Source organism: Corynebacterium sp. HMSC036D02 (genome assembly GCF_001836165.1).
Taxonomy (GTDB): Bacteria; Actinomycetota; Actinomycetes; order Mycobacteriales; family Mycobacteriaceae; genus Corynebacterium.
This window is the reverse complement of record NZ_KV827691.1, coordinates 58,008-114,040: the sequence shown is the minus strand read 5'-3', so window position 1 is coordinate 114,040 and position 56,033 is coordinate 58,008. Positions and strand designations below refer to the sequence as shown.

47 protein-coding genes and 3 tRNA genes are annotated in these 56,033 nt (G+C 62.5%); 31 read left to right on the top strand and 19 right to left on the bottom strand.

From position 1 onward, the window contains the following. From HMPREF2743_RS08695 to HMPREF2743_RS08680, 4 genes are all read right to left on the bottom strand, one after another. On the bottom strand, nt 1-1,292 hold a 1,292-nt coding region (locus HMPREF2743_RS08695), incomplete at its 3' end, for an ABC transporter ATP-binding protein (RefSeq protein WP_070818592.1). Continuing rightward, complete coding sequence (locus HMPREF2743_RS08690) at nt 1,289-2,374, bottom strand: ABC transporter permease (RefSeq protein ID WP_070525326.1); 1,086 nt, start codon at nt 2,372-2,374, stop codon at nt 1,289-1,291. The genes HMPREF2743_RS08690 and HMPREF2743_RS08695, both read right to left, overlap by 4 nt. Beyond that, nucleotides 2,375-3,358, bottom strand: coding sequence for an ABC transporter permease (locus HMPREF2743_RS08685; RefSeq protein ID WP_070525329.1), 984 nt, complete (start codon nt 3,356-3,358; stop codon nt 2,375-2,377). It lies immediately after the preceding gene. Nucleotides 3,359-3,728: 370 nt separating this feature from the next. Further along, on the bottom strand, nt 3,729-4,511 hold the full coding sequence (locus tag HMPREF2743_RS08680) for an HNH endonuclease family protein (RefSeq protein WP_070818591.1): 783 nt from the start codon (nt 4,509-4,511) through the stop codon (nt 3,729-3,731). A 37-nt stretch (nt 4,512-4,548) separates the two neighbouring features. On the opposite strand from HMPREF2743_RS08680, the gene HMPREF2743_RS12770 reads away from it, so the two are divergent. The 6 genes from HMPREF2743_RS12770 to HMPREF2743_RS08655 all read left to right on the top strand — a co-directional run bounded on the left by HMPREF2743_RS12770 (nt 4,549) and on the right by HMPREF2743_RS08655 (nt 17,014). Beyond that, nucleotides 4,549-4,719: a hypothetical protein gene (locus tag HMPREF2743_RS12770; RefSeq protein WP_168167319.1), complete on the top strand. Its 171-nt coding sequence runs from the start codon at nt 4,549-4,551 to the stop codon at nt 4,717-4,719. A 5-nt stretch (nt 4,720-4,724) separates the two neighbouring features. After that, nucleotides 4,725-13,658, top strand: coding sequence for a type I polyketide synthase (locus HMPREF2743_RS08675; protein ID WP_070818590.1), 8,934 nt, complete (start codon nt 4,725-4,727; stop codon nt 13,656-13,658). Between the two features lie 97 nt (nt 13,659-13,755). Next, the gene (locus HMPREF2743_RS08670) at nt 13,756-14,751 is read left to right on the top strand and encodes a substrate-binding domain-containing protein (protein ID WP_070818589.1); all 996 of its coding nucleotides are present in this window, start codon (nt 13,756-13,758) and stop codon (nt 14,749-14,751) included. After that, nucleotides 14,748-15,806 (top strand): ABC transporter permease, encoded by a 1,059-nt coding sequence (locus tag HMPREF2743_RS08665; protein ID WP_070818588.1) that lies wholly within the window; start codon nt 14,748-14,750, stop codon nt 15,804-15,806. The genes HMPREF2743_RS08670 and HMPREF2743_RS08665 overlap by 4 nt, the downstream gene beginning before the upstream one ends. A 2-nt stretch (nt 15,807-15,808) precedes the next feature. Continuing rightward, nucleotides 15,809-16,561 carry an ATP-binding cassette domain-containing protein gene (locus tag HMPREF2743_RS08660; RefSeq protein ID WP_070744994.1) on the top strand — a complete coding sequence of 251 codons (753 nt, stop codon included), beginning with the start codon at nt 15,809-15,811 and terminating at the stop codon, nt 16,559-16,561. Between the two features lie 30 nt (nt 16,562-16,591). Continuing rightward, nucleotides 16,592-17,014 carry a holo-ACP synthase AcpS gene (locus tag HMPREF2743_RS08655; RefSeq protein WP_070818587.1) on the top strand — a complete coding sequence of 141 codons (423 nt, stop codon included), beginning with the start codon at nt 16,592-16,594 and terminating at the stop codon, nt 17,012-17,014. A gap of 35 nt (nt 17,015-17,049) precedes the next feature. Here the strand turns inward: HMPREF2743_RS08655 and HMPREF2743_RS08650 are convergent, their stop codons facing one another. Together HMPREF2743_RS08650 and bcp are read right to left on the bottom strand one after the other, a co-directional pair. Then, a complete protein-coding gene (locus HMPREF2743_RS08650; RefSeq protein ID WP_070818586.1) occupies nt 17,050-17,688 on the bottom strand; it encodes a TetR family transcriptional regulator in 639 nt (212 codons plus the stop codon). A 3-nt stretch (nt 17,689-17,691) separates the two neighbouring features. Then, complete coding sequence (gene bcp, locus HMPREF2743_RS08645; protein WP_070745015.1) at nt 17,692-18,162, bottom strand: thioredoxin-dependent thiol peroxidase; 471 nt, start codon at nt 18,160-18,162, stop codon at nt 17,692-17,694. A gap of 197 nt (nt 18,163-18,359) precedes the next feature. On the opposite strand from bcp, the gene HMPREF2743_RS08640 reads away from it, so the two are divergent. From HMPREF2743_RS08640 to HMPREF2743_RS08620, 5 genes are all read left to right on the top strand, one after another. Next, nucleotides 18,360-18,638, top strand: coding sequence for a DUF3618 domain-containing protein (locus HMPREF2743_RS08640; protein ID WP_010191207.1), 279 nt, complete (start codon nt 18,360-18,362; stop codon nt 18,636-18,638). Nucleotides 18,639-18,906: 268 nt separating this feature from the next. After that, complete coding sequence (locus HMPREF2743_RS08635; RefSeq protein ID WP_070561410.1) at nt 18,907-20,055, top strand: ABC transporter substrate-binding protein; 1,149 nt, start codon at nt 18,907-18,909, stop codon at nt 20,053-20,055. Between the two features lie 2 nt (nt 20,056-20,057). Then, a complete protein-coding gene (locus HMPREF2743_RS08630; RefSeq protein ID WP_154762459.1) occupies nt 20,058-21,173 on the top strand; it encodes a FecCD family ABC transporter permease in 1,116 nt (371 codons plus the stop codon). Then, entirely contained in the window at nt 21,164-21,925 is a 762-nt protein-coding gene (locus HMPREF2743_RS08625) for an ABC transporter ATP-binding protein (protein ID WP_070561408.1), read from the top strand. The genes HMPREF2743_RS08630 and HMPREF2743_RS08625 overlap by 10 nt, the downstream gene beginning before the upstream one ends. 11 nt (nt 21,926-21,936) lie before the next feature. Further along, entirely contained in the window at nt 21,937-22,443 is a 507-nt protein-coding gene (locus tag HMPREF2743_RS08620; RefSeq protein ID WP_070818585.1) for a 2'-5' RNA ligase, read from the top strand. 80 nt (nt 22,444-22,523) lie between these two features. Here the strand turns inward: HMPREF2743_RS08620 and HMPREF2743_RS08615 are convergent. Beyond that, nucleotides 22,524-22,596, bottom strand: a tRNA-Lys gene (locus HMPREF2743_RS08615). Nucleotides 22,597-22,885: 289 nt separating this feature from the next. On the opposite strand from HMPREF2743_RS08615, the gene HMPREF2743_RS08610 reads away from it, so the two are divergent. From HMPREF2743_RS08610 to sucD, 3 genes are all read left to right on the top strand, one after another. Next, nucleotides 22,886-24,115, top strand: a complete 1,230-nt coding sequence (locus HMPREF2743_RS08610; RefSeq protein ID WP_070525347.1) for a L,D-transpeptidase — start codon at nt 22,886-22,888, stop codon at nt 24,113-24,115. A 236-nt stretch (nt 24,116-24,351) separates the two neighbouring features. Then, nucleotides 24,352-25,524 carry an ADP-forming succinate--CoA ligase subunit beta gene (sucC, locus tag HMPREF2743_RS08605; RefSeq protein ID WP_210383612.1) on the top strand — a complete coding sequence of 391 codons (1,173 nt, stop codon included), beginning with the start codon at nt 24,352-24,354 and terminating at the stop codon, nt 25,522-25,524. Nucleotides 25,525-25,532: 8 nt separating this feature from the next. Next, a complete protein-coding gene (gene sucD, locus HMPREF2743_RS08600) occupies nt 25,533-26,411 on the top strand; it encodes a succinate--CoA ligase subunit alpha (RefSeq protein WP_070818584.1) in 879 nt (292 codons plus the stop codon). Between the two features lie 61 nt (nt 26,412-26,472). Here the strand turns inward: sucD and HMPREF2743_RS08595 are convergent, their stop codons facing one another. The 4 genes from HMPREF2743_RS08595 to orn form a co-directional block, all read right to left on the bottom strand. Next, nucleotides 26,473-27,018 (bottom strand): DNA-3-methyladenine glycosylase, encoded by a 546-nt coding sequence (locus HMPREF2743_RS08595; protein ID WP_070525351.1) that lies wholly within the window; start codon nt 27,016-27,018, stop codon nt 26,473-26,475. Between the two features lie 27 nt (nt 27,019-27,045). Then, on the bottom strand, nt 27,046-27,906 hold the full coding sequence (locus tag HMPREF2743_RS08590; protein ID WP_070745005.1) for a siderophore-interacting protein: 861 nt from the start codon (nt 27,904-27,906) through the stop codon (nt 27,046-27,048). A gap of 218 nt (nt 27,907-28,124) precedes the next feature. After that, a tRNA-His gene (locus HMPREF2743_RS08585) sits at nt 28,125-28,197 on the bottom strand. 48 nt (nt 28,198-28,245) lie between these two features. Next, nucleotides 28,246-28,878 carry an oligoribonuclease gene (orn, locus tag HMPREF2743_RS08580; protein WP_246818750.1) on the bottom strand — a complete coding sequence of 211 codons (633 nt, stop codon included), beginning with the start codon at nt 28,876-28,878 and terminating at the stop codon, nt 28,246-28,248. Between the two features lie 269 nt (nt 28,879-29,147). On the opposite strand from orn, the gene HMPREF2743_RS08575 reads away from it, so the two are divergent. After that, on the top strand, nt 29,148-30,689 hold the full coding sequence (locus HMPREF2743_RS08575; RefSeq protein ID WP_070818583.1) for an alanine/glycine:cation symporter family protein: 1,542 nt from the start codon (nt 29,148-29,150) through the stop codon (nt 30,687-30,689). A 45-nt stretch (nt 30,690-30,734) separates the two neighbouring features. On the opposite strand, the gene cmrA is transcribed toward HMPREF2743_RS08575, so the two are convergent. Beyond that, the gene (gene cmrA, locus HMPREF2743_RS08570; RefSeq protein ID WP_070525364.1) at nt 30,735-31,547 is read right to left on the bottom strand and encodes a mycolate reductase; all 813 of its coding nucleotides are present in this window, start codon (nt 31,545-31,547) and stop codon (nt 30,735-30,737) included. Nucleotides 31,548-31,674: 127 nt separating this feature from the next. On the opposite strand from cmrA, the gene HMPREF2743_RS08565 reads away from it, so the two are divergent. Continuing rightward, nucleotides 31,675-31,860: a PspC domain-containing protein gene (locus HMPREF2743_RS08565; RefSeq protein ID WP_070525367.1), complete on the top strand. Its 186-nt coding sequence runs from the start codon at nt 31,675-31,677 to the stop codon at nt 31,858-31,860. Here the strand turns inward: HMPREF2743_RS08565 and HMPREF2743_RS08560 are convergent, their stop codons facing one another. The 3 genes from HMPREF2743_RS08560 to HMPREF2743_RS08550 form a co-directional block, all read right to left on the bottom strand. Beyond that, nucleotides 31,861-32,493, bottom strand: a complete 633-nt coding sequence (locus tag HMPREF2743_RS08560; protein ID WP_070818582.1) for a hypothetical protein — start codon at nt 32,491-32,493, stop codon at nt 31,861-31,863. It abuts the gene before it with no gap. Between the two features lie 76 nt (nt 32,494-32,569). After that, a tRNA-Arg gene (locus HMPREF2743_RS08555) sits at nt 32,570-32,643 on the bottom strand. A gap of 47 nt (nt 32,644-32,690) precedes the next feature. Beyond that, nucleotides 32,691-32,984 (bottom strand): LysR family transcriptional regulator, encoded by a 294-nt coding sequence (locus HMPREF2743_RS08550; RefSeq protein WP_070525370.1) that lies wholly within the window; start codon nt 32,982-32,984, stop codon nt 32,691-32,693. 76 nt (nt 32,985-33,060) lie between these two features. Between HMPREF2743_RS08550 and HMPREF2743_RS08545 the strand changes: the two genes are divergently transcribed. The 6 genes from HMPREF2743_RS08545 (at nt 33,061) to ald (ending at nt 40,188) form a co-directional block, all read left to right on the top strand. Further along, on the top strand, nt 33,061-35,133 hold the full coding sequence (locus HMPREF2743_RS08545; protein ID WP_070818581.1) for a bifunctional copper resistance protein CopD/cytochrome c oxidase assembly protein: 2,073 nt from the start codon (nt 33,061-33,063) through the stop codon (nt 35,131-35,133). A gap of 206 nt (nt 35,134-35,339) precedes the next feature. Then, a complete protein-coding gene (locus tag HMPREF2743_RS08540) occupies nt 35,340-35,984 on the top strand; it encodes a single-stranded DNA-binding protein (protein WP_070745011.1) in 645 nt (214 codons plus the stop codon). Between the two features lie 80 nt (nt 35,985-36,064). After that, complete coding sequence (ettA, locus tag HMPREF2743_RS08535) at nt 36,065-37,735, top strand: energy-dependent translational throttle protein EttA (RefSeq protein ID WP_070525376.1); 1,671 nt, start codon at nt 36,065-36,067, stop codon at nt 37,733-37,735. Between the two features lie 47 nt (nt 37,736-37,782). Continuing rightward, on the top strand, nt 37,783-38,241 hold the full coding sequence (locus HMPREF2743_RS08530) for an acyl-CoA thioesterase (protein ID WP_070525380.1): 459 nt from the start codon (nt 37,783-37,785) through the stop codon (nt 38,239-38,241). Then, the gene (locus HMPREF2743_RS08525; RefSeq protein WP_070525382.1) at nt 38,241-38,897 is read left to right on the top strand and encodes a DUF8185 domain-containing protein; all 657 of its coding nucleotides are present in this window, start codon (nt 38,241-38,243) and stop codon (nt 38,895-38,897) included. Before HMPREF2743_RS08530 ends, HMPREF2743_RS08525 begins: the two co-directional genes overlap by 1 nt. Nucleotides 38,898-39,105: 208 nt before the next feature. After that, nucleotides 39,106-40,188, top strand: a complete 1,083-nt coding sequence (gene ald, locus HMPREF2743_RS08520) for an alanine dehydrogenase (RefSeq protein WP_070525384.1) — start codon at nt 39,106-39,108, stop codon at nt 40,186-40,188. Here ald and HMPREF2743_RS08515 read toward each other — a convergent pair. The 3 genes from HMPREF2743_RS08515 to HMPREF2743_RS08505 form a co-directional block, all read right to left on the bottom strand. Continuing rightward, on the bottom strand, nt 40,185-41,663 hold the full coding sequence (locus tag HMPREF2743_RS08515; protein WP_070525386.1) for an SLC13 family permease: 1,479 nt from the start codon (nt 41,661-41,663) through the stop codon (nt 40,185-40,187). The genes ald and HMPREF2743_RS08515 overlap by 4 nt on opposite strands. 97 nt (nt 41,664-41,760) lie before the next feature. After that, nucleotides 41,761-42,150: a globin gene (locus HMPREF2743_RS08510; protein ID WP_083298955.1), complete on the bottom strand. Its 390-nt coding sequence runs from the start codon at nt 42,148-42,150 to the stop codon at nt 41,761-41,763. A gap of 2 nt (nt 42,151-42,152) precedes the next feature. Beyond that, a complete protein-coding gene (locus tag HMPREF2743_RS08505; RefSeq protein ID WP_070525388.1) occupies nt 42,153-43,154 on the bottom strand; it encodes a mechanosensitive ion channel family protein in 1,002 nt (333 codons plus the stop codon). Nucleotides 43,155-43,269: 115 nt separating this feature from the next. Between HMPREF2743_RS08505 and HMPREF2743_RS08500 the strand changes: the two genes are divergently transcribed. Next, the gene (locus HMPREF2743_RS08500; RefSeq protein WP_070525390.1) at nt 43,270-44,430 is read left to right on the top strand and encodes a cystathionine gamma-synthase; all 1,161 of its coding nucleotides are present in this window, start codon (nt 43,270-43,272) and stop codon (nt 44,428-44,430) included. Between the two features lie 21 nt (nt 44,431-44,451). Then, the gene (locus HMPREF2743_RS08495) at nt 44,452-45,666 is read left to right on the top strand and encodes a hypothetical protein (protein ID WP_070818580.1); all 1,215 of its coding nucleotides are present in this window, start codon (nt 44,452-44,454) and stop codon (nt 45,664-45,666) included. A gap of 42 nt (nt 45,667-45,708) precedes the next feature. Here the strand turns inward: HMPREF2743_RS08495 and HMPREF2743_RS08490 are convergent, their stop codons facing one another. Beyond that, the gene (locus tag HMPREF2743_RS08490) at nt 45,709-47,589 is read right to left on the bottom strand and encodes an FAD/NAD(P)-binding protein (protein WP_070818579.1); all 1,881 of its coding nucleotides are present in this window, start codon (nt 47,587-47,589) and stop codon (nt 45,709-45,711) included. Nucleotides 47,590-47,645: 56 nt separating this feature from the next. Here HMPREF2743_RS08490 and HMPREF2743_RS08485 point away from each other — a divergent pair, with 56 nt between their 5' ends. From HMPREF2743_RS08485 to HMPREF2743_RS08455, 7 genes are read left to right on the top strand one after another with little or no spacing between them, the layout of a single operon-like run. Continuing rightward, nucleotides 47,646-49,346 (top strand): TIGR04028 family ABC transporter substrate-binding protein, encoded by a 1,701-nt coding sequence (locus HMPREF2743_RS08485; protein WP_141761406.1) that lies wholly within the window; start codon nt 47,646-47,648, stop codon nt 49,344-49,346. After that, nucleotides 49,347-50,357, top strand: a complete 1,011-nt coding sequence (locus tag HMPREF2743_RS08480; protein ID WP_070525397.1) for an ABC transporter permease — start codon at nt 49,347-49,349, stop codon at nt 50,355-50,357. Then, the gene (locus tag HMPREF2743_RS08475) at nt 50,354-51,208 is read left to right on the top strand and encodes an ABC transporter permease (RefSeq protein WP_070525399.1); all 855 of its coding nucleotides are present in this window, start codon (nt 50,354-50,356) and stop codon (nt 51,206-51,208) included. The genes HMPREF2743_RS08480 and HMPREF2743_RS08475 overlap by 4 nt, the downstream gene beginning before the upstream one ends. 1 nt (nt 51,209) lies before the next feature. After that, complete coding sequence (locus HMPREF2743_RS08470; RefSeq protein WP_070525401.1) at nt 51,210-52,958, top strand: dipeptide ABC transporter ATP-binding protein; 1,749 nt, start codon at nt 51,210-51,212, stop codon at nt 52,956-52,958. 29 nt (nt 52,959-52,987) lie between these two features. After that, a complete protein-coding gene (locus tag HMPREF2743_RS08465; protein ID WP_070745093.1) occupies nt 52,988-54,175 on the top strand; it encodes an alkylhydroperoxidase domain protein in 1,188 nt (395 codons plus the stop codon). A gap of 17 nt (nt 54,176-54,192) precedes the next feature. Further along, nucleotides 54,193-54,867 carry an SDR family oxidoreductase gene (locus HMPREF2743_RS08460; protein WP_070745096.1) on the top strand — a complete coding sequence of 225 codons (675 nt, stop codon included), beginning with the start codon at nt 54,193-54,195 and terminating at the stop codon, nt 54,865-54,867. 56 nt (nt 54,868-54,923) lie between these two features. After that, a complete protein-coding gene (locus HMPREF2743_RS08455; RefSeq protein ID WP_070818578.1) occupies nt 54,924-55,670 on the top strand; it encodes a GntR family transcriptional regulator in 747 nt (248 codons plus the stop codon). The last annotated feature ends 363 nt before the right edge of the window (nt 55,671-56,033 follow it).

Sequence of the window (56,033 nt, the reverse complement as noted above, 5' to 3'; positions counted from 1 at the left end):
TTGCCGGAGCCGGACTCGCCCACGATGGCGAAGCACTCGCCTTGGTGCACGTCGAAGCTGACGTTTTTGACCGCGTGTACTGTGCCGACGCGGCGCTTGAGAATCGCTCCCTTGATGAGCGGGAAGTCCTTGACCAGGTTCTTGACCTCCAGGGTGACCGGCCGCTGCTCGTAGGGAGTATCGCCCAGGGTATCGGCGGAAATCTTCGGCAACGGGTACATGCGCTCGCCACCGATGGTGCCGTCCTTGATCTCGTCGGAGCGCAGGCAGGAGGCGAAGTGTCCGGGGACGTCGTCAAGCGCGCGCAGCTCCGGTTCCAAGGTTCGGCACTCATCCTTCACCACCGGGCAGCGGTCCGCGAAGGGGCATTCGGCGGCGACGTCGATAAGCTGTGGCGGGGTACCCACGATGGGGGTCAGTGGTTCGTCGGTGGCCTTGTCCACGCGCGGCGTCGACCCGAGAAGACCCACGGTATAGGGCATCTTGGGGTTGTTGAAGATGGTGTCGACATCACCGAGCTCCACCGGGCGCCCGGCGTACATGACCAGGACGTCGTCGGCGGTGCCGGCGACCACACCCATGTCGTGGGTAATCATGATGACTGCGGCGCCCGTTTCGCGCTGGGCTACCTTGAGGACCTCCAGGATTTGGGCCTGGATGGTGACGTCGAGCGCGGTGGTGGGCTCGTCGGCGATGATGACGCGCGGGTTGTTGGCCATGGCGATGGCGATGACCACGCGCTGGCGCATACCGCCGGAGAATTCGTGCGGGAATGACTTCACGCGCTTGTCCGCTTCCGGAATGCCGACGAGCTCGAGCAGGCGTACTGCTTCCTTCTCTGCCTCCTTTTTGGAGACATCGCGGTGGGTTTGGATGGCCTCGATGAGCTGGTCGCCGATGGAGAACACCGGGGTCAGGGAGGAGAGAGGATCCTGGAAGATCATGGCGATATCCTTGCCGCGGATCTTCGACATCTCCTTATCCGATTTGCCAATGAGCTCGGTGCCGGCATAGACCACGGAGCCTTCTACCTTGGCGTAGTCCGGCAGCAGGCCCATGACGGCCAAAGATGTCACGGACTTACCGGAGCCGGACTCGCCCACAATCGCCAGGGTGCGCCCCGGCATGAGGTCGAAGTCGACGCCACGCACCGCGTGGACGGAGCCGGCCTCCGAGGGGAAGGTGACGGTGAGGTTGCGCACGGACAGCACCGGCTCGGTGGATGCAGTGGGGTCGGTGGCGCGGCTGGCCGGGTCGGCGTTGGCGGTGTGTGCAGTATTCTGCGGGGTCATGCTCGGCCTCCGGAGTTCGAGTTGGGGTCAATGGCATCGCGCAGGCCGTCGGCGATGAACGCCATGGAGACGGTCAGCAGCGTGAGGATGCCTGCGGGGAAGTAGAAGAGCCAGGGCGAGGCCTCGACGGCGTTGGCGCCGCCGGCCAGGAGGGTGCCCAGGGAGACGTCGGGAAGCTTCACGCCCAAGCCCAGGAAGGACAGCGCGGTCTCCGACATGATGGTGGACACCACGCCCAGAGCAGCTTGGATGATGAGCAGCGAGCCGATGTTGGGCACCACGTGGCGGAAGATGGTGCGCAGGCGCGAGACTCCCATGTAGTCCGCGGCGCGGACGTAGTCGTTCTCGCGCACACTCAGCGCCATGGCCCAGATGACGCGCGCCGGGTACATCCAGCCGAAGACGATGAGCACCACGATAAGCAGCTTCCAGTCACCGCCGGAATCAGAAACCACCAGGGCGATGAGCAGGAAGGTCGGGATAGCCAGCAGGAAGTGAATGACTGCCAGGATGAGCTTTTCCACCGCACCGCCGTACATGGCCGCGGCCGCGCCGATGAAGGCGGAGATCAGGGTAGAAGCCAGCGAGACGATGAGCGCAATGATCAGTGAGCGGCCCAAGCCGTGGACGGTCTGCGCAAAGAGATCGTTTCCGGAGTCCGTGGTTCCGAACCAGTGCTCCGGGGAAGGCCCGGTGGACAGGTTGAAGAAGTCCGGCTCGTCGAAGGACCACGGGGTGAGGTAGCTGCCGAAGATGGAGAGCAGCGCGAGTAGCACGAAGATGACGAGTCCGACGGCAGCTGCCTTGTTGCGGAAGAAGCGGCGAACGTACAGCTTGAGCTTGGAGGTGCCGCGGAAATCGCTGCTGGAGAATTGCTTGCGCTGTGCGTCATCGACGTCGACGCCGGAGCCGAGTGCGGATTGTGCGCTGGGTTCGGTCTGCGGTGAAAAGTCCGCAGTGGCGGCATGCGGGCGCACGCCGAGGTTGTCCGCGGCGGTGTCGATGGCGAGGTCGTTGCGGCGGTGGCGCTCGGTGTGGCGGGCTTCTGAGCGTGGCGACGTGGATTTCTTTTCTGGAGACATTTAGCTCACCCTTACTCGCGGATCGAGGGCGACGACGACGAGGTCAGCCAGGATTGCGGAGAAGGCAATCATGACGGCACCGAAGGCGGCGACGGCGGTGGTGCCGTTGACGTCGTTGCGGCTGATGGTTTCGATGAAGTACTGGCCCATTCCCTTCCACGCGAAGATGGTTTCCGTCATGATGGCGCCGGTAAAGATTCCGGGAACGGAGAAGGCCACGGAGGTTGCCACCGGGATGATGGAGGTGCGCAGGGCGTGCTTGCGAATAGCCTGTGCACGGGTCAGGCCCTTGGCGCGGGCGGTGCGCACATAATCGGCGTTCAGGTTATCCAGCAGCAAGGTGCGCTGCATCATGTGGTAGCCGGCGTAGCTGATGATGATGAGCGAGATGGACGGCAAGATGAGGTGCTGCGCCATATCCAGCAGCTTGGGGAAGAAGCCTTCGACGCCGAGGCTGGAGGCACCCGTTACGTAGACCACGCGGTGGCCGGTGACGCGGTTGATCCACAGACCACCGGCGACGACCAAGATGGAGGCCACGACGACGTGCGTGTTCATCGTGATGATGGAGACTCCCTGCCAGAAGCGGTCCGCTGCCCTGTACTGGCGGGAGGCGGTGTAGACGCCGAGGGCGACACCGATGATGACGGAGAGAATCGTGGCCACGAGCAGCAGCTGTGCCGAGACGAGCGCGCGGTGCGCGATTTGTGCGCTGACCGGATCTCCAAGAGGGGAGGTACCCCAGTCCCAGTGGAAGATGATGTTGGACAGCCATCCCCACCAGCGCTCAATAAGCGGGGTCTCAGGGTTGAGACCAAGTGGAGTGAGAATTCGGCCGATTTCTTCCGGCTCGAGCGGTGGGTTGCGGCCGACATAATTTGATCGGGGATCAAGGAAGGTTGCGGCCAGGAGGTACGCGATATTAGTCGCGAGGAAGATGACTACCAGCCAGCTGGCGGTCTTCTTGATGATGTACTTGAACATCACTATTCCTTCGCAGGGGTCGTCTCGGCAGGATTGGGAGTGATGGCGGCCAGCGAGAACTCACGGCGTCCATGTGACCTAGACCTCAGGCTAGGCGCTGTGTCACATATTAAAAGAATTGTGAGGTGGGAGGGAAAGATTTATCGTTTTAGATTCCTGAGGGGGTGACCCTTATGTGAGTTCAGGTTGCATCAATTACATATTAATAGGTCTATAGAAATTCCCGGCTGGGAGGAATGTTGGCGCAGTGCACCCCAGGGTTCACGAAGCAGAAAACTATGCACGGCCGTTTAGGCGCGAGTGAATATTATGCGCATAAATTCGGGGGTGCCGGGAAGGGGATCGGGGCACCTAAAGGGGGTAAAAATCTTCAGCAAGCATTCAGTAGCTGACGGAGCGCATCCTTCTCCGCTGCCGTGACCCAGATTTCATAGGCCGCCTTCACCTCTACGATGCGGCGAGAGTATTCACAGCGAAATCCTTTGTTGGGCGGCAGCCACGTGGCGGCATCGCCAGCGCCTTTTTGCTGGTTGAGGGGGCCATCGACGGCAAGGAGGTTGCGGGGATCATTAGCAAAGTCGCGGCGCTTTTCTGGTGACCATTGCTGGGCGCCTTTCTGCCAGGCGTCGGCAAGCGGCACAACGTGATCAATCTGTACCGCACGTGATGTCTGCGCCCCGCGCTGAAACTCAATGTCCTGGCCCGAATAGGGATCATGCAAGGTGCCGGCGAGCGCCACGCAGTCGTGAGTTCCCTCCTTGAGCACGAGGCTCTCCGGGTCCAAGTCTCTGCGGAGGATATCGTTGCGTGTATCGCAGCCGTTGTGGCCGAACTCCACCGTGACATCATCGGACCAAGCCTGGCCGAATTCCTCACGCTCATAGCCGGTCATGGGAGCGCGGCCTTTGACCTCCAGGGAATCTAGGGCGGCGAGTGCTTCGGCTATGCCCGGCGCAATGTCTGGCGCGGGCGTGGCTTCGTCGGAGTGTTCTTCTGCGGGGAACTCTTGCGCGGGCTCCGCTGTCGTTGTGGAAGAACTCGGCCCCGCCGCTGGGGGAGTGGACGGAGAGGGAAGGAGCAGGCCGATCGCCACGAGCACAGCTACCACGGCGTTGAGCAGCGCGGCGATGAAGAACGGGGTACGAGTGGCCATGACGTATTGATCCTAGTGGGTAGAATCGGCACACGGTATGAGTATCGATATGTTCTTTGACGAGTACCTCGCTGAACGCGGTCTGACGCGCTCCGCCGAGGTTGTCCCGGACCACGCCTGCCAGGTCTTTTGTGATACGCCTGAGCCGACATCGCAGTCTTCTCTCGATGAGGCCGCGCAGCTCGTCGCCCGCACCTTGGGGGAGTAGCGTAGGTGTCTGATTTTCACGTCTCAGTGCCTTTGTCCGCGCGCTTGGGCTCCGAGCCTTTCGCGCTGTCTTTCTCCGGCCAGGGCTATGCCTGGCTGCCGACGTTGCGCGATGCCCTCGCCACCGGCGTGCGGCCACACATAGCGGAGTACCTTGCCGAGGCCGAGGAACTCCTTGCTCCGCTGGAAGAGGAACTCCTTCCTTCCACACCGCGCGGGTTTGCGCCATTGGTCTGGGCAGACGAGGAGCCGGCGTGGGCGCACGCGCTTGCCGACGCCTCGCTTTCCACCCCCGGCATCCTCACCGCGCAGCTAGCGGTCCTCGAATCACTGCGTGCGCAGGGAATAGAACTCGAGGATGCCGTCACCAGCATCGGACATTCCCAGGGCGTGCTTGCCGCGGCGGTGGTGGAAGGACGTATAAGTCCGGCTGCAGCTCTGGCGCTGGCGCGCCTTATCGGTGCAGCCATGACGACTACCGCGCGCAGCGCTGGGCTGGTCCGTACCCCGCAGGGCGCGCCCATGGCGGCGGTGACCGGCGCGACGAAGCAGCAACTACTCGACGCCGGAGCACACATTGGGCTCGACAATGGGCGGGGGCGCTTCGTCATCGTCGGAACCCCGGCTGAACTTTCCCGGGTGAAGGCCGCGCTGCAAGAGAGCTCGGACCTCAAGGAAGATCGGGAAGGGGAGCCAGCCGCCGTCGTTGTCACCGACCTTGAGGTTTCAGCCGCGTTCCACCATCCCACCATGAAGCACGCGGTGGAACAGGTGGAAAGCTGGGCCGGGCGAATCGGCTTGGACCCAGAAATCACCGCGCAGCTCGCGCGCGCAGTGCTCACGGACTACGTGGACTGGCCCGAGCGCATTGACACAGCGCTTCAGGCCGGGGCGCGTTGGATTTTGGAAATCGGGCCCGCCCGCGGGGTGGAGCCGCTGACTCGGGATCTCGTTGCCGGGCGCGGAGTGGGCACGCTGGCCGTCGCTGCACCGGAAGGGCTGGCCCAGCTCGTGGAGCCAGGCCGCGCACCCGTTCTGCCCCGCGCGTGGTCCGAGTGGGCACCGCGCGTGGCAGACGGGCGTCTGGCGACTGCCTTTACGCAGGCCACCGGTTACTCACCGGTCATGCTCCCCGGGATGACCCCCACCACGGTTGATCCGGCCATCGTCGCCGCGGCCGCTAATGCTGGGCACTGGGCGGAGCTGGCCGGCGGGGGACAGCACACCGATGTCATCTTTAAGGAGAACCTGCACATCCTGCGCCGACTCCTGCAGCCCGGGGTTAATGCCCAGTTCAATGCGCTGTACCTTGCGGCTTTCCAGTGGCGCCGCCAGATCGAGGGGCCGAATTCGATTCTGCGAGCGCGTGCCGCAGGAGCACCCATCAACGGAGTAGTGATTTCCGCTGGCATTCCGCCTGTGGAGGAGGCGGTAGAGCTGGTGGAGAAGCTCCACGCCGCGAACATCCCGTGGGTCGCTTTCAAGCCGGGGACTTCGGCGCAGGTGGAGGAGGTGCTCCGTATCGCCGATGCTCTCCCCGAGACCACCGTCATCATGCAGCTGGAAGGTAGCGCGGCCGGTGGCCACCATTCCCTAGAAGGCCTCGATGAGGTCCTTGTTGCTACCTACGCGCGGATCCGTGAGCGCGACAATGTCCTCCTCGCTGTTGGCGGGGGAATCGGTACCCCGGCGCGCGGTGTAGCGTACCTGCTGGGCACGTGGGCACAGAGCTACGGTCTGCCGGCGGCCCCCGTCGATGCCATCATGGTGGGCACCGCCGCCATGGCGGCGAAGGAGTCCACCGCATCCGAGTCGGTGAAGCATGCTCTCGTCGCCGCGCACAGCGGGGACGTTGTGTCGGGCCGCTCGGACCTGGGCGCGGACATCCATGAGCTGGACAACTCTTTCGCCCGCGCCGGGCGCCTGCTGGATGCGGTGGCCGGCGATGCCACGGCCGTGGAGGCGCGCCGCGCGGAAATCATTGAGGCCATCGGGCGCACGTGCAAGCCCTACTTCGGGGACCTCGATGAGATGTCCTATTCCGAGTGGCTGCAGCGCTACCTCGAGCTGTCCTACCTGGACGGCTGGGTTGACGAATCCTGGTTGAGGCGATTTACGAGCATGGTGGCTCGCGCCGAAGCCCGCCTTCACCCGGCCGATCACGGCGAGATCGAGCTGCGCGTTGAGGTTGATCGCGAGAACCCGGCTGAGGCAATTAATCAGCTAACCGAATTCTACGGTGACGCCGCGCTGCACCCAACCGACGCCGCGTGGTTCATTCAACTCGTGGATGGTCCCGGCAAACCCGCAAACTTTGTGCCGGTCATCGATGCTGACGTACGCCGCCGCTGGCGCCGCGACACCTTGTGGCAGGCACACGATGAGCACTACGAGGCCGATGAGGTCTGCATCATCCCTGGCACGGCGGCCGTTGAGGGAATCGAGCAGGCCAACGAGCCGGTGGCGCAGGTGCTTGCCCGATTTGAGCAGGCGGCGCTTGCGCTTCTCGACGGGACTGACGATGACACTGGCGAGCCCGCTTTCAGCACTGAAGAGCTCATCCGCCGCGCCCCGGGGCTGAATTGGGCCGGGCGCGAACAGCCCAACCCGCTGAGCTTTGGCCTTGAGGGCGCCGAGCTGGAAGCCGCGGGCGAGGAAGCCATGTGGTTGACCGTTCCTTTCCACTCCGATGCGTCGATGCGTGTTCGCATCACTCCGCCGAGCATTCCTGGTGCCTCACCACTCGTTAAGGTCGAGGATGCCGAGACCGCCATGCGGGAGCTGCTGCGCCAGGCCCTCGGCGGTGACCTACCAAACGCAGGCTCTGGGACTGCGGCGACGGTCAGCGCTCACCTCAGCACCACCGACATCGCCCACTACAGCACGGTGACGAGCAGGGAGATGAGCGCTACTGTCTCGCCCGATGTCCTCGTCGGCCCCGCCTGGCCGGCCACCTTCGCCGTGCTGGCCAGCGCCCATGCGGCGTCCGGGGAGCCGGTAGTGGAGGGCTTTCTCGACCTGGTCCACCTCGAGCACGCGCTGAGCCTCAAGCCAGAGACCTGGGAGCTGCTTCGCGCCAGCGCTGCGCCGGGCGCTGCGCCTTTGGACCTGCGCTACACCGCTGAGTTGGAGGAGGTACGCGATACGCCGTCGGGGCGCGTAGTCGACGTTTCTGTCGGCGTGACTGCAGCCGTGCGCGGAGAAGAACATGAATTCGCGCAGTTGCACGAGCGCTTCCTCATCACCGGGCGCTGCGGTGACGCCGCGCTCGAGACCGTGGACGCCGCAACTTATGGTGCACAAGAAAGCGGGGCAGAGACAGTAGAGTCATCGGTCCGTGAGACACCGCGCTCCTTCCGCCACCGCACTAGCGCTGTGGCACCGGAATCCTTGCGCCCTTTCGCCGTGGTCACGGGGGATAGGAACCCCATCCACCTGTCATCGAACGCGGCGGCATTGGCGGGACATCGTGAAGGCCCCATCGTCCACGGCATGTGGACCTCAGCGCTCGCGCAGGCGGCCGCGGCCTTCGACGGTGCCCGCGTCCTCGAGTGGTCCGCTACCTGGCTTGCCCCCGTGCTGCCGGGCAGTGAGGTGGAGTTCGAGGTGGAACGGGTGGGCGTCGACAAGCGGCGCGGCTACGGCGAGATCCGCAGCGTGACCGCCACCAGCCAGGGCGTGCCGGTGCTGCAGGCGCGAGCGACGATGAGCAGCCCCACCACCTTCTATGCCTTCCCCGGCCAGGGCATCCAATCCCCGGGGATGGGGATGAAGGACTATGCGGAGTCCGCAGCGGCGCGCGCCGTGTGGGAGCGGGCGGACGAGCACACGCGGCAGAGCTTGCGCTTTTCCATCCTGGAGATCGTCCGCCACAACCCTGACACAGTGGTGGTGGCTGGTGAGACCTTCACCCACCCGGACGGCGTGCTGTATCTGACGCAGTTCACGCAGGTGGCCATGGCGACGCTCGGATGCGCACAGATTGCAGCGCTCCGGGAAGACGGGGTGCTCGATTCCGATGCCTTCTTCGCTGGCCACTCGGTGGGCGAGTACAACGCCCTGGCCGCCTATGCCGAGGTCCTGTCCTTGGAGGCGGTGCTGGACATCGTTTATGTTCGCGGCCTGACCATGCACCGTTTGGTCGAGCGCGATTCCGCTGGCCAGTCCCTCTATGGTTTGGCGGCGCTGCGCCCGAACAAGATGGGGATGAGCGCGAGCGAGGCCTTTGCCCATGTTGCCCGTGTCGCTGCGGAGACAGGCGAGTTCCTTGAGGTGGTCAACCACAATATCGCCGGGCGCCAATACGCGGTCGCCGGGACGAAGACAGGCCTGGATGCGCTGGCGAGCGACGCCGAGCGGCGCGCCCCCGGGCAACGTGCCGTCATCCCCATCCCGGGGATTGACGTGCCCTTCCATTCCTCCCGCTTGGTGGGCGGTGTGGCGGATTTCCGCGCGCACCTCGATGCGCTCATCCCTGAAGAGATTAACCTCGACGCGCTGGTGGGGCGCTATATTCCTAACCTCGTGGCGCGGCCCTTCGCGCTGAGCCGCGAGTTCGTGGAGTCCATCGCAGAAGTGGTGGACTCGGAGCCTATCGCGGAGATCCTGGCGGACTTCGATGGTGCCATGGCGAGCCCGGCGCGTCTTGGTCGAACCCTGCTCATCGAGCTTTTGGCCTGGCAGTTTGCTTCCCCGGTGCGCTGGATTGAGACCCAGGACCTGCTCCTTGGTCAGCTCGGCGTGGAGCGTTTCATCGAGGTTGGCGTTGGCACCGCGCCCACGCTGACCAACATGCTGGGCCAAACCCTGCGCCTGCCCCAGTATGCGGGCAGTACCGATATCGAGGTGCTGAATTACGAGCGCGACCGCGGGCGTGTCTTTGCCGAAGACGCCGAGCCGGCGCCCGGGCCAGCAGCGCAGGTGGCTGGGCAGCCGGATACCACGGAAGCGGAACCGGCAGAATCTGAGTCGAGGCAGCCAACCGAGAGCACACACCAGGAAGATTCCGTGCACGCCCCGCGCGAGGAGACCTCAGCCGCCATCGAGGACCTCCCTCTGAGCGTGCACCAGGCCCTCGAGATGCTTATTGCGTTGTGGACGAAGGTCCGCCCCGATCAGATGGCCGCGACTGATTCCATCGAAACCCTCGTGGAAGGCGTGTCCTCGCGCCGCAACCAGTTGCTCGTTGACCTCGGCGTGGAGTTCGGTATCAGCGCCATCGAGAATGCTGCGGATACCCCCATCCCACAGCTGGCGGAGAGCGTGGCGCAGCGCGCGCCGGGCTACACAACGTTTGGGGAGGTCCTCAGAGAGCAGGTCGCGCAGGCTCTCAACCGGCTTACCGGGCCCGCGGGCAAGAAGCCGAGCTACGTGGCCGAGCGCGTGAGCAGTACCTGGGGATTGGGGCCGGGCTGGGTCGATCGCGCGACTGTGCAGATGGTCCTGGGCACGCGCGCGGGCTCGTCGCTGCGCGGCGGGGATTTGGCTAGCTTGCCCATGACCGGCGCGGCATCGGTGGCTGAGCTCGATGAATTGATCGATGCCGCCGTGCGCGCGGCCGGCGAGCGCGAAGGAGTCTCGCTGCAGAAGCAAGCTTTGGCCACGCCGACCGAGACCGTGGACCCAGAAGCGGTGCGCGCCTATACCGAGCGCCTCGAGGCGGCACTGGAGGACTCCGCCCGCGCGGCACTCGCCGCCCTCGGCCGTGAGGAGGCCCCGACTGAGCAGGGGGACAGCGCAGCGCACACGGAGCTGGAGCAACTCGTTGCCGCGGAGCTGGGCCCGGACTGGCAGCAGCGCGTCGCCCCCGTTTTTGATGCGCGGAAGGCAGTGCTTTTCGACGACCACTGGGCCAGCGCCCGCGAGGACATCGCCCGCGTGGCGGCTGCCGGGGAAGCAGAGCCTGAGCTGGACGTGTTGGGCGCCGGCGAGGAGGTTGCGCTCATAGCCGAGCACTTCGGCTATGAGGATCTGGCCCGCGATGCCCGCACCCCGGCCGATGGGTTGCTCTTCGCCGACCAGGTGGCGGTGGTGACGGGTGGCTCTCCCGGTTCGATTGCCGCCGAGCTCATCGGCGAGCTGCTCGCGGAGGGCGCAACCGTGATTGCGACGACCTCCCAGCTGGGCTACGAACGTCTGGAGTTTTATAAGGAGCTCTACCGCAACCGGGCCGTCGGCGCGGCAGCGCTGTGGGTCGTGCCTGCGAACCTCAATTCCTTCGCGGACGTGGATGCGCTCGTGGAATGGATTGCTACGGAGCGCACCGCCACCGTGGGTGGTGAGTCCGTACAACTAAAGCCTGCCTATGTGCCGGATCTGCTCTTCCCCTTCGCCGCGCCGCGCGTGGCGGGCACCCTTGCGGATGCCGGGGCAGGGGCGGAGTCCCAGATGCGCCTGCTGCTGTGGTCTGTGGAGAAGCTCATTGCGTCGCTCTCCGCCGTGGGCGCGGATACCCACGTGGGTCACCGGCTGCACGTGGTGCTGCCGGGCTCGCCCAACCGCGGGCGCTTCGGCGGCGATGGTGCCTACGGCGAGGCCAAGGCGGCCCTCGATGCCTTGGTTAACCGCTGGTCTTCCGAGCAATCCAGTTGGGGCGCGCGCACCTCGCTGGTGCATGCCCACATCGGGTGGGTGCGCGGCACCGGGCTGATGGGCGGCAACGATCCGTTGGTTGCGCAGGTGGAGGCCCGCGGCGTGCAGACCTTCTCGGCGAAGGAGATGGCGGTGCAGCTTATCGACGCCACCGCTTCCCCCCACATCCGCGCCGAAGCAGCACAGGCGCCGCTGAACGTCGACCTCACCGGCGGGTTGGCCGAGGTTGAGCTGGACCTTGCCGCACTTGCCAGTGCAGCGCAGCCCGAGACCGCCGATGCATCGCGCGCAGCCGGTAGTGTGCGCGAAGGAAAGGCTCCGCGAACAGTAAAGGCCCTGCCGAACGTGCTGAGGCCTATGGAGTGGACCAGCCCAGACTTCAGCGGGGTAACGCAGTCCCTCGAGGACATGGTGGTCATCGTCGGGGCCGGCGAGCTGGGCCCGCTGGGCTCCTCGCGTACCCGCTATGAGGTGGAGGTCGGCGGAGAGCTGTCCGCTGCCGGAGTGCTGGAGCTGGCCTGGAGCCGCGGACTCATCAGGTGGGATGAGCACACAGCCGGATGGCTGACGGCCGAAGGAGAAGAGATAGCCGAGGAAGACGTCTACGCGCGCTTCCACGACGAGGTCCTCGCCGGAATCGGTGTGCGTCGCTTCCACGATGACTTCGGCCCGCACCTGCCCATGGTGGATAACCTCGCGCCCGAGCTGACCACCATCTACTTGGAGAAGCCGCTGAGCTTCACCGTGCAGGACGAAGAGACGGCGCGCAGCTTCGTTGATAGCTGCGAAGGCGCTACGCTGCGCCGTGTTACTGATCCGAACGGTGAGGTCGAATGGCAGGTCACCCGGCCCGCCGGCTCCGCAGTGCGGGTATCGCGGCGCGTGGCCATGACTCGCTTTGTGGGCGGCCAGATACCGCAGGGCTTCGACCCGCAGGTCTACGGTATTCCGGCGGACATGGTGGATAACCTCGATCGCCTCGCTCTGTGGAACCTGGTGTGCACCGTGGATGCCTTCCTTTCCGCAGGCTTTAGCCCGGCCGAGCTTTTAGCCCATGTCCACCCGGCGCGCGTGAGCTCCACCCAGGGAACCGGTATGGCAGGCCAGGAGGCGCTGCGCTCGCTGTACGTCGATAAGCTCTTGGCCCAGCCGCGGCCCAATGACATCCTCCAGGAAGCGCTGCCCAACGTCATTGCCGCTCACGTCATGCAGTCCTATGTCGGCGGCTATGGCCAGATGGTGCACCCGGTGGCAGCCTGTGCCACGGCGGCGGTGTCGGTGGAGGAGGGTGCCGACAAGCTGCGCCTGCACAAGGCGGACTTCGTCGTGGCCGGCGGTATCGATGCCCTGTCGATTGAGGGGATTACCGGGTTCGGGGACATGGCGGCCACGGCCGATAGCGCGGAGATGGCGGCGAAGGGGATTGAGCATCGCTTCTTTTCCCGCGCCAACGACCGCCGCCGCGGCGGCTTCGTGGAATCCGAAGGCGGCGGAACCATCCTGCTTGCGCGGGGATCCTTCGCGGCCGAGATGGGGTTGCCGGTGCTTGGCGTGGTGGGCTTTGCCGAGTCCTTCGCCGACGGCGCGCACACCTCCATCCCCGCGCCGGGCATGGGCGCGCTCTCGGCGGCGCGGGGTGGGCAGGACTCCCGCCTGGCCCACTCGCTAAAGGCCCTCGGCGTGGGCGCGGACGATATCGCGGTGGTGTCGAAGCACGATACGTCCACCAACGCCAACGACCCCAACGAATCGGACCTGCACGAGCGCATCGCCACCGCACTCGGCCGCAGCCCCGGCAACCCGCTGTATGTGGTTTCGCAGAAGAGCCTGACCGGGCACGCCAAGGGCGGTGCCGCCGCCTTCCAACTCGTCGGTCTGACTCAGGTGTTGCGTAGCGGGGTTCTCCCGCCGAACCGTTCGCTTGATTGCGTTGACCCCGTGCTGAGCCGTCATCCGCACCTGGTGTGGCTGCGTCAGCCGCTGGACCTTCGCCGCACCTCGCCGAAGGCGGGCCTGGTGACCTCCCTGGGCTTCGGGCATGTTTCCGCCCTCATCGCGTTGGTCCACCCCGGTGCGTTTTATGCCGCGCTGGTTCGTGAGCGGGGTGAGGCCGAGGCCGAAGCATGGCGCTCAGCCGCCGCCGAGCGCGAGTGGCGCGGCTTGCGGCGCCTGGAAAAGGCCATGCGCGGCGGGCCCGCCTTGTACGAGCGGCCGGTGAACCGCAACCTGGGGGCGGGCACAGCCGCCGAGGTAGCTGAACGCGAGGCTGCAGTGCTGCTGAGCGAGTCCGCGCGCTTGCGCGGAGGCACCCTGGATCCGGAGGGAGGAAGCACGGCTCAACGGGGGTAGCAGACGCTGGAGTATCCCCAGCGTGGGCCCACTGGAACGATAAAGAAGCAGGTCAGGCGGGTTGGAGAAGTCCCCCAACCTGGGGCACCATGCAAGGGTGAAAAATGCTAAGAAACCACTGCTAGGTCTCATCTCGGTCGCTGCCGCCGCCGTGCTTACTGCATGCTCGGCCACCGGTGGCGCGCCCCGCCCCGACGCTGACGGCGAGCTAGCCGGTGGCGTCGACACCGAGCGCCTTGTCGTCGCCATGATCTCCCACGGCGCGCCGGGGGATACCTACTGGGACCTCGTGCGTAAGGGCGCGGAGGATGCCGCCCGCAAGGACAATATCGAGCTGCGCTACTCCTCCGACCCGGAAGCACCCAACCAGGCAAACCTGGTGCAGTCCGCCATCGACTCCGGCGTGGATGGCATCGCCGTGACCATGCCCAACTCTGGTGCGATTGGGCCTGTGGCTAAGAAAGCCTCCGATGCCGGCATCCCCACCGTGGGGCTTAACGCCGGCATGGATGATTACCAGAAGTATGGAATGAGCGCCTTCTTCGGCCAAGAGGAAAAGGTGGCCGGCACTAAGGCCGGCGAGCGCCTCAAGGATGAGGGCGCCAAGCACGTCTTGTGCGTTATCCACGAGCAAGGCAACTCTTCGCAGGAGTCGCGCTGCGCCGGCGTGAAGAAGGGGCTGGACAACGGCAAGGTTGAGCTCCTGTACGTCAACGGTAAGGATCTGACCGCCGCGCAGTCCACCATTAACGCGAAGCTGAGCCAGGATCCTTCCATCGACTGGGTGATGGCGCTGCAGGCCTCCGTGGCTATGCGCTCCGCCGACGTGGTTGCCGACGCCTCCTCCAAGGCCAAGGTCTCCACCTTCGACACCAACGCCGAGCTTGTCGGAGCCATCGCGGATAAGCGGATCCAGTGGGCCGTCGACCAGCAGCCCTATATGCAGGGCTACCTCGCCGTCGACGCGCTGTGGTTGGCGCACCGCAACGGATCCACCATGGGCGGCGGCCGCCCGGTTTATACCGGCCCCTCCTTCGTGGATTCCACCAACGTGGACATCATCTCCGAATCCGCTAAGGAAGGCCTGCGATGAGTGAAGCCACGACTGCATCCGACGAGTCGCTATCCAGCCCTTCCGATACCCGCCTGACCCGCCGCAGCGGCTTCGCGCGCCTCATCCGCCGCCCGGAGCTGGCCAGCTTGCTCGGCGCGGTGGTTATCTTCGTCCTCTTCATGATCGTGGCGCCCGCCTTCCGCTCGGTGGAGGCCTTCTCCACGGTGCTCTACGCCAGCTCTACGCTGGGCATCGTGGCCTTGGCGGTGGGCCTGCTCATGATTGGTAATGAGTTTGATTTGTCCTCCGGTGTGGCGGTGACGTCCGCGGCGCTTGTGGCCACCATGCTCAACTACAACTTCCACCTCAACTCGTGGGTGGGCGTGGGCCTATCCTTGTTGACCGCCCTGGCCATCGGCGCGCTCAACGGCTTCCTTGTGGTGCGCACAAAGATCGACTCCTTCCTTATTACGCTGGCGGCTTTCCTCATGCTGCAGGGCCTTAACCTGGCGATTACCAAGCTGGTGACCGGCCAGGTGGCCACCCCGACCATCGCTGACATGGAAGGATTCAGCTCGGCCCGCGTCATTTTTGCCGGCACCATCCACATCGGTGGCTTGAGCATCCGCGCCACCGTCATCTGGTGGATCCTCTTCGTCGCCATTGCCTCGTGGGTGCTGTACAAGACGCGCTGGGGAAACTGGATCTTCGCCGTGGGCGGCGACGATGAAGCCGCCCGCGCCGTCGGCGTTCCCGTGCGCCGCGTCAAGGTGGCGCTGTTCATGCTCGTCGGCTTCGCGGCGTGGTTCGTGGGCATGCACACCCTCTTTGCCTTCGACTCCATCCAGGCCGGCCAGGGCATTGGCAACGAGTTCCTCTACATCATCGCCGCGGTTATCGGCGGCTGTTCCATGACCGGCGGGCGCGGCACCGCAGTGGGCACAGCCATCGGCGCGCTCATCTTCGGCATGACCAACCAGGGCATCGTGTACGCCGGCTGGAACCCCGACTGGTTCAAGTTCTTCCTCGGCGCCATGCTGCTCTTTGCCGTGCTGACGAACACCTCGGTGGCCAACTTTACGAGGAAGCGATAACCATGATTGAGCTGCACGATATTTCCCAAACCTTCGGCAACTTCCACGCCCTGCGCGGCATCAACCTCTCTGTGAAAGAGGGCGCGGTGACCTGCGTGCTGGGTGATAACGGCGCGGGCAAGTCCACGCTGATCAAGATCCTCGCCGGCCTCAACCAGCCCACCGGCGGCACCATCACCGTCGATGGGGAAGAGGTGAACTTCGCCAGCCCCCGCGATTCCCTCGACGCGGGTATTGCCACCGTGTACCAGGACTTGGCGCTGGTGCCCTCGTTGTCGGTGTGGCGCAACTTCTTCCTGGGCCAAGAGCTCACTGGGGCGCTGGGGAGCTTGCGTGAGGAAGAGATGAAGCGGATTACGCACGAGCAGCTGTCCGAGATGGGCATTGAGCTTGGCGACGTCTCCGTGGAACTCTCGGCCCTCTCCGGCGGCCAGCGCCAAGTAGTCGCCATTGCTCGCGCCATCTACTTCGGCGCGCGCTACATCATCTTGGACGAGCCGACCGCCGCGCTCGGTGTGAAGCAATCAGGCATGGTGCTGCGCTTTATCGATGCCGCCCGCGAACGCGGCATGGGCGTGGTGTTCATTACGCACAACCCGCAGCACGCCTACCTCGTGGGCGATCACTTCATCGTGCTCACGGTGGGGCAGATGTCGCTGGACGCCTCCAAGGAGGAGGTCACGTTGCCGGAGCTGACCCAGTGGATGGCCGGCGGTGACGAGCTGGAGGAGCTCAAGCAGGAGCTGGCGCGTTAGACCACGGTTGGCGCAACTAAGCTGGCTTGCATGACAAAAAGCGGCGTGAGCGTGGGCACCGACCTAGTGCATATCCCGTCCTTTGCCCAGCAGCTGGAGCTTCCCGGCACGCGCTTCGCGCGGGTCTTTAGCGCTTCCGAATTGCGCGTGGCGCAGGCCCGGGGGCTGAGCGGTGCTGCCCGCGCGCAGCACCTGGCGGGGCGCTGGGCGGCCAAGGAGGCCTTCATCAAGGCGTGGTCGCAAGCGCTTTACGGGCACCCGCCGGTTATGGCAGAGGAAGCCGTGGACTGGGCGGAGATTGAGGTCCGCCCGGATGCATGGGGGCGCGTAGCACTCGAGTTGCGTGGTGAGATTGCCCGCCTCACGCGGGAATCCCTGGGGGAGTTTTCCACGGCGCTGTCCATTAGCCACGATGGTGACTACGCCACCGCCCTTGTGTACCTTTCGCGCTAAACACGCCTGGGTGCACCTGGCTTCGCTGGGTGTGGCTAGGCGCTCGTGGCAATGGCGAAGAGGTAAGCGATGAGCATGCGCTTAATCTCTTCCACCACGCCATCAAAGCTCTCCTCGGAGCGCATGGTGCTGTAGTTGAGCAGGGAAACCACGGTGTGGACGAGGAAGGCCGCAATTTCCACGCGGGCGTGAGCGTCCAAGCCTTGGGCAAGCGGCTCGATGATTTCTGCGATGGGTTTGAGCAGGCTGAGCTCCGTGTCGGCAGCCGTGGCGCGGGTCGCGGGTGTGGACTGCACGGCATGCCACACCGCGCGGCGCGAGGGGTCGTTGCGCCAAACACGAGCCATGCGGTCGATGAATTCTTCGAGGAAGTCCGGCCATTGCAGGGCCGGAACGCGCTGGGAAAAGCGCTCAACCTCAGCCAACATCTCCGCGGTGTCTTGGCGGTCGAGCTCGCAGATCAGCACGTACTTATTTGCAAAATACTGGTAGAGCGTGCCAATCGGCACTTCCGCGCGGCGCGAGACTTCGTCGAAAGTAAAAGACTCGAAGCCATAGTCCACGAGCGCCTCCCGCGCGCAGGACAAAATCCGGTCATACTTGGCCCGGCTACGCGCCTGCGCTGGGCGACGCCTCGGGACCAGAATCTCCGGTGACTTCGAGCTAGATTCCACGGTTTAGTTGAGCCCCTTGAGCACGCGGGCAACGTGGCCGGTGGCCTTGACGTTGTACATGGCTTGACCAATGGTGCCGTCTTCCTCGATGAGGAACGTGGAGCGGATAACGCCTTGGACTACCTTGCCGTAGTTTTTCTTCTCGCCGAAAGCAGCATAAGCCGTCATGACCTCCTTGTCGGGGTCAGACAGCAGCGGGAAGTTCAGCTCGTGGTCCTCGCGGAATTTCGCCAAGGCCTCGGGCTTATCGGGGGAGATGCCTACCACGGCGATGTTCATGCCGTTGAGCTGCTCCAAGCTATCGCGGAAGTCACAGGCCTCCTTCGTGCAGCCAGGGGTGTTGGCGCGCGGGTAGAAATAAACCACGACGCGCTGGCCAGCATAGTCACTCAGACTTACGGTGTTGCCGGCATCATCGCTCAAGGAAAAAGCGGGAGCCTTGTCTCCTACGGATAGTCGTTGTGCTTCAGTCATGCTGTCTACCTTACCGTGCTCGACCACGGGGCTCTTTCGCGAATCTAAGTCTGCTCGGTGCAGCATGGGTGAGAAAAAGCATGGCCAACTCTGCAGGGGAGCTGGTGGTCAATGTAGAATGTCGACGTTAGAACCACAACGGTTAGAAAGACACTAACCGCAGCAACACCGAACGAAGCCAAATTCAGGAGATTCACGTGGCACGCAACATTGATGATATCCAGCGCGACATCGAGCGCACCCGCCGTCAGCTGGCTAGCACCTTGGATGAGCTGGCTGATCGCAGCAAGCCGCAGAACTTCGTCGAGGACGCTAAGGGCGCGGCAACCCAGAAGCTGCAGGAGCGCAATGTGCAGATGGCGCTCGCCGGCGTTGGTGCAGCCGTCGTAGGCCTTATCGCTTTCTCCGTTTTCCGCTCCAAGCGCCGCAAGTCCGATATCAAGGAACTGCAGCGCCTGCTCGCTGAGCGTCGCTAGAGCCGGTTAGCGCCGTTGGGCGCGACTGCATACCTAGAGGCCCTGCCTTGGGAAATACCCCGGGGTGGGGCATTTTTGTGCTCCGTATGCGTTACTGGAAGCATTGCCTACCCTATGCAGGCTTTGGGTAGCCTTACCTGTCTGTGTAGTATGAACCTCCGAACAGACCATAAGACCAAAGTTTGAAGGAGAAATCGTGCTTCACGTATCGACGCCTGCAGGCCAGGCATCCCGTCCGCGCGCCGGGCGAGTAGTAGGGGCGTGCGCCATGGTGGCGGCGCTGGCCAGCGCGCTGGCGGGCTGTGCCTCCGACAATGCCGATGCCGGCAGCGAGCAGGCCACGGGAGCGCAGGGGACTGCCGCTGTGAGTTTCACAGACCTTGCCGGCCGCCAGGTGGAGCTGGACCACGCGCCGGAACGCGTCATCCTGGGAGAAGGCCGCAGCGTCTTTGCCACCGGCATCCTCAACAAGGAAGACCCGCTGGACAAGGTCGTGGCCATCGGATCGGACCTGAAGCAGAATGTGCCCGACTACTACCGCGAGTTGGAAAAGACCACGCCCAAAGTCAACGAGCTGCCGGAAATCGGCGGCTTCACCAAGGGTGATGTCACTGTGGAGGAGCTCATCAGCCTCGACCCGGACCTCATCGTGCTCTCCAAGGATCAGTACGAGGCCTCCCAGACCGCTGGGCTCACCGACAAGCTGGATCAGGCCGGCCTGACCTATGCCGTCACGGACTTCCGCGCCAAGCCCTTGGAGAACACCATTCCCACCATGGAAATCTTCGCCGATATCTTCGGCCACGAGGACCGCGCGGAGGAGTTCATCGCGGACTGGCAAAAGAACGTGGATCTGGTAACCGAGCGCGCCACGAAAGCGCAGGACAAGCCCTCCACCTTCGTGTGGCGCGCAGCGGGTGTCTCCGACTGTTGCGGCTCGTGGAATGACTCCAACATTTCTGAGCTGGTCAACGTCGCCGGTGGAAAGAACGTGGCAGACGGCATCATCGAGGGTGAGTCCGGCGCGCTGACCCCGGAGAAGGTCATCGACGCCAATCCCGACATGATCATTGCCACCGGCGGCGACTGGTCCGCCAAAGTGGATAACGCAAAGGGCCACACCGGCTTCGCTGCCGCCGGCTATGGCATCAGCGAAAAGGATGCCCACGAGAGCGCCGCTTCGCTGGCCGGCGTCCAACCTGGTTTTGAGGATCTTTCTGCCGTCAAGGAGCACAACCTCCACGGCCTGTGGCACCAGTTCTACAACTCGCCCTTCAACTACCTGGCACTCCTTCAGATCGCCGCGTGGCTCCACCCAGAGGACTACGCAGACGTCAACGTTCAGAAAGAATGGGCCGAAGCCCAAGAGAAATACTCGCCCGTCCCCGGCGACGGAACCTTCTTCAGCACCAACTAGTCATGAGCATTCTCACCTCAACCGCGCGCTCGGCAAGCCCTGAACGGACCACGCACGCAGAAACCGCGGTGCTTCCCGTGGAGGCCCTCGCACGCGAGCACTCCCGCGTGACCCGCCGCCGCATCGCCATCGTCGCTGGGCTTATCGTCGTAGCGCTCGCCGCATTCGTTCTTAGTGTGATCGTTGGCGCCATCGACCTCACCCCGGGGCAGGTGCTGCGGGGGATGGTGGATCCGGGAGGCGTCGACAAGCAAACGCGTACAGTCCTGTGGAGCCTGCGCCTGCCTATGGCCGTCATGGCGCTGCTTATCGGCGCCAGCCTGTCACTGGCTGGCGCGCAGATGCAGACCATCCTGGATAATCCGCTGGCGGAGCCCTTTACCCTCGGCATCTCCGCGGCGGCTGCCTTCGGCGGAGCCAGCGCCATCGTGTTGCGTTGGCAGCTTCTGGCCCAACCGCAGTTCAACCTCGCACTCATCGCGTGGCTGTCGGCGGCGCTGGCCACAGCCATCATCGTCGTTGCCGCCGTTATTCGCGGTGCGAAGTCCGAGACGATGGTGCTGCTCGGCATCGGCCTCGTCTTCTTCTTCCAGGCCATGCTGGCGCTCATTCAATACCGCTCTTCCAGCGAGGCTCTCCAACAGATCGTTTTCTGGTCCATGGGTTCGCTCACCCGCGCTAGCTGGCAGGCCAACGCCGTGCTGGCCGGCGTGCTTGCGGTGGCGTTGCCCATCCTGGGAGCGCTGTCGTGGCGGCTAACGGCGCTGCGGCTTGGTGACGCCCGCGCCACCGCCCTCGGTATCAACACCTCCCGCCTACGCGTGATTGTTCTCGTCGTGGTCTCGCTCGTCGCGGCCACCACCGTGGCTTTCGCCGGCATCATCGGTTTTATCGGCCTGGTGGGCCCGCACATCGCGCGCATGTTGGTGGGTGAGGACCAGCGCTATTTCGTACCGGCCTCCATGGCCGCGGGCGCGGCGGTGATGTGCGCCGCCCACGCGCTCAGCCTCCTGATTAAGCCCGGGCTGGCCATCCCCATCGGCATCGTCACCTCTCTATTAGGCGTGCCATTCTTCATCGCCATCGTCATGACCCGGAGGAGGGCATTGTGGACGTAGAACTCACCATCTCCGATCTGACCGCCGGTTATGGTTCGCGCACGGTGGTAGACGGGCTGAGCCTTCCCACCCTGCGCGGCGGGCAGGTCGTGGGGCTGCTGGGGCCGAACGCGTCCGGCAAGACCACCACCATTAAGTCGCTCGCCGGCGTGCACCGCGCGCGGGGCGGCACGGTGGACTTTCGCGTCGACGGCCAGAGCCCGCGCGGACAGCGGCGCCGCCAGCTCATCGGCTATGTGCCGCAGGGCCTGCCGCACACCGCGGCGCTGCGCGCGTTTGAGGCGGTGCTGATTGCGGCGCGACGCGAAGCGTGCGAGGACCCAATCACCCGCACCGCCGAGGTCCTGCACTCCATGGGGCTCGACGACATTGCGCAGCGCTACCTCAACGAGCTCTCCGGCGGCCAACGCCAGCTCGTCGCCGTGGCGCAGATGCTGGTGGGGACCCCTGGGCTCATGCTTCTCGACGAACCCACCTCCGCCCTCGATCTCAACCGCCAGCTCTTCGTCTTGGGTCGCGTGCGGGCAAAAGCTCGGGAGGAAGGCAGCCTCGCGTTGGTGGCGATTCATGACATCAACCTGGCGGCTCGGATGTGCGACCAGCTCGTCGTGCTCCACGGTGGCAAGGCCCGCGCCCATGGCGCGCCGGGGGAGGTGCTCACGGAGGAACTCTTGCGCGAGGTCTACGGCGTAGAGACGGATGTGCTGGACCACCGCGGGCAACCCGTCGTGGCGCTGCGGGAGGTTAGTTAGACTCGGGCCGTGTGAGCCGAAATTCGCCCGAGAACCTCCTGTTATACCTCACCCCGGAGGATGAAAACACCATCCGGGACGTCTATGCTGCCCTGGCTCAGCGTGGCTTTCCGGTGCAGCACCAGCGCCCGCACATTACGGTAACGTTTGCGCCGGCGCTCGAGACCGCAGTCGTCGACGAGGCCCGCACGCTGTTGCCGCCGCTACTGCCGGCGCTGTTTCATCGCGTCGGGACGGTGGTATTCGGGAGGAAAAGCAAGCAGACCGTGGCGTGGCTTCTGGAAACCACGGACGAGTTGGAGATCGCTGCGCGCCAGTTAAGCGCCGCGAACCCGGAAGGCCGCGGGCCGCGATGGACCCCGCACCTGACGATGGGGCTGCGCCTGCCCCGAGCGCTCGTTCCCGACTATATGCGGGCACTCGATGAAATCTCGACGTTTGAGCACAAGGAATTCACGGCGGCGCAGGCCGCGTGGTGGCTGCCCAAGACGCAGCGCTTGGAGGTCTTCGGGGCTTAAGGGTCTAACCCCCTTAACCCGGCCGTCGGGGCTGTGGGACGAGGAAACCCCCTTCATCTAGGATGAAGGGGGTTAAACTGTGCGCCATCAGGGAATCGAACCCCGAACCCACTGATTAAGAGTCAGTTGCTCTGCCAATTGAGCTAATGGCGCTTGTGTCTACCCGGTGACTTCTGATTTCCTCAGCGCCTGCCGTGCAACGAGATGTAACTTTAACACCCTCTTTGTGAAAAGGTAAAATCGCCAGGTGAATAAAGGTTTTTAGGTGCCTTAGGTAGCAGCTACTTTTCTCTTCTTTGAAAGCGCGGAGTGCGGGAGTGGGGAAGGCTGGTAACGAAACGGTTAAGGGCGGTGGCGCTAACTAGTTAGACGGCGGTGCGGGCGGTTAGGCTTAGTGCACTCTTGTCATTGTCTTTAATCTTTCTATGAGCTAGGGGTTTCTGTGCGTTCTCTATTCCCTTCTGCACGTCCCGCAGTACTTCTCTCGAGCCTTGTTGTGACGGCTTCCCTTCTGGCCGCCTGCACCATCGGCGGGGCCGAGGATTCCAGCCCGGCTGAAAAGCAATCGCAGGCAGATGTCCAAGCGAGTGCTTCGGCAGAGGCGTCGGCGTCGGCAGCCGCTAAGGCGAAGCAGCTGAAGTTTTCCGTCAAGGACGGCGCTAGCAACGTTGACCCCTCCGAGCCGGTGGAGGTGAGCTCCCCGGCGGGCCTGAAGTCGGTGACGATGACCAACGAGGCTGGTATTGAAGTGGAAGATGAGTTGTCCTCTGACTCGACCACTTGGAAGAGCGCTGAGGTGCTGGGCTATAACCGCACGTACACCATTGATGCCACGGACAAAGATGGCACCCACAAAACCATCACGTTCACCACCCCGCAGGCTGCAGCGGTGTCCGAGGTGGCTTTGAGTCCACTGCCGGACTCCGAAGTGGGCGTGGGGCAGGTCATCGGCGTGCGCTTTGGTAACTACGTCACTGACCGCAAGGCGGCCGAAGAGACGATTAAGGTCAAGACTGAGCCCGCCGTCGAAGGTGCTTTTTATTGGGTGAATAACCAGGAGGTGCGCTGGCGCCCGGAAAACTATTGGGAGCCGGGCACGAAGGTGACTGTCGACGTTGACCTGTACGGCCGTAACCTCGGCGGCGGCGTCTACGGCGGTGAGGATGCCTCCACCAACTTCACCATCGGCGACCGCGTCATCACGCTGATTGATAACAACACCAAGATGATGTCGGTGTTCAAGAATGGTGAGGTGCTGCGCCGCATTCCTGTGTCGATGGGCAGGGATGGCCAGTGGGATACCCCGAATGGCACCTACATCATCGGCGATCAATACCCCTCCCTGGTCATGGATTCCACCACCTTCGGCCTAGCTCTTGATGCTGGCGGCTATAGGACTGACGTCCAGTGGGCAACTCAGATGTCCTACTCCGGAATCTACGTCCACGCGGCACCCTGGGCTGTCGGTGCTATGGGCAGTTACAACCAGTCCCACGGCTGCATCAATGTGACTACTGAGGCTGCTCAGTGGTTCCAAAACACGGTCAAGCGCGGCGATCTGGTCAAGGTCTCTAACACCGGTGGCGGTGTGCTGAGCCCGCTCGACGGCCTAGGGGACTGGAACATGGATTGGGCCACCTGGTCTGCGGGCAATGCTGACGCTAACCAGTAGCTCTCCTGGGGCGGTGCTTATCGACGGTGCCGCCCAGGGTGCCCCCGAAAGTTAAATCAGCTAATTCTTTGCCGGGGGTTTAAACATCTATAACGGGCAGCGTTTCATCGCACACGCGCGGCGTGCAAAGTGTGTGAAGTGTGACGCTTTAACTTCTGTAAAGTGGTTTGCATCACGTCTTTGTTTTGGTGAATCTTGTGGAGAACTAGTTTTTCACTGCAAAGATGGAGGCAGAAGTGGATCTCTACGAGTACCAAGCTCGAGACCTCTTTGAAGCTCATGGCGTTCCCACACTCAAAGGCATCGTTGCGACCTCAGCTGTGCAGGCTGAAGAAGCAGCCGCGAAGTTGGGGACACCGGTGGTCGTGGTCAAAGCGCAAATTAAGACTGGCGGACGCGGCAAGGCCGGGGGAGTCAAGCTCGCGCATAGCCCCGCGGAAGCTGCGGAAAAGGCCAATGAGATCTTAGGCTTGAAGATCAAAGGACACACCGTGCGCAAGGTCATGGTGGCCGAAGGCGCGGACATCGCCGCGGAATACTATTTCTCAATCCTCCTCGACCGCACCAAGCGGCGCTACCTAGCCATGCTCTCCAAGGAGGGAGGCGTGGAGATTGAAAAGCTCGCCGAAGAGCGCCCAGATGCCCTGATTAAGCGCAGTTTCTCCCCACTCGACGGCATGACGGACACGCTGGCGCGGGACATGGCGTATGAGGCGGGGTTTGATGAGGGGGACGTCGCCAAGCTGGTGCCCGTATTCAAGAAGCTCTACACGGTGTACACGGAAGAAGACGCCACGCTGGTGGAGGTCAACCCACTGGTCAAGACGTCGAGTGGTGACATCATTGCGCTCGATGGCAAGGTCACGTTGGATGATAACGCGCAGTTCCGTCACCCAGAACACCGCGACCTTCAAGACCACGGCGCGACCGATCCGCTGGAGCTCAAGGCACAGAAGATGGGGCTGAACTATGTGAAGCTCGATGGTTCCGTGGGGATTATCGGCAATGGTGCTGGCCTCGTGATGTCCACGCTCGACGTTGTGGCCTATGCCGGCGAGGATCTTCCTTCGCAACCGAAGCCCGCGAACTTCCTAGACATCGGTGGTGGCGCTAACGCCGAAGTGATGGCCAACGGGCTGGAAGTGATTCTTAGTGATCCGCAGGTGAAATCGGTCTTTGTCAACGTCTTCGGTGGCATTACCGCCTGTGACGAAGTGGCTAAAGGCATCGTGCAGGCCTACAAGATTCTGGACTCGGAGGGGATTGAACCCAAGCCGCTTGTGGTTCGCCTCGACGGCAACAATGCGGAGCTTGGACGCACGATTCTCAATGACGCACACCTGCCCAAACTGGAGCAGGTAGAAACCATGGATGCTGCCGCCCGCAGGGCTGCGGAGCTGGCGAACTAGGAGTAGACATGTCGATTTTTCTCAACAAAGACTCGCGGATCATCGTGCAGGGCATGACGGGATCCGAAGGCATGAAGCACACACGCCGCATGCTGGAATCCGGCTCCAACATTGTGGGTGGGGTCAACCCGCGCAAGGCAGGTGAGCGCGTCGATATTGATGGGCGCGAGATTCCTGTCTTCGGCAGCGTGCGTGAGGCCATGCAGGCGACAGAGGCCAACGTCACCGTGATTTTTGTGCCGGCAAAATTCACCAAGGACGCCGCGGAAGAAGCCATCTGTGCCGGTATTGAACTCGTGGTCATCATCACGGAGGGAATTCCAGTGAAGGACACTGCGGAGCTCTATGCGCTGGGACGGGAGTCCAAAACGCGCATCATTGGGCCGAACTGTCCAGGGCTCTACACGCCGGGCGAATCCAATGCGGGCATTATTCCGGCAGAGACTGCGCCGAACCCAGGAAAGATTGGCTTGGTGTCGAAGTCGGGCACCTTGACGTATCAGATGATGTACGAGCTGTCCGATATTGGTTTTAGTACGTGCGTAGGAATCGGCGGTGATCCGATTATCGGGACCACGCACATTTCGGCGATTGAGGCCTTCCAGAATGATCCGGATACCGAGGCCATCATCATGATCGGTGAAATCGGCGGTGATGCAGAGGAGCATGCCGCTGCCTATATCAAGGATCACGTGACGAAGCCGGTCATTGCCTACATCGCAGGTTTTACCGCGCCGGAGGGCAAGACGATGGGGCATGCTGGCGCCATCGTGTCTGGTGGTTCTGGCACGGCAGAAGGCAAGAAGGCAGCGCTGGAAGCGGCCGGCGTGAAGGTGGGCAAGACCCCCTCGCAGGCAGCGGAGCTGGTGCGCGCAGCCTTGGCTTAACGATGCGGCGCATGAGCCCACATGCGGTGTATGAGTCCTGAGGCTCATACACCGGTAGGGGTTAGCGGGGGAGCCCGCGACGTCGAGACACTGTCTTGTCGAAGGGGATCCAAAAACGCAGCGCGGCGTCCTGGTTCTTTGAGATGCCGATGCGTGGCCCGCGGACCCACTCAGGTTCCTTATCGCGTTGTTTAAGGCGGATGGGCGTGCCGTTGTCCGCGATGCTGAAACCAAGGGCCTTGCCTAAGTTGCCGGGGCCGCGGGCCAGATTATGAAATTCCGTGTCACCCCGGCGTTGGTAGGCAAGGTCTATTCCGTCGATGACTTCCCCGCCGCGGAGCAAGCAACCCTGACCGGTGCCTTCGGGCGCACAGACGATATTGCCGTTCCGGTGGATGCCGTAGGACATGTAGACGTAGAGGCGGCCGGGTGGGCCGAACATGGCGGCGTTGCGCGGGGTGCGGCCGTTGAAGGTGTGTGAGGCCTCATCGTTTGCGCCGAGGTAAGCCTCGACTTCCGTGATGCGCACCGAAACGCCGTTGTGCGTGAGCACCGTGCCCAGAAGCTGGGGAGCAACGACGTCGGCGGTGTCGGTGAAATCGATCATTGCCGCAGTCTAACGCGAAAACAACCGTTAGGCCTTAGCTCTTTCTTCCTCGGCCTCAATTGCCGCGTTGAATTCACGCTTGGAGGATTGCCACTGGTCCTCAGTCATTCCGATACGCCAGTAGCCAGAGATGGAAACGTCTTCCTTTGGAATTCCAGATTCAACGAAAAGGAAGCGGCGGAGCTCTTTGATCATCTCGGCGACACCATGGATGAACCAGCTGGTCTTCTTCTCATTGGGGATACCAGCCTCGCGTACCACGCGGGATAGCTCAGTACCGTGGGTGGCACCATTGCGGACTACCCAGACGATCTCCACACCCTCGCGGGTGGGCAGCTCAAAGGTGCGGTCCTCGGCCTCGATCTCAATGAAGACAGTAGCGGTCGCGCCCTCGGGGAGATGCTGCACACCGGCACCGATGGCCGGCGCTGCAGATTCATCGCCGGCGAACACAAAGTGCTCATAGTCTTCGGTTGGCCCCCACGCGCCACCAGGGCCGAGGAAGCCAATCTTCTCGCCGACCTCGGCTCTGCGTGCCCACGGACCGGCCAGGCCGGAATCACCATGGGCGACAAAATCAACGTCGAAGTCCCCGGTGTCAGAGTTCAGGTTGATCAGGGTGTAGGTGCGGAGAATTGGTTGTTTATCGCGCGGTTGCTCTTCGCGAATCTGCTGGACATCAAACGGCCAAGAATAATCGGCGCTTTCTGGCACGAACAGCAACTTGATGTAGTGATCCGTAAACTCCAGCTCCTTGCCCACAAAAGCAGGGGAGTTCATGCTCAACCGAACCAAATCCGGAGAAACCTGGTAGCGACCAGTCACGGTTGCTTCATGCGCTTTACGGGGCTTGCGCTTCGGCGCTGCCTCTTCAGCTTGGCCAGCCATCGTTATCACTGTCCTTTGAAAACTTGAGTTGCTGTGCGGGCGGAAGCCTACACACTATTCAATTAGGTAAGGCTAACATACTCAAGTCCGGCTGCTAACATACTCAAGTCCGGCTGGTTGTGGGGGTTGGTGGTGGTGCGCGGGTGCGGTCGTGTCGGGGGCTCAATGCAAAAAACTAACCCCGCATCCTGCTCAAACAGAATGCGGGGTCTATTCGGGGTGGCTGACGGGGCTCGAACCCGCGACACCCAGGATCACAACCTGGTGCTCTACCAGCTGAACTACAGCCACCATCGTTGCCGAAAGCAACGAGATACAGGTTAACCCACGTTGTCCGTTTTACAAAAACGCCTGGTAGTCGTCGGTAGTAGACGCCTTGAGCTCCTCAGCTTCCGGGGTGGAAGGCCCGCCATCAGTGCGGAAGACGCTGCGGCGGTAGAAATCCAGCTCACGAATGGACTCAATGATGTCCTGCAGGGCTCGATGTGCCATGCCTTTATCCGGCTGGTTGTAGTACGCGCGCGGGTGCCAGCGGCGTGCCAGTTCCTTAATTGTGGAAACATCAATCATTCGGTAGTGCAGCGCGGCGTCCAGGCGCGGCATGTATTCGCGAATGAAGGTGCGGTCCGTTGCGATGGAATTGCCTGCAAGGGGTGCGGGGTGGTTGGCGTCGCAGTGCTTCTCGACGAGCTTCAACACGGCCTCCTCTGCTTCCGCAATCGTGATTGCAGACTCTCGAATCTCCTTGTCCAACCCAGACTTCGCGTGCATCTCGGTGACAAAGTCATCCATCTGCGCGAGTTCTTCCTCCGTGGCGTGGACGACGAGGTCAATGCCTTCGTCGAGAATGTTCAGTTCGGCGTCGGTAATCACGGCGGCAACTTCCACGATTACGTGGCGCTTCGGATCGAGCCCGGTCATCTCCAGGTCGATCCAGACGAGGCGGTCGTTCTTAGCGGGGGTATCACTCATGCCTTCCACCATAGTTTCTCTTGGGGTGTGGTCGGAGATGCACCCTTTCGGTTCAGTGGGGGTAAGTGGGGGTGGAGGGCGGGTGTGCTTATCGAAATCGGTCCCTTAATCGATATGTGCTGGGGTTTCTACTGACTATGAAGGCTGAGTTTGGCGGCTTTTTGAACTTTTTCATGGTTTTGCTGACGAAAACCGTGGTGGATAGGACATGATTAGTGCACCCTTTAACGTGATGGCACTCACATAATTCGAAGGACGGTAACCTACCGATGTCAGCCTTTCTCGATACCCTCAATTCTCTAATCTGGTCACCAGCATTAGTCTTCCTGTGCCTCGGCGCGGGCATTTACTTCACGCTGGCCACCAAGTTTCTGCAGATTCGCTGCATTCCGGACATGCTCAAGCAGCTGAAGGATGGTGAAAGCTCCGATTCGGGCGTGTCTTCCTTCCAATCGCTCATGATTTCCCTGGCCGGCCGTGTCGGTGTGGGCAATATCGCGGGCGTAGCAACGGCTATTGCCTTCGGCGGACCGGGTGCTGTGTTCTGGATGTGGGCGGTGGCGCTTCTGGGCTCCGCAACCTCCTTCGTGGAATGTACCTTGGCCCAGGTTTATAAGGAGAAGGACCAGGACACCGGTGAGTACCGCGGCGGCCCGGCTTATTACATCGAAAAGGCCTACAAGCACACCAAGGCCGGACCATTCATGGTGGTCTACGGCATCGTCTTCGCCGTCGCAATGATCCTTGCCACCAGCTACTTCCTGCCTGGCATCCAGGCTAATGGCGTGGCCGCTGCAGTTCAGAACGCTTGGGGCATCGAAGTTGGTTGGTCTGCCCTGGTTCTGGGCGGAATTCTCGCGATCATCATCATTGGCGGTGTGAAGCGTATTGCTAACTTCGCGTCCCTCGTGGTTCCGTTCATGGCGGCGGCATACATTCTCTTTGCCATCATCATCCTGATCATGAACTTCAACCAGATCCCCGAGGTCTTCGGCATGATCTTTAAGTCCGCCTTCGGCGCGGAGCAGGCTTTCTCTGGCCTGTTGGGTTCGGCCATCATGTGGGGCGTGAAGCGCGGCATTTACTCCAACGAGGCCGGCCAGGGTACTGGTCCGCAGTCTGCCGCGGCGGCGGAGGTGTCCCACCCGGCTAAGCAGGGCTTCGTGCAGGCCTTCGCGGTCTACATTGATACCCTCTTCGTTTGCTCCGCGACCGCTTTCATCATCATCTCTACCGACATGTACAAGGTCTTCGAGGGTGAGTCAGAGGATGGCCCTGTGCGCTACGCCGGCTCCATCCCGGACGGCGTCGAGGTTGGACCGGGCTTTGTCCAGCACGGTCTCGACACCCTCCTGGCAGGTTTCGGCCCGAGCTTCATCGCCATCGCCATTGCGTTCTTCGCCTTCACCACCGTCCTGGCGTACTACTACATGGCGGAGGTCAACCTGACCTATTTCAACCGCTGGATCAGCAACAAGACCACCCGCCGCGCGCTGGTGTGGCTCCTGCGCATTCTCCTCGTGGTCTCCGTGGTCGTCGGAGCTACCACGACTCCGGGTGCAGCCTGGGCGCTGGGTGATATCGGTGTTGGCGCGACCGCATGGCTCAACATCATCGCCATCCTCTTCCTGCAGGTCCCTGCGCTCAAGTGCCTCAAGGATTACAGTGCGCAAAAGGCTGCCGGCAAAGACCCGCAGTTTGACCCAGAGGCACTGGGAATCCAGAACGCAGAGTTCTGGGTAGAGCGCAAGGTTGCTCGGCAGGAAGCCGCACAGAAGGCTATCGCGGAGCAATCGCCGCTCCAAGGCTAGGTAAAGCAATGCCCGCTCTCAGTGGAGAGCGGGCATTTTCATGCGCTAGGCCATCTTCGAATAGAAGCTGCCGATGAGTGGTGCAGCAATTGGAGTCGGCACAATCTTGCCCAGCGCGTTCATGGCCTTCGATAGCGGCCCGGGTACCACGCGGCGCTGGTTGCGGGCCATGGCCTCGAGGGTCTCTTCGGAGCAGGACTCATAGGTGGTCCACAAGAAATCTGGGACGACCTTGTCCACGATGGATTGCTCTTCCTCCGGGATGACGGCATCGCGCACTGGGCCAGGGGCGAGCAGTGTGCAGGTTACACCGGAGCCTTTGAGCTCGTAGTGAAGGGCCTCAGTAAAGGCGTTGACGCCCGCTTTGGTGAAAACATAGGTGGCATTGTTTGGAATGGAGACGTTGCCCGCGGCCGAGCCTACGTTGCAAATGGCGCCGCTGCGTCGCGGCAACATCTGCTTCAGCGCGGCGCGCGTCAGGCGGTGAACGGCCTTGCCGTTGAGGTCGAACTGCCGGGTTTCATAGTCCCAGTCCTGATCCATGAACTTGCCAAAGCTGGCGATACCCGCAGAGTTGACGATGATGGAAATTTCCTTGCCCGCCATGAACTCGATGACGCGGTCCACGTCAGCTGCCTCGGAGAGGTCCGCTGCCAGCGCAATGGCGTCCACCTCATGGCGAGAGCGCAGGTCCGCAGCGATGGACTCGAGGACGTCTTCGCGGCGCGCAACGAGGATGACGTTGTAACCGCGGGCAGCCAGGTCCTTGGCCATCGCAGCACCAATTCCCTGGCTAGCGCCAGTCAACAGCGCATAGGAGGAGCGGGTAGGGGCAGGCAGCCCGGGGGAGTGAGCCATAAACGGCGTCCTTTCTCTCAGGGTGGGAAGTCTCCACCCAGCGTAGAGCAATCAGGGTTTAAATCAGGGTAAACACCGATGAATCCTTAGGCCCAACTCTGGATAATGGAAGGCGAAAGGAGACATCATGAACAACCAACGTTTAACCCGTTCTGCTACTGACACGATGCTCGGCGGCGTCTGCGGAGGCATCGCGCAGACCTATAACCTTGATCCGACCCTGGTGCGCATTCTCTTCGTTGTTGCCACGCTGCTGGGCTTCTCGGGAATTCTGCTCTACCTCATCCTCTGGGTCGTCATTCCAGTCGAATAGTTATTGCAACGGCCCCAGCGCCATGAACCGCTTCCATGTTTCCCACTCTTCGCGCAGGCGTGGGAGAGCGCTGGGTGGGGTGGCGGAGTCGTCGACAAGCACGGCGTCCTGCATGCGCACGCCGTTGTCGAAGAAGAGAGCCGCGTGCCCCGACGCCCCGTAGCGCAGGACCGGCACCAAGTTGAGGCCGTCGAACGACAGCGGCGCATTAGGGCGCACATCAAGCCCCGCGATCGCCGCGAGCGTGGGCGCCAAGTCGAGCGGGGAGACGAGCTCTGCGCACTCCCCGGACTCTGCAACCCCGGGCCATAGAAGGGACATGTTCGCCTTGTTGCCCTGTAGGGAGCACACTGCCACGACACCATTGAGGTCATTCAGCAGTTGGGCTTCTGGTTGCTCGAGAAGGCGGAAGACCCGAGAAGAGGCAGGCTGGGTGTCTTCCCGAACCTCGAAGCCGGAGTCCTCGAAAATCTCCGTGATGCGCGTTGTGGCTCCGCGCTGTGGGTATTGTCCGGTGAGCACCGCGCGGCGTGACGCAGCATAGCTTGGTGCTGGGACCCACGCGTTAACGAAGCGCATACCACGCAGCGCTGATTCCGGGGCGTGGTCAAAAGTCGCGAGGGTGATGTCCATGGAAGTGTGTCCAATCTGTGCCCAAAGGCCACTGTCTGAGGCTTAGTGAAACCCTAGAAAGTGGCCTTGACCTGCGTGCCCCCAGCAGGATTCGAACCCGCGACACATGGGGTAGAAACCCACTGCTCTAATCCACTGAGCTATGGAGGCGTACCGAAACATCATAACGCACAGCTGCGAACTGCCCGATTATCGGGCTATCGCTGGTGTTGCTTCGGTGCTGGTGTCGAGGAAGCAAACTCGGCAAGGCGTGCGGTGGCGGTGGTGAGGAGGGAATCGATCGAGGTGGCCACGCCGTAGAGGTAATCCCCGGCCTCCGTGGTTTGGACTCCGCCGCGTCCGCGGGACAGCAGCTTCACGTTGAGATCTTTTTCAAGCTTGCGGACGGTCAGGCTCAAAGAAGGTTGCGTGAGCTGCAGCGCTTCCGCAGCTTGCGTGAAAGAACCGTGATCTACGACGGCTCGAAAGTGGTGAAGCTGGCGAGAGTCCATGAGAGCAGACTACCCGAATGCTGAGAATTATTTACCTTTTAGGTAAGAGAACGTCTGTGGCGGTAGACTGCCCACCATGCACACTGAGAAGGAAAAACCCAGCTCACAGCACTTGCGGGGGCTGGCGCACTCGGGGTCGGGAGCGCAGCCTTCCCGCTTGTTGAATCTTTCTTTCGTCGTCTTCGCGGGCCTCGTAGGCGGAATTATTTCCTTGTTCTTTCTCGCGGACTCGCTTGCCGCCCTGGGCATCCCCGACCCAGGCCGCATGACAACGTTTGGCCTGCCCTTCTTCCGCGCTGTTGCCTGGATGTTGATGGCACTTGCCATCGGTTCCTTTATGTCTAGCGCCTTCTTGATTTACCCGGCCGTGCCGGACAAGGACAATGAGCGTCTCATCAAGGCTGGCCTGACCGTCGATGGGCACATTGCGGCGCGCACCGGCGCGTGGGCCGCCGTGGGTGCCGCGGTGGTGTCGTTGATTGAAGTCCCCCTCGTGATGTCGGACCTCACCGGTACCCCATTGGGCCAGGTCCTCAACCCAGAGCTGATGGGCATGGCGGTGGGGCAGATCGCGACGTCGCAAGTGTGGCTGCTCACCGCGGGAATCGCAGCGCTCGTTGCCATCATGGGCTTTGTGGCGCGCACATGGGCAGGCCAGGTTGCCACGTTCTTCCTGTCGCTGTTGTTGACGGTGCCCCTCGGCATGGAGGGTCACTCGGCCTCCGGCGGTGATCATGATTACGGCACGAACTCGCTGCTATTGCACCTGTTCTTCATCATGCTGTGGATCGGCGGGCTCATGGGCCTCATTGCGCATGGCCGCCGCCTAGGGCCTGACATGGGCGTGGCGGTTCGCCGGTATTCCACCGTTGCGCTGCTGTCCATCTTGGGGCTGGCGGCGACCGGTGTGGTCAACGCGCTCATCCGCGTTGAGCTGGGGGATTTATTCACCACTCGCTATGGCTTGCTGGTGCTGAGCAAAGCAGTGCTCACGGTGGTGCTCGCGGTCATAGGCTTTGTGCATCGCCGGGTCACCATTCCCCAGCTGAAACGTGTGCCGCGCCTGTTTATCAGGGTCTCCGTGGTGGAGGTTCTCATCATGGCGGCCACAGTCGGCGTGGCCATCTCGATGGGTCGCACGCCGCCCCCGCCACCGCGGGATCCGAACCTCAACGCCATGCAAATCCTGGTGGGCTACGAGCTTTTCGATGCCCCCACGGCCACCAACGTGTGGACCATGTTCCGATTTGATCTCATGTTTGGCTCGCTCGGGCTCGTGCTAGCCGGCTTCTACCTGTACGCGCTCTGGCGCCTGAAGCAGCGAGGGCTGACGTGGTCGGTTGGGCGCACGACGTGGTTCCTTATGGGCTCACTGGGCATGACGCTGATCATGAGCAATGGTATTGGCCTATACATGCCGGCGTTGTACTCCATGCACATGTTGGTGCACATGATTCTGTCCATGGCGATCCCTCTGTGCCTCGTGTTGGGCGCCCCGGTAACCCTGGTGATGGAAGCGTTTGAGCCTGGGGAGCCGGGCAAGCCCACGCTTCACGACGCCGCCGTTGCCCTCACCAAATCCCGTACTTTACGTGTGCTCACGCACCCCGCGGTCAACGTCCTGCAGTTCTTGGCGATCCTCTACGTGCTCTACCTGTTCCCGAACTTCTACGAAGTTGCCATTTCGGAGCATGCCGGGCACGTCATCATGAATTGGGTCTTCTTGATTTCCGGCTATATCTACTACTGGGAAGTCATTGGCCCGGATCCATTGCCGTGGCGCGCGCCCACGGGCGTTCGCCTGCTCATCCTGTTTGTGTCGATGCCCCTGCACCTTTTTGCGGGTGTCTACCTCATGCAGATGCAAGTCATTCTCGGCCTGGACTTCTATGAATCATTGAACCTGCCGTGGAACCCGGATTTCGTCACCGATCAGCGGACCGGCGGCGGTATTTCCTGGGGCTTCGGCCAGTTCCCGCTGGTGATTGTGTTCGGTTCGCTATTCCGGGACTGGCTGCGCGAGGACCGTGCGACTGCCCGGCGCTATGACGCCAAGGCGGAGGTGGACGGCGATGCCGACCTGGCAAGCTACAACGCCATGCTCAAGCAGATGGGGGAAGGCGACGAGTCGAGCTTCCGTCAGCACTAGGAATGTGGCGTACCCGGCGTGGCGAAAAGAGGACGTCTGCCTGGGTAAATAGATTTTTTGTTGACGCTTGCAACAAGTTATCCACAGGTTGGCGGCGCAGTCATTGCGAGTGCTGTTCTTGGTGGCAAAGATGCGAGGTAAGGGAGGCGCATCGCTTCCTTAACCTCAAGAAAGCCACGAGCCATGACCAGCAAAGGAATCACGCAATGTCTCAATACCCAATCTCCATTACAGGACGCCTGACCCACAACCCGCACCTGACCAAAATCAGCGACACCATGTATAAGGCCCGCATCCGTATCGCTTCTTCCCGCAGCGTTCCGGAGAAAGACGAGGAGGGCAAAACCGTGTGGCGGGAGCTGGACCTCAACTTTATCGATGGTGAAGTGTGGGGTCAGTGCGCCATCAACGTGAAGAAATCCCTGTATAAGGGCATGCCAGTCTTCGTTATGGGCTCCATTGTGACGGACCGATGGGAGGATAAGAACGGAGCTACGCGCTCTAGGACCTTCATCAAGATTGCTCACGTGGGCCTAGACCTCAACCGCTTCTGCATCACTTCAACCAAGATTGGTACCTCCTACGGTGAGGAGGGCAGCGAAGCCCTCTGGCTAGGGGAGAACCCGCCGGCGCTGGACGTGGACTACACGGCACCGCCGAGCGATACACAGAACGCAGGGGATGCGCAGAACACAGAGAACACAGAAGGCTCGGGGAACCCAACGGAAGAAGCAATGCCAGCTGCATTGCGGCCGGGAGATACTCCGCAGGACACCGCGGCGGACCGTCAGCAAGCGCAGTCCGGCGCTGAGCCATACCTTGAACCGGAGCCAGAAGAAGCGATGGTCTAAGGACAAAGGACTACCGCCACCCATGTCATGTAGTCTTTGTACTGTTATTTACCAATCCTGACAGAAGCAAAGGGTGAAACATGGGCGAATTCATCTACACGATGAAAAACGTGCGTAAGGCCATCGGTGACAAGGTTATTTTGGACAACGTCACCATGGCTTTCTACCCGGGCGCCAAGATTGGCGTCGTGGGCCCCAACGGTGCAGGTAAGTCCTCGATCCTGAAGATTATGGCCGGACTGGATCAGCCTTCCAACGGCGAGGCTTTCATCGATCCGGGCAAGACCGTCGGCATCCTCCTCCAGGAGCCGCCGCTTAACGAGGAAAAGACGGTCCGTCAGAACGTCGAAGAGGGCCTCGGAGAAATCTTCCAGAAGAAGCAGCGCTTCGAAGAGATTGCTGAAGAGATGGCCACCAACTACTCCGATGAGCTCATGGAGGAGATGGGCAAGCTCCAGGAGGAGCTGGATGCCGCCGATGCCTGGGAAGTGGATTCCAAGATCGAGCAGGCCATGGAAGCGCTGCGCTGCCCGCCGTCCGATGACCCGGTGACCAACCTTTCCGGTGGTGAGCGCCGCCGCGTTGCGCTGGCCAAGCTGCTGCTGAGTGAGCCGGACTTGCTGCTGCTGGACGAGCCTACTAACCACCTGGACGCCGAGTCCGTCCAGTGGCTGGAGAAGCACCTCGAGACCTACCCGGGTGCGGTCCTTGCCGTGACCCACGACCGCTACTTCCTCGACCACGTCGCGGGCTGGATCTGTGAGGTTGACCGCGGCAAGCTCTACCCCTACGAGGGCAACTACTCCACCTACCTGGAGAAGAAGGCCGAGCGTCTCGAGATTGCTGGCGCTAAGGACAAGAAGCTGCAGAAGCGCCTCAAGGACGAGCTCGCCTGGGTTCGCTCCGGTGCGAAGGCCCGCCAGGCCAAGAACAAAGCCCGTCTCCAGCGCTACGAGGAAATGGCTGCGGAGGCCGAGCAGTACAAGAAGCTCGACTTCGAAGAGATTCAGATTCCGACTCCGCCGCGCCTGGGCAACAAGGTCGTGGAGGTCAAGAACCTGACCAAGGGCTTCGACGGCCGCGTCCTCATCAAGGATCTTTCCTTCACCTTGCCGCGCAACGGCATCGTCGGTGTCATCGGCCCGAACGGTGTGGGTAAGTCCACCCTGTTCAAGACCATCGTGGGATTGGAGCAGCCGGATTCCGGTTCCGTCGACGTCGGCGAGACCGTCAAGCTGTCTTATGTTGACCAGGGCCGCGAGAACATCGACCCGGAGGCCACCGTGTGGGAGGTTGTCTCCGATGGGCTGGATTACATCCACGTTGGTCAGAACGAGATGCCGTCCCGCGCCTACCTCTCCGCTTTCGGTTTCAAGGGTGCTGACCAGCAAAAGCCTTCCAAGGTTCTCTCCGGTGGTGAGCGTAACCGCCTGAACCTGGCCCTGACCCTGAAAGAGGGCGGCAACCTGATCCTCCTCGATGAGCCGACCAACGACTTGGACGTGGAAACCCTGGGTTCCCTGGAAAACGCCCTGGAGAAGTTCCCTGGCTGTGCCGTGGTCATCTCCCACGATCGCTGGTTCCTCGACCGCACCTGTACCCACATCTTGGCGTGGGAGGGCAACGTCGCAGAAGGCCAGTGGTTCTGGTTCGAGGGTAACTTCGGTGACTACGAGAAGAACAAGGTTGAGCGCCTCGGCGAGGAGGCTGCACGCCCGTCCCGCGTTACCCACCGTAAGCTCAGCCGCTAGGCCATTAGTCCCTAGCGTTAAAGCACGAACTCCGGAAGGAACCTGGAATGTCCGCTCAGAATGTTGTGTCGGAGAAGACCAAGGACAACGTCCACGCGCTTACCGTGGGCGTGCGCTGGTCGGACTTCGACATGTACGGCCACATGATGAATGCCAACTTCATTGAGCTGGCGCAGGAGGCGCGCTTGGCTTTTGCCATGCACCACTTCTACGCTCGCGGCGTCAACATGGTGGCTTTCGTTCGCCACATCGAAGCGGACTATGTCCGCCCCATCAAATGGGATGGACGCCATGGAACGGTGACGGTGGAAACCACGGTGGTGCGCCTCGGCACCACGTCTTTCACCACTCGCCAGACGATCAAGGATGCGCAGGGCCAAGTAGCCTGCGTCATTGATTGCGTGCAGGTCACCATTGACCCGGCTACTCAGATGCCACGGGAGGTCTCTGAGCAGGAGCGCAACATTATCTTGGAGCACGCCGTCGTCGAGCTTGAGCAGCAGTAATGGAGCGCGAAACTCTGACACTGCGCAGCGGTGGGGTAGGGCTTCGCGCCCTCCTCTCCCGCGCGACGGGGCTGGATGCATCCGCCGCGGTGCGCCTGCGTCAGTACGACACCAACCAGGCTGAGGTCTTTGTGACCACGCCGTTCGACGTTGTCGTGGCGCGGCGTTGCGAGGGGACCGTGGGCCGCGACGGTGCCGTGGTATCGGCGCAGGCGCTTCTCGACGCCCTCCACACCGCCCCCGACTCCCTCGGCCACGAAGGAGGCGTGGAACTTGATTTAGGCCCAGCGCGCGATCCGTCCTGGCCGGGGGCCTTGCCGCCGGAAAAGGGCTTTCGGGAGATCGACTCGCTGCCGGTTGACGTTGTCCGTGAACTCGCGGACAAGGGTCGCCAGTTGGCCCGCCAATTCTCCGGGCCGATGGGGCCTCCGAAGAGCCTGTTGAATCAGACGGTGCTCACCGTGAATGATGCGGAGACTCAGGTGGAGATTCCCATGCGGATGATCTTTGCCTGCACGAGCTTGGGCCTCATCCCGGGCTTTGCCGCCTCACTGGAGATCCCCCGCCACCTTCGCGTGGCGGGCAAGGGGCGTTGGGTGCGCCTCGATGCGCCTTATGGCAGCGTCTACCATTCGACGCGGCTGTCCTTGTTCTAAAGGTTGCTAAAGCAATGTGTACCCCGCCAGTGCGGCGCCCACGGCGACCGTCCACGGCGGGGTTATGTATAAATAGCGCTACGCCTGCCGCAGGGCGCTATACCTACCTTGGATTTGGTCGGGCCGAGACGGCACACAAAAGGGGTGATCTGCGTTACCCTAAAGGGGTTGAATTCTATTTCTTCAGCAAAAGGAGATGGCTCGAATCATGCGTATTGGCGTACCCAAAGAAATAATGAACAACGAAAACCGCGTCGCGCTGACCCCGAGCGCGGCGGACACGCTGATTAAAGACGGCCATGAGGTTCTGGTTGAGACCATGGCGGGGGAAGGTGCCTCCTTCCCTGACTCCGAGTATCAGGCCGCCGGCGCGACCATCGTTCCCACTGCCGCGGAGGCATGGGCCGCGGAGATGGTGGTCAAGGTCAAGGAACCGCTGGAGTCTGAGTATGGCTACTTGCGCGAGGATCTGCTGCTGTTTACCTACCTGCACCTAGCCGCGGACCGGCCGTTGACGGATGCCCTGATGAACTCAGGTACGACGGCCGTAGCCTATGAAACCGTGACCGACTCTCACGGCACCTTGCCACTGCTGACCCCGATGTCCCAGGTGGCTGGTCGTCTTGCAGTAATCGAGGGCGCACATCACCTGCTCTCTACCGAAGGCGGGCGCGGTTTGCTGGTCGCCGGTGTACCAGGTACGCGGCCGGCTCGCGTCGTCGTCATCGGTGGTGGCCAGGTGGGGGCGTCGGCAGTCGCGATGGCGCATGGCCTGCGCGGCGAGGTGACGGTGCTGGACCTTGATCCGCACGTGCTGCAGCGCTTTGATGAGCAGTATCAAGGCAGCGTGCGCACCATCGTGTCGGATCCATCGGCACTGGAGGAAGAGTTGCTGGAGGCGGACCTGGTCATCGGCGCGGTGCTTGTTCCAGGTGCTGCGGCCCCGAAGTTGGTGCGCGAGGATGTGGTCAAGCGGATGAAGAAGGGCGCCGTGCTTGTCGACGTTGCCATTGACCAAGGCGGCTGCTTCGAGAACTCCCACAAGACCTCGCACGACGAGCCCACCTTTAAGGTGCACGACACCATCTTCTACTGCGTGGCTAACATGCCGGGCGCGGTGGCGAATACGTCTGCCCGGGCGCTGGGCTCTGCCACTCTGCCCTATATGCGCGCGCTGGCTGCTGATGGTTTCGATGGTGCGGTTGAGCGCTTCCCGGGCCTAGCTGATGGACTCATGACGCGTGGGGGAGAGCTGGTGTCCCAGCCAGTAAAGGACGCCTTCGGGCTTTAAAGGTTGAGCGCTATCGGCAGCAACGTGAAGGCCACAGCGTAGACCAACACGAAGCCGATGGCGTTGAACCAAATTCCGGTGATGACCATCTGACGGATATTGACGGCCCCGGTTCCGAACGCAATGGCGTTCGGGGCAGAGGCAACAGGCAGCATAAATGCGCACTGGCAGGCCTGAGTGACAACGATGGCCATGAGCAGCGGGTCGTAGCCTAGGGCCTGGGAAAGCCCGACGACGATAGGCACGAACGTTGCAATCGTGGCCATAGAACTCGTGATCTCTGTCGTCAGAATAACGATGAGGACGATAAGCGCAAGAGCTACCCAGAAGGGCAGGGCGGTTAAACCGGAGAAGGCTTCGCCGATCCATTTATCGAGTCCACTGTTGGTGATCTGGCCGGACAGCGCTAGGCCGCCGCCGAAGAGGAGAAGCGTGCCCCATGGGACATCGCGCGCGGTTTCCCAATCCATGAGCATGACCCCGTCGCGTGGCCGTCCAGGGATGATGAACAGGGACATTCCGGCAATCATCGCGATGACGGCATCAGTGGCCCAGGTGTCTTTGAAAATGAGCGACACAAACATCCACGCGAGCGCGGTTACACCAAAGATGATGGCGATGAGGCATTCCCCGAAACTCATCTTGCCCAGCGCAGCAAGTTCTTTCTGGAACAGTTCCCGGCCACCGGGGATGTCCTCGATTTCGGGCTTCCACACAACCTTGGTGATGATGAACCAACCCAGAAACGTAAACCCAAGTGCCAGGGGAGTTCCGAAAATCATCCACTGCGGGAAGGTGATGGTTGTCCCGATGGCGTCGTTGAGGTAGCCGACCACAAAGGCATTTCCTGGGGAGGCAATAATCGTTCCGAAAGCGGAGATGGTTGCGGCAAAGGCGATGCCAAGCAGAAGGCCGGCGCTGAAATTCGAGACGTTCGTCGTGCCGCTTCGTTCTTTAATTAGTGTCACGAGGGACGCGCCCAGCGGAATCATCATGAGAGCCGTTGCGGTATTGGACACCCACATGCCTAAAGCTGCGGTGGCGAGCATCATTCCGAGAATGAGGTGATCGGGTTTTGTTCCCACGAGGAGAACAATGACGAGCGCGATGCGTCGGTGCAGGTTCCAGCGTTGGATGCCGAGGGCGAGGAGGAACCCGCCAAGGAACAAGAAGATGATTTGCGCAGAATAGGACGCAGCAACATCTTTCATGTCGGCTGTACCTAAGGCGGGGAAGGCGACCAGCGGAACCATCGCGGTGACGGCGAGAGGCAGGGCCTCGGTTATCCACCAGGTGCCCATGAGGACGACGATCGCAGCGGTGACGCGGGCATCGAAACCCGCAGATTGCGGCATCGCAAAGTAGGACAAGGATGCCAGCACAATGCCTAGAAAGACGCCTGTATAGCGAATATTGCGTGTCCTGCGTGGCAGCGAAGGGGCGGATAGTCCTGGGGAGAGTGAGAGGTTGGTCATTTTTAAAGTTCGAGTCGGAGCTAATTTCTATTAGGCGAACAGTATCAGAGCCCTCCCGGAGGCCCCAGAGCTATATTCAACTTTGCTATAGCCCTACTTAGGGCGCGCGGTTGATGAGCATCGCTGCCACTCGCTCCATGTGGTCCCAAATCATGGCGCGATAGGCCGGCGGGATGGTCTCCTCGTCGATCTGCGCCAAGGAGTTGCCCATGAGCTCGAGCCAGCGATCGTGGGCGGCCATGTCGATGGGATAGGGCGCATGGCGCATGCGCAGGCGCGGGTGGCCGCGCTGCTCGGAAAAGAGCTGGGGTCCTCCCCAATACTGCACGAGGAACCAGGTCAGGCGCTGCTGCGCGCCCTCCCAGTCATCGTCCGGGTACATCGGGCCGATGAGATCATCGTTGCGCACCTGGGCGTAGAAACCGTCGACGAGTTTCTCAAAGGTCTCCATTCCACCGACGGCTTCGTACACGCTTGTTGCTTGCACGCCTAATCTTCCTTTCGCGTCAGGCCAGGTTCTTCCAGATCAAAGATAGCCATCCCTCGTGGATAGGGGGTGGTGATCCCTTCCGTATGCATGGCGGTGAGGATTTTCGCCTGCATCGCGCGCTGCACATCCCATTGCTTGCCCGGTAGCGTCTTGACGGAAACGCGGTAGGACATGTGGTCAACTTCCAGGCCGGACATGCCATTGACCGTGGGCTTGGCCAGGATAAAGTCCTTGATCTCGGAGTCACGGGCGGCGTCTTCAGCTGCGGAGGTGATGACGTCGACTGCGCGGGTGGGGTCGTTGCTCAGCGCAATCGGGACCTGGACGCGGGCTACGGAGTAGCGGTCGGAGTGGTTGGCTACTTGCAAGATTTCGCCATTGCGGACGTACCACAGAGCGCCATCAATATCGCGGACCGTGGTGATGCGCAGGGAGATGGACTCTACATCGCCGAAGACCCCGTTGCCGAGATCGATGGTATCGCCGATACCGTACTGATCTTCCATGAGCATGAAGATGCCGGAAAGGAAGTCCTTGACCAAAGCTTGTGCGCCGAAACCTAAGGCGACGCCAACCACGCCGGCAGATGCTACAAGCGGGGCGACGTTGACGCCGAGCTTGTCCAAGATGGCCAGCGCTGCCCAGACCCAAACAAAAATAGCGACCGCGGAGCGGCCGACGCCGGCGAGAGTCTGAATGCGGGAGGTGCGCCGGGCCTCTTGCGTTTGCTCGAGGACCTTGTCGGTTGTTCGGTGAGCTTTGCGCGGAGAGAGCGGCGAGCTGAGCTTGCCCTTCTTGATGCTGTTATCTGCCAGCTTGGTAATAAGCCGGCGCAGCAGCCAGCTGCCGATGACAGCGACGATGAGGATGAGCGCGATGCCGATGGGTTTGTCGATGAGCCAGGACTGCATGTTTTCTGTCTGCCACCAGCTGGTAACCGCGTCGACGGCCCCGTTGGTCTGCTCGGCGGAAGCGCTGAGGTATGCGGTAGGTCTGGTCATGTGTGTCCTTTCTACTATCGCTCACGACTGACGCCTACCGATAGTAGGGAAGGGATTTGAATATAAAAAGCCAGTCTTTCTCACAACTGAACAGCTTGGTCTAGAATTGTGCCTCATGACTGACAACCGCACTCTTGGCTTTTCCTCCCGTTCCATCCATGCCGGTTACCAGCCGGATCCCTACATGGGATCCATCAACGTACCGATCTACGCCTCCACGACGTACCAACAGGACGGCCTCGCGCAGTTGCGCGGCGGCTATGAGTACGGGCGCGTGGCCAACCCCACCGTTCATTCTCTGGAGAAAACTCTCGCCGCACTAGAGAACGCCGAGTACGCCCGCTGTTTTGCCACGGGTATGGCGGCCGTCGATACCCTCATCCGTATCATCGTGCGCCCTGGTGACCACGTCATCCTCGGCAACGATGCCTACGGCGGCATGTACCGTCTCCTGCATCATGATTACGGTGAGTGGGGCATCGAGCTGTCCATCGTCAATACCGCCGATACTGAGGCGGTGCAGGCGGCGCTGAAGGACAACACCAAGCTGATCTGGTTGGAGACCCCGACCAACCCAGCGACGACAATCACGGATATCGCTGCGGTCGCTAAGGCAGTCAAGGCGGCTGGCGACGCCCAGATCGTCGTCGACAACACCTTCGCCACGCCCTACCTGCAGAACCCTTTGGAGTTGGGCGCGGATCACGTCCTGCACTCCACCACAAAGTACCTGGGCGGCCACTCGGATGTGCTGGGCGGCGCGGTCGTGACCAACTCCGCGGAGATGGATGAGCGCCTGCTGTACTTTCAAGGCAATGTCGGTGCGGTGTCCTCACCTTTCGACGCCTACCTCACCGCCCGCGGCATCAAGACCTTGGAGGTCCGCATGGATCGCCACTGTTCCAATGCGCAGGCTGTGGCTGAGTTCTTGGAGTCCCGCCCAGAGGTCAAGCAGGTTCTTTACCCAGGCCTGCCCTCGCACCCGGGCCACGAGCTGGCGAAAAAGCAGATGCGCGGCTTCGGGGGAATGATGTCCGTGCGCTTCCACAGCGAGGAGCATGCCCGCCAGATTTGCCTCAACACCAAGCTCATCTCGCTTGCGGAGTCCCTCGGCGGCGTGGAGTCTCTCATCGAACACCCGCAGAACATGACGCATATCTCCGCGGAGGGCTCCGAGCTCGTCCCACCAGCAGACCTCGTGCGCATTTCCGTGGGTATCGAGTCCATCAATGACCTACTCACGGACCTGGAGCAGGCGCTCGACGCCCTTCACTAGCAACCTTGTAGGAGACTCACTATGACAGATACGGCACAACCGCTGAGGTCCTTCAGCGATGAGGTGGACGCAGCACGAGAGTTCTGGGCCTCATACTTCGACGCGATTCCAGTTCCATTTGCGAACGGTTCCGATGAACCTACCGAGGAGTTCATTCAATTCCTTCAAGGAACCCACCCTGAGTACCCGCAGGCCACCGTTGCGTCGAAAGGCGAAGACGTGGAAGCTTTCCTGAAGTCCTGCATGCACGAGCAGGACTTTGCCACCTTCGCTGGGTGGAACTCAGATGCCCTCAACGGCGACAGTTTTAACCGCGAAGAGCCAACGTTCAAGGAGTATCTCTGTGGCGCGGTCTTCGCTCCTTCTGATGCCCTTAAGAAGCGCATTAGTGCTGAATTTAAGGATGAGCGCATCGAGGAGAGCGCCGAGGCAATCAAGGAGGCATTTAGCGCGGAGGCTGCGGAGAGTGCCGCGCGCCTTACGCGAACCGTTCCGGAATCTTTGTCGGTGAAGCTAGATGGCGGCATCCAGCATATCCGTATTTTGTGGCTGCTAAAGAATCCAGCATATGGCGGAAATGACGTCATCAGGCTGGCACGTGAAGGAATGGAGGGCGTACCAAATAAAAAAGATGGGGGAGAGGCATTTACTCCCTTCATCAGGGATCAAGGCAATGTCGCGGCGCTGTTCTCGAATGACGTCGACAACGCTCGCTTGCCCTGGGACATTGCAGATGACAAAGGCTGGTATTTCGATCGCGCACGCTTTTACCTCTTCGATGACTGTGAAGAAAAAGAGCCTGTTTCGTGGAATGAGGTCATTCCGGAGCGTTCCGAATCGGGTGAGCGAGCAGGAGACATCGTGCGCATGGAGATGTTCCCCTACAGGACCAAAGCGTCTGGTGACATCCCCAAGGTCATCGAAAGCAACAACAAGAACGGACTTGTTCTACCGTCTCAGGAGCTCGTGTTTAGATGCCTCATCGCCTTCCTCAAAGAGGCTGAGCACGGCTACATTATTTGTGCCCGTGACCCGCAGCTATGGCGAGATGTTATCGGGGCTTTTATCGACGCGAACCCTTCTCTCGAAGTTGAAAAGGACGCAATCCTTGCGGCGTTTACGGGTCACGTATGGGAGTTCAAAGGGCAGAACGCGCACCTCAATGTGAAGAATTTGGTCCCTCCACTCGATAACCGCGTTGCGGACCTCCGACGGGTCTTTGACAGTCGGCCGTAACTAGCTCGTGGCCCCGAGAAGTGAGGCGGGGCCACGCGGCGGCTAGAGGGTGCTGAGGAGGGATCCGGCCGTGCGGTCGGTCTCCTGTAGCATGAGCGGATCCGTGCCCGGCATGGGGGAGATGGTGGTATCCGGCCACTGCGAATAGGTGGGGATACCGACGATGTGCAGGCGCGGGTCCTCGGTGCCGCCGGGGTTGACCACGCGGCGGTTCCATGTTGTTTCCGGCGAGCCGGTGGCCTGACCATGGTCGACGAACGCGCGAACACGCCCGTTGAGCGACACAGCAAGGGGATCGCCGGCGCGGCGGACGTCGGGGGAGTGCATCCAGGCGTCGATAAGCCAGGCGGAGGAAGCCTCGCCGTGCGCGGTGCGCAGCGTGAACTTATCACCGATCTCCAGCTGGGGGTGCTGGCCTAGGAAGGTGACGAGGCCGGCGTCGACAAGCGCGAGCAGCTGGCGGGTGCGGAAGAGCGGCGGGCCGGAGCCCACCATCTGCCCGAAGGCCATGAACTCCTTGTAGGTGCTGGTGCGGGACTCCCACGTCATCCGGCCTTCCGAACCGGCGATGGAGGAGGGCTTACGTGCGGCCGAGATGGCCCACAGCGCGGACTTCAGCGGGGAATCGGCGGCGGCGACGGCCTCGACGATATCGCGCGCCAAACCTTCGGCGATGTACTCGGTGGCTTCAGTGCCCTTGAAATCCGCCAGCGGGTGCGCCCAGTGCGCTAGGTCGAGCGGCTCAGTCGACGCGCCTTCGAGCGCGACGCGCAGCTGGTCCGCCATGCCTGTCAGGTCGTCGGCATCCACCGCGGTGGCATCAATCGTGGCGAGGACATCCTCGAGCGGGCGCTGCAGGGCATCAGGGGATACACGGGCCTGGTTCTCGTAGTACTCGGCGTAGGCATCGCGCAGGATGTGCGGCAGCAGCTGCGTGCCAAAGTCCAGCTCCGCCTCCGGATCAAGCGCGGCGACTGCGGCGCGGAAGCGGGTCAGCGCGGCCTTCGGTGGCAGCGCGTGGTATTCCGACTTCGGGATATAAGGGTAGCCGCGGCCGGAGGAGACGATGAAGTGCGGCTCCTCACCGCTGGGCTCGTAGCGCAGCCCGGAGCGCGTGGAGGGATCCTCCACAAACTCACCACCGCGGTCGATGGTGAGCAGCGCCATGACATCAAAGAATCCCATGCCTAAGCCGCGGACCAGGACCTTCTCGCCTGCGGGGACTGCAGACACCGGCTGTTCGACGGGGTTGTCTGGCCGCACCCAACGCAGGTCCGAGTGCGCAGCCTCCGCCAGGGGGCGTTCGGACTCGCTCAGCGCGGGTACCTGCCAGCCATAGGCCAGGACGGTGGCGTCGGCGGTGATGGTGGTGCCGTCGGAAAGCTCGATGGCGTCCTGCTCACCGCGCTCCTCCACGGACAGCGCGCGGGCGCGGTGCTGGACGACGTCCACGTTCTCCGGCAGCTGAGCCAGCGCCACCTCGAAAACCCACTCCAGATAGGCGCCGTAGAGCGCGCGGGAGGGGTTGGATTCCGGGCGGGTCTGCGCCAGTTCCTCGGCAAAAGAGTCGGCGAGCTCCTCGCGCGGCGGGTGGGAATCATAAAGCTCCAGCTTGGCAGGCGCGATGTCGGGGCGCTCTCCGCGCAAGAGCTGGATCCACTCGTAGAGGATGGGGCCCTCGAGGACCGGGGCGGTGGTGGTGGAGTTGGGCTCGGTGAACAGGGTGACCGCGCCGGCCAACGTGTTCATGCACAACGTGCGGGTTTGCTCGGTATCCCAAATGCGGCCAGCACCCAGCGGGGCATCATCGATGATGTGGAGGCGCAGGGGTGAATTAAGGGGGGTCGCGCGCAGGTGGGCTGCGAGGCGCTCGACCAGCGAGATGCCGCGCGGGCCGGCCCCGACGATGGCGATGGAGGGCATGTAAATCAACCTCGAACTTTTAGACTGTGCTGTCTAGTGGAATAATACCGGTCAGTATGCGTTGTGTTAAATCCGTAGACACAATTCAAACCGACTATCTACTCTCTGAAAGCATTACCGTGAAAACCCTACGCGCACTCGCCGCCACCCTGGCAGCAGCCCTCGCCTTAGCTGGCTGCTCCGCCGCGGACCGGCCGGACGGGGAGGAGAATGTCCTCACCTACCTGGAGCCGCAGTTCTTCCGCACGCTCTACCCGCCGGCCGCCGGCTTTTACCCCAATGGCGGCGTGGTTAACCAGCTGACCGATCGCCTCCTGTACCAAGACCCCGAGACCCTCGAGCTCTCGCCGTGGATCGCCACGGAGATGCCCAAGGTCAACGCGGATGCCACGGAATACACGTTTAATATCCGCACGGACGTCACCTACTCCGATGGCTCCCCGCTGACCGCCGAGAACGTCGTGGCCAACTTCGACCTCTTCGGGCGCGGCGATAAGTCCCGCACGCTGACCAGCTCAGAGCAGATTGCCAACTACGACCGCGGCGAGGTCGTGGACGAGGACACCGTGAAGTTCTACTTCACCCAGCCGTCCCCGGGCTTCCTCCAGGCCACCTCCGCCTACAACGCCGGCCTGCTCTCCGATTCCACGCTGGCCTTGGACAACGAGGGCTTTGGCCCCGGCAACGCGGTCAACGTCATTGGCTCCGGCCCCTTCGTTGTTGAATCGGAAGAAATCGGTACCGACCTCAAGCTCAAGGCTCGCGAGGACTACGACTGGGCCCCGCCGGCCGTGAAGCACCAAGGACGCGCGGAGATCGACGGCGTCCACTACATCCTCGCCGCCGAGGAATCCGTGCGCACCGGCGCCATCCTCTCCGGTCAGGCCGATATCGCCCGCCAGATCTCCGCCCCGCAGGAGTCGCTGCTGAAAGAACAAGGCGTTGACATCGTCTCGCGCGGCACCAACTCCATGAACAACCAATTCGCCTTCCGCTTCGACCACCCGCTGCTGCAGGACAAGCGCGTGCGCGAGGCCATTATCCACGGCGTGGACCGCGAGGAGATCCTCCGCGTGCTCTTCTCCGAGTCCTACCCGCTGGCCGCCTCCACGGTGGCCAAGACCGGCCTGGCCTACAAGGACCAGTCCGCTGCCTACGGCTTCGATCCCGAAGAGTCCAAGCGGCTTCTCGACGAGGCCGGCTGGGAACCCGGGCCGGACGGCATCCGCGTCAAGGACGGCGAGCGCCTCGTCCTGCGCACCAATACCGCCTTGCCGCAGCCGCGTTCTAAGGAAGTCATGACCATGGTGCAGGACCAGCTAGGTGAGCTGGGCATCGGCATCCAAGTCAACGCCGGCGACCAGGCCACGCAGAACGCCGATGCCAAGGACGTCGACAAGGTGCAGATCTACCACTCGATGGTGGGCCGCGCCGACTATGACGTCATCACCTCGCTCTATGGCATCAACAACCGCGACGCCTTCCTCAACCAAGACGCGGAGGGCACCCCAATCGACGCGCACCTGCAGGAGCTTCTCGACGCCGTCCTCGACACCCCCGACAAAGAAGGCCGCATCAAGGCCACAGAAGAGGTCCAGGACTACATCACCGAGCAGGCCTACGTGCTTCCGCTCTTCGAGGAACCGGTGGTTTATGCTGTCCGGCCAGGAATTTCGGGCTTTAGCCCGGAATCGGTGGCGCGCCCCTGGTTCTACGAGGTCAGCATCGAGGCCGCGTCGAATGAGGAGGAGAAATAAATGACAACTCGCCAGATTTTCAGCCGCATTGGGCAGGCCCTCCTCGTGCTGCTCATTACTTATACCGTGGCCTTCCTGCTCCTGTCGGCGCTGCCGTCGGATGCCGTGCAGTCGCGCTTCGGCGACCCCGCTCTGGGCCTATCCCAGGCGGAGATTGACGCCATCAGGGAGGAGATGGGCGTCGACAAGCCGCTCGTGGTGCAGTACTTCACCTCCCTGGGTGGCTTCCTCACCGGGCACTTTGGCAATTCCACGCAGTCGGGTGCCCCGGTAGCTACGCTGCTTGCCGACGCCCTTCCCCACACCCTCATCCTCGCCGCTTGCGCCATCGGCTTGGCGCTCATCGTGGCCGTGCTTGTGGCCTTCCTGGCCACACTGCCGGGGCTCGGCGGCATCGGTTCTTTCTTCCGAGGCCTGCCTTCCTTCATGGTCTCGCTGCCAGGTTTCTGGATTGCCATCCTGCTTATCCAGTTCTTCTCCTTCCAGCTGGGCTGGGTGCGGGTCATCGAACCCGGCAGCGTGGAGGGCCTCATCCTGCCGACCTTGACGCTGTCGGTGCCCATGGCCGCGCCGTTGATTCAGGTGTTGATCCGCTCCATCGATGAGACACAATCCCGGCCCTTCGTCCAGGCGGTGCGCGCACGCGGCGCCTCGGAGTCCTGGATCTTCTGGCGCACCGTCCTGCGCAATTCGCTGCTGCCCACCTTGACCATGGCGGGCTTGCTCTTCGGTGAGCTCGTCGGCGGTGCCGTGGTGACTGAGACCGTCTTTGGTCGCACCGGCTTGGGCTACATGGTGGCCCAGGCCGTGGCGAACCGCGATACCCCGGTTCTGCTGGCCGTGGTTCTCATCGCCGCCACCTCTTACATCATCATCAACCTCGTGGTGGATTTGCTCTACCCGGTGCTGGACCCGCGCCTGCGCGCCGGCACCCCGGAGCGTGCGGCCCGCCGCAGCACAGATTCCGCCACCACCTCGGCCGCTACTTCGGAAAGGACGGTGCGCTCATGAGCATGACGCACACCAAACCGCTGCGTTCTACACGGGCGCCGCGCCGCCACCCCTCCAACCCGTGGCTCGCGCCGGGTTCCCTCATCGCCATCGTGATCCTCGTGATCGCTTTCCTGGCCGCACTCTTCCCGAGCTTGTTTACCTCGGCTGACCCCTATGCGGGCACCGATGTGGCCCTGTTGCCGCCGGGGGAGTCCGGCCACCTCATGGGCACGGATGCGGTGGGGCGCGACCTCTACGCGCGCATCGTCTACGGTGCCCGCCAGTCGCTGCTCGGCGCGCTCATTGCCGTGGCCGTTGGCCTGGTCGTCGGCACGCTCATCGGCCTGCTCGCCGGTTCCTTGCGGGGAGCGGTGGATGGCGTCCTCATGCGCGTGGTCGACGTGCTGCTGTCTATTCCCGGCATCTTGTTGTCGCTGTCCATCATCATCGTGCTGGGCTTCGGCTCGGTGCAGGCGGCGGTGGCCGTCGGTGCGACATCCGTGGCGACCTTTGCCCGTTTGGCCCGCTCCCAGGTGATCACCGTGGCCAGCTCGGACTACATCGAGGCCGCATACGGCGCCGGTGCCACCCACGCCACGGTGCTCTTGCGCCACGTACTTCCCAACTCACTCACCCCTGTGATTGCCCTGGCCACGCTGCAATTCGGTACCGCTATCCTGCAGCTGTCCATCCTCGGCTTCCTGGGCTACGGCGCCCCGCCGCCCACCCCGGAGTGGGGGCTTATTATCGCCGAGGGCCGCGACTTCATGGCCACCGCATGGTGGCTCATCATCCTGCCCGGCATCGCGCTGGTCGCCGTGGTGATGTCCGCCAACCGCCTGTCCCAAAACTTCCCCGTGGAGGCCTAACATGTCTGTTACAAAAAATGCAGCACAGCCCCTGCTGCGCGTGCGGGACCTCAACGTGTCCTATTCCACCGCCGGTGGTGACGTTCCCGCCGTGCAAGGCGTTAACCTCGAGGTTCGCCCAGGACAGATGACCGCCATCGTGGGCGAGTCCGGCTCCGGCAAGACCACCTCCGCTATGGCAGCCATCGGTTTGCTGCCCTCGAATGCCACTATCGATGCCGGAACCATCACCTTCGATGGCCGCGATATCACCTCGCTGCGCCGCCGCGAGTGGCGTGAGCTGCGGGGGCGGCGCATCGGGCTTATCCCGCAGGACCCCAATAACTCCCTCAACCCGGTGCAGACCATCGGCGCCTCGGTGGAGGAGGGGCTGCGCATCCACAAGGTCGGCACCGCGGCCGAGCGCAAGGCTAAGGCACTGGAACTCCTGGAGCGCGTCGGCATTGATGACCCTGAGCGCCGCTATCACCAGTACCCGCACGAGCTGTCCGGCGGCATGAAGCAGCGCGTGCTCATTGCTGCCGCCGTGGCGCTGGAGCCCGACCTCATCATCGCCGATGAGCCCACCTCCGCGCTCGACGTCACCGTGCAGAAGATCATCCTCGATCTCCTCGACGATATGCGCGCGGAGCTCGGCATGGGCATCCTCTTCATTACCCACGACCTCGCCGTGGCCGGTGACCGCGCCGACCGCGTCGTGGTCATGGAGTCCGGCCAGCTGCGCGAGGAGGGCCTGGCCGCCACGGTGCTGACGAACCCGCGCCACGACTACACCAAACGCCTGCTTGCCGACGCCCCCTCTCTCACCGTCGCCGACGCCGGCACATCCGCTCCACGCAGTACCGCCAAGCCTGACGCCCGCACACTCACCGACGCCGGCGCCAGCACAGCAACCACCGGCGCCGCTGCGAAGGCTGGTGCAACCGCTGAACGCGCTTCTTCTGTTTCCCACGGCGCGGCGACTGGCGAACCCTTGGTGCGCGTTGAAGGCCTGACCCAGCGCTTCGGTGATTTCACTGCGGTCGATAACATCTCCTTCACCGTGGCCAAGGGCTCGACCCACGCCATCGTGGGCGAGTCCGGCTCCGGCAAGACCACGACGGGGCGCAGCATCGCCATGTTCAACACCCCGACTTCCGGCAGCATCACCGTGGGCGGACGCGACATCGTGGGCCTGCGCGGTAAGGCCTTGCGCGAAGAGCGAAACAACATCCAGCTGGTCTACCAGAATCCTTATGGCTCGCTGGACCCCAAGCAGACGATTGGCCAGACGGTGGCGGAGCCGCTGCGGAATTTGAAGGGCACGCGTGCAAGCGCGGCCAAGGAAAAGGCCAAGGAGTTCTTGGACCTGGTAGCTCTCAACCCGGATTATTATGACCGGCGCCCGCGCGAGCTCTCCGGCGGTCAGCGCCAGCGCGTGGCCATCGCGCGCGCCATGATTGTGGAACCCGAGTTGGTCATCCTCGACGAGGCCGTCTCCGCCCTCGACGTCACCGTGCAGGCCCAGATCCTGCGGCTGCTTTCCCGGCTCCAGGAGGAGCTTGGCCTGACCTACATTTTCATCTCGCACGACCTGGCGGTGGTCAACCAGATCTCCGATACTGTCTCGGTGCTCTCGAAGGGCCAGCAGGTGGAATGCGGCCCCACGGCCGAGGTCTTTAGCAACCCACAGTCACCGTTTACCCGGAAGCTCATCGAGGCCATCCCCGGCTCGCGTTACCGCGCCGGCGACCTCAACCTGGGCCTGTAGCCTGGGGCCGGAAAAGAAAGGATTAGATCATGGCAGACATCATTAACCTAGTAGCGGGGGTCGAAGGGGACGTCGCTCAGCTGCGCGAGCGTCGGCCCGAAGCCAAGGAGAACGCGCAGGCCTCCTTCGTCGCGCTCCTCGAGCCTTCAGCGCCCGGCACGTTCAGCTTTGCGGAGCGCTACGCCATCGCTACCTTTGTGGCGGGCGTGTACCAGGCGGCGCCTGCCGTCGACTTTTACTCCGACTTGCTGGCGGAGGAATCGGAGGAGCTCGCTGCAGAAGTTGCCCGCGCGGTGGAGCGCGGCATCACCACCGGCCCCTATATCGATGGCGGCTTCGTGCTTTTCGACGGCTCCCCGCGCCTTGCCGCCGCCCTCGACTTCGCCCACCTTCTGGTCTTCCACCCCAAGGACGCCTCCCCGGCCGCGATTGGTCACCTGCAGGCGGCCGGGTGGTCCAACGATGACATCGTGACGCTGGCACAGCTCATCAGCTTCCTGTCCTTCCAGCTGCGCGTGGCGCACGGCTTGTCTGTGCTGGCCGGTACCGCGCAGCCCGCGCCCGTGACTGAGGCGCCGCGTCCCACCCAGACCCCGGAGTGGGTGCCGGGGGAGGGGACGTTGGTGCCGGACGTCGTCAAGCCGCAGGGCTTCGTGGCGCACTCGCTGGGCTGGAAGCCCTGGGTGCCGCCGCAGCCGAAGGAGGAGTTCACAGACGCGCAGCGCGATGCGCTGATTAAGCCCGAGCGCATCGATATGGAGTACTTCCGCCTGCTCGCCCGCGACCCGGCAGCGCTCAAGGCTCGCACGCTCACGGACCTGGACATCTTCTACAACACCGACGGCGGCCTCGGCCGCGCCGAGCGTGAGCTGGCCGCCACGGTGGTCTCGCGCCTGAACGGTTGCGAGTACTGCGCGTCGGTGCACCAGCAGCGCGCGAAGGAAGAGGGCGGTGACGCCGCGGCGATTGACCGTTTGCTCGAGGAAGGCGTTTCCGCTGACCTGGGCTCGGCGCAGTGGTCCGTCATCCGTGATGCCGCCCTGGCCCTGACCGAGTCTCCCTTTGCGTTTGGCGCCTCCCACGTGTCTGGTCTCCGCGAAGCCGGTTTCGATACGCTGGCAATCATCGACGTCATCAACTCCTCCGCGTTCTTCAACTGGGCAAACCGCCTGATGCTGACGCTGGGGGAGCCCGATGTGCCGAAGCGCTTCCGCTAAACGAAGGAGGAATAATCATGGTGAAGACTGCTGTTGTGACCGGGGCAACCGGTGGAATGGGCGTGGAGATCATCAAGGACCTTGCCCGAGACCACCGCGTGTATGCACTGGGTCGGCGAGCCGGGGAGCTGCCGGAGGCGGAGAACATCGTGCCGGTGGAAATCGACCTGCTGTCGCTGCTCGACGGCACCGCGCTTCCCACCGAGCTGGCTTCGCTGGAGCGCGTGGACGTGCTCGTGCATGCGGCGGCTAGGGCGGACAAGCACTCGGTAGAAAGCGCTAGCCCTGAGGATTGGCGCGCGCAGATGGACCTCAACGTGCACGTTCCGGCAGAGCTGACCCGCCAGCTGCTGCCTGCGCTGCGCGCAGCGGAAGGGCTTGCGGTGTTCATCAACTCCGGCGCCGGCATCCACTCCTACGGCGACAATGTCATTTATGCTGCTACGAAGCACGCTTTGTACGCGCTTGCCGACGGTCTCCGCCTCGGCGAGCTCGGCATCCGCGTTTCCACCGTCGCGCCGGGCCCGACGGATACCCCGATGTTGCAGGGACTGCAGGACTATAACCCGGAGCACGTCATCGCCCCTGTGGAGGTGGCGAAGGCTATTCGCGCCACCGTTGATGCTGGGCCGACGACGCAGCTCACTGAGATCCGCGTGCGCCCACGCATTGAGCTGAACCAGCGCAAGTAGGTGGCGAGTTTTCGCTCAAGATGCGAAAAACCCAGCACACGGTACAGTTATGAGACGTGTCCACCTATCAACGCCGCCGCCCCGCCTATTTGGTGATCGCGGATTCGCTGCGGAGCAAGATTGAATCCGGCGAACTGAAGCCGGGTGATCGCTTCCCCACGGAGCGGGAATTAGTCCAGGAATACAAGGTGGCGCGCATGACGGTGCGCCACGCCTTGGACATCGTCCAGATCGAGGGACTTATCGACCGCAAGCGCGGGCGCACCGGTGGCACCTTCGTGCGTGCCACCCCGCCGACGTTGAGCCTGACGAGTGGGCGAAGCGCCCTCGACCAGCTGCGTGAGCATGACCTCGATGTTGAGGTGCGGGTGCTGTCGTTGTTGACTATTGATGCCCCAGGTCACCTTGCCTCCGCCTTCGGGATTGAGGAGGGCGATTCCGTGTGGGAGTGCCGTACGGTGCAGTTGACCGAGGACTCGCCCATCATGGTCTCAACCCTTTTTATCCCGCAGGCCTTGGCCCCGGACCTCACGGAAGAGGACGTCCAGAAGCCGCTGACTGAGTTATTGACGGAGCTTGACTTGGCACCCGTTTTTAAGCGGGATTCCCTCGTGGCTGCCACCGCGCGCACGGAGGAACAGAAAGCATTGGGCGTGGGACGCAACCAACCGGTCTTGCGCATTACACGAACCGTCAAGGCGGAGAGCGGCGTCGTGGCCGCTCAGCTGGAGGAGACCCTGCGCCCTGATGCGGTCACGGTGGAGGTAGTCATCGGCGAGGACCCCACGCCGACCCTCGACTAGAAACCAGCGAGGGCTCCATGCGTTCTGCCTCGCCCGGAAATGCGAATGCGCACGCCAGGCAACCCGCCAACCACCATCGGGTTGGCGGGTTTCGTTCTTTAAGGGCTTAAGGGGTTCTTCCGTGGCTGCTCCTGCTGCATCCGGCGTCGAGTGAAGCGCAACCTGGGATCGCCGATATGCCCGTCAGCATGGCTTTGTCTGACGGGTTCTTCTATCGGGAGCGCCTTTGTTGCAGGTTACCGGCGCTTTTCCTTTTCTGGGCTTCGAGTGGTTGGGGGTTAGCTGCTGTCGGGTGGTGGGTCCGGGGGTTGGGCTGGCGCTGTGGCTTGTGTCTTTGTGGCTGCTTTCTCGGCGTTGAGTCTG

Bases quoted from the DNA above. Each gene is read 5' to 3' on its own strand.
- ettA (WP_070525376.1), top strand. From the start codon at position 36,065: ATGGGCGAATTCATCTACACGATGAAAAACGTGCGTAAGGCCATCGGT.
- HMPREF2743_RS08565 (WP_070525367.1), top strand. From the start codon at position 31,675: ATGAACAACCAACGTTTAACCCGTTCTGCTACTGACACGATGCTCGGC.
- HMPREF2743_RS08460 (WP_070745096.1), top strand. From the start codon at position 54,193: ATGGTGAAGACTGCTGTTGTGACCGGGGCAACCGGTGGAATGGGCGTG.
- HMPREF2743_RS08660 (WP_070744994.1), top strand. From the start codon at position 15,809: ATGATTGAGCTGCACGATATTTCCCAAACCTTCGGCAACTTCCACGCC.
- bcp (WP_070745015.1), bottom strand. From the start codon at position 18,162: ATGACTGAAGCACAACGACTATCCGTAGGAGACAAGGCTCCCGCTTTT.
- HMPREF2743_RS08595 (WP_070525351.1), bottom strand. From the start codon at position 27,018: ATGATCGATTTCACCGACACCGCCGACGTCGTTGCTCCCCAGCTTCTG.
- HMPREF2743_RS08655 (WP_070818587.1), top strand. From the start codon at position 16,592: ATGACAAAAAGCGGCGTGAGCGTGGGCACCGACCTAGTGCATATCCCG.
- ald (WP_070525384.1), top strand. From the start codon at position 39,106: ATGCGTATTGGCGTACCCAAAGAAATAATGAACAACGAAAACCGCGTC.
- HMPREF2743_RS08505 (WP_070525388.1), bottom strand. From the start codon at position 43,154: ATGACCAGACCTACCGCATACCTCAGCGCTTCCGCCGAGCAGACCAAC.
- HMPREF2743_RS08545 (WP_070818581.1), top strand. From the start codon at position 33,061: ATGCACACTGAGAAGGAAAAACCCAGCTCACAGCACTTGCGGGGGCTG.
- HMPREF2743_RS08490 (WP_070818579.1), bottom strand. From the start codon at position 47,589: ATGCCCTCCATCGCCATCGTCGGGGCCGGCCCGCGCGGCATCTCGCTG.
- HMPREF2743_RS08540 (WP_070745011.1), top strand. From the start codon at position 35,340: ATGTCTCAATACCCAATCTCCATTACAGGACGCCTGACCCACAACCCG.
- HMPREF2743_RS08480 (WP_070525397.1), top strand. From the start codon at position 49,347: ATGACAACTCGCCAGATTTTCAGCCGCATTGGGCAGGCCCTCCTCGTG.
- HMPREF2743_RS12770 (WP_168167319.1), top strand. From the start codon at position 4,549: ATGAGTATCGATATGTTCTTTGACGAGTACCTCGCTGAACGCGGTCTG.
- HMPREF2743_RS08590 (WP_070745005.1), bottom strand. From the start codon at position 27,906: ATGGCTGGCCAAGCTGAAGAGGCAGCGCCGAAGCGCAAGCCCCGTAAA.
- HMPREF2743_RS08525 (WP_070525382.1), top strand. From the start codon at position 38,241: ATGGAGCGCGAAACTCTGACACTGCGCAGCGGTGGGGTAGGGCTTCGC.
- HMPREF2743_RS08530 (WP_070525380.1), top strand. From the start codon at position 37,783: ATGTCCGCTCAGAATGTTGTGTCGGAGAAGACCAAGGACAACGTCCAC.
- HMPREF2743_RS08635 (WP_070561410.1), top strand. From the start codon at position 18,907: ATGGTGGCGGCGCTGGCCAGCGCGCTGGCGGGCTGTGCCTCCGACAAT.
- HMPREF2743_RS08685 (WP_070525329.1), bottom strand. From the start codon at position 3,358: ATGTTCAAGTACATCATCAAGAAGACCGCCAGCTGGCTGGTAGTCATC.
- cmrA (WP_070525364.1), bottom strand. From the start codon at position 31,547: ATGGCTCACTCCCCCGGGCTGCCTGCCCCTACCCGCTCCTCCTATGCG.
- HMPREF2743_RS08665 (WP_070818588.1), top strand. From the start codon at position 14,748: ATGAGTGAAGCCACGACTGCATCCGACGAGTCGCTATCCAGCCCTTCC.
- HMPREF2743_RS08500 (WP_070525390.1), top strand. From the start codon at position 43,270: ATGACTGACAACCGCACTCTTGGCTTTTCCTCCCGTTCCATCCATGCC.
- HMPREF2743_RS08515 (WP_070525386.1), bottom strand. From the start codon at position 41,663: ATGACCAACCTCTCACTCTCCCCAGGACTATCCGCCCCTTCGCTGCCA.
- HMPREF2743_RS08495 (WP_070818580.1), top strand. From the start codon at position 44,452: ATGACAGATACGGCACAACCGCTGAGGTCCTTCAGCGATGAGGTGGAC.
- HMPREF2743_RS08560 (WP_070818582.1), bottom strand. From the start codon at position 32,493: ATGGACATCACCCTCGCGACTTTTGACCACGCCCCGGAATCAGCGCTG.
- orn (WP_246818750.1), bottom strand. From the start codon at position 28,878: ATGAGTGATACCCCCGCTAAGAACGACCGCCTCGTCTGGATCGACCTG.
- HMPREF2743_RS08470 (WP_070525401.1), top strand. From the start codon at position 51,210: ATGTCTGTTACAAAAAATGCAGCACAGCCCCTGCTGCGCGTGCGGGAC.
- HMPREF2743_RS08550 (WP_070525370.1), bottom strand. From the start codon at position 32,984: ATGGACTCTCGCCAGCTTCACCACTTTCGAGCCGTCGTAGATCACGGT.
- HMPREF2743_RS08485 (WP_141761406.1), top strand. From the start codon at position 47,646: ATGCGTTGTGTTAAATCCGTAGACACAATTCAAACCGACTATCTACTC.
- HMPREF2743_RS08680 (WP_070818591.1), bottom strand. From the start codon at position 4,511: ATGGCCACTCGTACCCCGTTCTTCATCGCCGCGCTGCTCAACGCCGTG.
- sucD (WP_070818584.1), top strand. From the start codon at position 25,533: ATGTCGATTTTTCTCAACAAAGACTCGCGGATCATCGTGCAGGGCATG.
- HMPREF2743_RS08575 (WP_070818583.1), top strand. From the start codon at position 29,148: ATGTCAGCCTTTCTCGATACCCTCAATTCTCTAATCTGGTCACCAGCA.
- HMPREF2743_RS08465 (WP_070745093.1), top strand. From the start codon at position 52,988: ATGGCAGACATCATTAACCTAGTAGCGGGGGTCGAAGGGGACGTCGCT.
- HMPREF2743_RS08630 (WP_154762459.1), top strand. From the start codon at position 20,058: ATGAGCATTCTCACCTCAACCGCGCGCTCGGCAAGCCCTGAACGGACC.
- HMPREF2743_RS08475 (WP_070525399.1), top strand. From the start codon at position 50,354: ATGAGCATGACGCACACCAAACCGCTGCGTTCTACACGGGCGCCGCGC.
- HMPREF2743_RS08690 (WP_070525326.1), bottom strand. From the start codon at position 2,374: ATGTCTCCAGAAAAGAAATCCACGTCGCCACGCTCAGAAGCCCGCCAC.